General features: G+C 72.0%; 47 protein-coding genes and 1 pseudogene (1 of these 48 cut by a window edge). 16 read left to right on the top strand and 32 right to left on the bottom strand.

Going from position 1 to position 57,671, the window contains the following annotated elements:
- Positions 1–53 precede the first annotated feature (53 nt).
- The gene (locus tag ACU6P3_RS30500) at positions 54–257 is read left to right on the top strand and encodes a hypothetical protein (protein WP_344283382.1); all 204 of its coding nucleotides are present in this window, start codon (positions 54–56) and stop codon (positions 255–257) included.
- Between the two features lie 27 nt (positions 258–284).
- On the top strand, positions 285–548 hold the full coding sequence (locus ACU6P3_RS30505) for a hypothetical protein (RefSeq protein WP_051764291.1): 264 nt from the start codon (positions 285–287) through the stop codon (positions 546–548).
- A 22-nt stretch (positions 549–570) separates the two neighbouring features.
- Here ACU6P3_RS30505 and ACU6P3_RS30510 read toward each other — a convergent pair whose 3' ends face one another.
- The 3 genes from ACU6P3_RS30510 to ACU6P3_RS30520 all read right to left on the bottom strand — a co-directional run bounded on the left by ACU6P3_RS30510 (position 571) and on the right by ACU6P3_RS30520 (position 3,971).
- Positions 571–2,025 carry an FGGY family carbohydrate kinase gene (locus ACU6P3_RS30510; protein ID WP_447195038.1) on the bottom strand — a complete coding sequence of 485 codons (1,455 nt, stop codon included), beginning with the start codon at positions 2,023–2,025 and terminating at the stop codon, positions 571–573.
- 117 nt (positions 2,026–2,142) lie between these two features.
- Positions 2,143–3,162, bottom strand: coding sequence for a 2-hydroxyacid dehydrogenase (locus ACU6P3_RS30515; protein ID WP_447195039.1), 1,020 nt, complete (start codon positions 3,160–3,162; stop codon positions 2,143–2,145).
- A complete protein-coding gene (locus ACU6P3_RS30520) occupies positions 3,159–3,971 on the bottom strand; it encodes a DeoR/GlpR family DNA-binding transcription regulator (RefSeq protein ID WP_447195040.1) in 813 nt (270 codons plus the stop codon). The genes ACU6P3_RS30515 and ACU6P3_RS30520 overlap by 4 nt, the downstream gene beginning before the upstream one ends.
- A 349-nt stretch (positions 3,972–4,320) precedes the next feature.
- On the opposite strand from ACU6P3_RS30520, the gene ACU6P3_RS30525 reads away from it, so the two are divergent.
- Together ACU6P3_RS30525 and ACU6P3_RS30530 are read left to right on the top strand one after the other, a co-directional pair.
- The gene (locus tag ACU6P3_RS30525; RefSeq protein WP_447198131.1) at positions 4,321–5,874 is read left to right on the top strand and encodes an FGGY-family carbohydrate kinase; all 1,554 of its coding nucleotides are present in this window, start codon (positions 4,321–4,323) and stop codon (positions 5,872–5,874) included.
- Complete coding sequence (locus ACU6P3_RS30530; RefSeq protein WP_447195041.1) at positions 5,871–6,491, top strand: histidine phosphatase family protein; 621 nt, start codon at positions 5,871–5,873, stop codon at positions 6,489–6,491. The genes ACU6P3_RS30525 and ACU6P3_RS30530 overlap by 4 nt, the downstream gene beginning before the upstream one ends.
- A 32-nt stretch (positions 6,492–6,523) precedes the next feature.
- Here the strand turns inward: ACU6P3_RS30530 and ACU6P3_RS30535 are convergent, their stop codons facing one another.
- From ACU6P3_RS30535 to ACU6P3_RS30560, 6 genes are all read right to left on the bottom strand, one after another.
- A complete protein-coding gene (locus ACU6P3_RS30535; protein ID WP_447195042.1) occupies positions 6,524–7,021 on the bottom strand; it encodes a hypothetical protein in 498 nt (165 codons plus the stop codon).
- Positions 7,022–7,379: 358 nt separating this feature from the next.
- On the bottom strand, positions 7,380–9,440 hold the full coding sequence (locus ACU6P3_RS30540; RefSeq protein ID WP_447195043.1) for an RICIN domain-containing protein: 2,061 nt from the start codon (positions 9,438–9,440) through the stop codon (positions 7,380–7,382).
- Positions 9,441–9,586: 146 nt separating this feature from the next.
- Complete coding sequence (locus ACU6P3_RS30545) at positions 9,587–11,689, bottom strand: beta-galactosidase (RefSeq protein WP_447195044.1); 2,103 nt, start codon at positions 11,687–11,689, stop codon at positions 9,587–9,589.
- A 264-nt stretch (positions 11,690–11,953) separates the two neighbouring features.
- Complete coding sequence (locus ACU6P3_RS30550) at positions 11,954–13,291, bottom strand: ABC transporter substrate-binding protein (protein WP_447195045.1); 1,338 nt, start codon at positions 13,289–13,291, stop codon at positions 11,954–11,956.
- Between the two features lie 79 nt (positions 13,292–13,370).
- A complete protein-coding gene (locus ACU6P3_RS30555; RefSeq protein WP_447195046.1) occupies positions 13,371–14,312 on the bottom strand; it encodes a carbohydrate ABC transporter permease in 942 nt (313 codons plus the stop codon).
- A 2-nt stretch (positions 14,313–14,314) separates the two neighbouring features.
- Positions 14,315–15,241, bottom strand: a complete 927-nt coding sequence (locus ACU6P3_RS30560; protein ID WP_447195047.1) for a carbohydrate ABC transporter permease — start codon at positions 15,239–15,241, stop codon at positions 14,315–14,317.
- A gap of 397 nt (positions 15,242–15,638) precedes the next feature.
- Here ACU6P3_RS30560 and ACU6P3_RS30565 point away from each other — a divergent pair, with 397 nt between their 5' ends.
- Positions 15,639–16,700, top strand: a complete 1,062-nt coding sequence (locus tag ACU6P3_RS30565; RefSeq protein ID WP_447198132.1) for a LacI family DNA-binding transcriptional regulator — start codon at positions 15,639–15,641, stop codon at positions 16,698–16,700.
- Positions 16,701–16,773: 73 nt separating this feature from the next.
- Here the strand turns inward: ACU6P3_RS30565 and ACU6P3_RS30570 are convergent, their stop codons facing one another.
- A complete protein-coding gene (locus ACU6P3_RS30570; RefSeq protein ID WP_447195048.1) occupies positions 16,774–17,652 on the bottom strand; it encodes a hypothetical protein in 879 nt (292 codons plus the stop codon).
- Positions 17,653–17,812: 160 nt separating this feature from the next.
- Between ACU6P3_RS30570 and ACU6P3_RS30575 the strand changes: the two genes are divergently transcribed.
- Positions 17,813–18,634 (top strand): helix-turn-helix transcriptional regulator, encoded by an 822-nt coding sequence (locus ACU6P3_RS30575; protein WP_447195049.1) that lies wholly within the window; start codon positions 17,813–17,815, stop codon positions 18,632–18,634.
- Positions 18,635–18,837: 203 nt separating this feature from the next.
- Here ACU6P3_RS30575 and ACU6P3_RS30580 read toward each other — a convergent pair whose 3' ends face one another.
- The 7 genes and pseudogenes from ACU6P3_RS30580 to htpX form a co-directional block, all read right to left on the bottom strand.
- Positions 18,838–19,080 carry a DUF4158 domain-containing protein gene (locus tag ACU6P3_RS30580; protein ID WP_447195050.1) on the bottom strand — a complete coding sequence of 81 codons (243 nt, stop codon included), beginning with the start codon at positions 19,078–19,080 and terminating at the stop codon, positions 18,838–18,840.
- Between the two features lie 28 nt (positions 19,081–19,108).
- Positions 19,109–19,999: a helix-turn-helix transcriptional regulator gene (locus ACU6P3_RS30585; protein WP_447195051.1), complete on the bottom strand. Its 891-nt coding sequence runs from the start codon at positions 19,997–19,999 to the stop codon at positions 19,109–19,111.
- A 408-nt stretch (positions 20,000–20,407) separates the two neighbouring features.
- Complete coding sequence (locus ACU6P3_RS30590) at positions 20,408–21,211, bottom strand: SDR family oxidoreductase (RefSeq protein ID WP_447195052.1); 804 nt, start codon at positions 21,209–21,211, stop codon at positions 20,408–20,410.
- A 525-nt stretch (positions 21,212–21,736) separates the two neighbouring features.
- On the bottom strand, positions 21,737–22,165 hold the full coding sequence (locus tag ACU6P3_RS30595; RefSeq protein ID WP_447195053.1) for an ATP-binding protein: 429 nt from the start codon (positions 22,163–22,165) through the stop codon (positions 21,737–21,739).
- A 199-nt stretch (positions 22,166–22,364) separates the two neighbouring features.
- Positions 22,365–22,628: pseudogene (locus ACU6P3_RS30600) on the bottom strand (sensor histidine kinase); the annotation flags it as partial.
- A gap of 296 nt (positions 22,629–22,924) precedes the next feature.
- The gene (gene pspAB / locus ACU6P3_RS30605) at positions 22,925–23,509 is read right to left on the bottom strand and encodes a PspA-associated protein PspAB (protein ID WP_447195054.1); all 585 of its coding nucleotides are present in this window, start codon (positions 23,507–23,509) and stop codon (positions 22,925–22,927) included.
- A gap of 73 nt (positions 23,510–23,582) precedes the next feature.
- A complete protein-coding gene (htpX, locus tag ACU6P3_RS30610; protein ID WP_344284668.1) occupies positions 23,583–24,488 on the bottom strand; it encodes a zinc metalloprotease HtpX in 906 nt (301 codons plus the stop codon).
- Between the two features lie 322 nt (positions 24,489–24,810).
- On the opposite strand from htpX, the gene ACU6P3_RS30615 reads away from it, so the two are divergent.
- Positions 24,811–25,416 carry a LuxR C-terminal-related transcriptional regulator gene (locus ACU6P3_RS30615; protein WP_447195055.1) on the top strand — a complete coding sequence of 202 codons (606 nt, stop codon included), beginning with the start codon at positions 24,811–24,813 and terminating at the stop codon, positions 25,414–25,416.
- Positions 25,417–25,478: 62 nt separating this feature from the next.
- Here the strand turns inward: ACU6P3_RS30615 and ACU6P3_RS30620 are convergent, their stop codons facing one another.
- From ACU6P3_RS30620 to ACU6P3_RS30645, 6 genes are all read right to left on the bottom strand, one after another.
- On the bottom strand, positions 25,479–27,317 hold the full coding sequence (locus tag ACU6P3_RS30620) for an ATP-binding cassette domain-containing protein (RefSeq protein WP_447195056.1): 1,839 nt from the start codon (positions 27,315–27,317) through the stop codon (positions 25,479–25,481).
- 146 nt (positions 27,318–27,463) lie between these two features.
- The gene (locus tag ACU6P3_RS30625) at positions 27,464–29,536 is read right to left on the bottom strand and encodes an ABC transporter transmembrane domain-containing protein (protein WP_447195057.1); all 2,073 of its coding nucleotides are present in this window, start codon (positions 29,534–29,536) and stop codon (positions 27,464–27,466) included.
- Between the two features lie 219 nt (positions 29,537–29,755).
- Positions 29,756–29,884: a mycelium formation morphogenetic lantipeptide SapB gene (ramS, locus tag ACU6P3_RS30630; RefSeq protein WP_030740614.1), complete on the bottom strand. Its 129-nt coding sequence runs from the start codon at positions 29,882–29,884 to the stop codon at positions 29,756–29,758.
- 60 nt (positions 29,885–29,944) lie between these two features.
- Complete coding sequence (gene lanKC, locus ACU6P3_RS30635) at positions 29,945–32,626, bottom strand: class III lanthionine synthetase LanKC (protein WP_447195058.1); 2,682 nt, start codon at positions 32,624–32,626, stop codon at positions 29,945–29,947.
- Between the two features lie 270 nt (positions 32,627–32,896).
- Positions 32,897–34,285, bottom strand: a complete 1,389-nt coding sequence (locus ACU6P3_RS30640) for a glycoside hydrolase family 6 protein (protein WP_447195059.1) — start codon at positions 34,283–34,285, stop codon at positions 32,897–32,899.
- Positions 34,282–35,760 (bottom strand): cellulose binding domain-containing protein, encoded by a 1,479-nt coding sequence (locus tag ACU6P3_RS30645; protein ID WP_447195060.1) that lies wholly within the window; start codon positions 35,758–35,760, stop codon positions 34,282–34,284. The genes ACU6P3_RS30640 and ACU6P3_RS30645 overlap by 4 nt, the downstream gene beginning before the upstream one ends.
- Positions 35,761–36,014: 254 nt before the next feature.
- On the opposite strand from ACU6P3_RS30645, the gene ACU6P3_RS30650 reads away from it, so the two are divergent.
- The 4 genes from ACU6P3_RS30650 (at position 36,015) to ACU6P3_RS30665 (ending at position 43,805) form a co-directional block, all read left to right on the top strand.
- Positions 36,015–38,972 carry a glycoside hydrolase family 48 protein gene (locus tag ACU6P3_RS30650; RefSeq protein WP_447195061.1) on the top strand — a complete coding sequence of 986 codons (2,958 nt, stop codon included), beginning with the start codon at positions 36,015–36,017 and terminating at the stop codon, positions 38,970–38,972.
- Between the two features lie 331 nt (positions 38,973–39,303).
- Complete coding sequence (locus tag ACU6P3_RS30655) at positions 39,304–40,941, top strand: M4 family metallopeptidase (RefSeq protein WP_447195062.1); 1,638 nt, start codon at positions 39,304–39,306, stop codon at positions 40,939–40,941.
- Between the two features lie 159 nt (positions 40,942–41,100).
- Complete coding sequence (locus ACU6P3_RS30660; RefSeq protein WP_447195063.1) at positions 41,101–42,606, top strand: MFS transporter; 1,506 nt, start codon at positions 41,101–41,103, stop codon at positions 42,604–42,606.
- A gap of 137 nt (positions 42,607–42,743) precedes the next feature.
- Positions 42,744–43,805 (top strand): glutathione S-transferase family protein, encoded by a 1,062-nt coding sequence (locus ACU6P3_RS30665; protein WP_447195064.1) that lies wholly within the window; start codon positions 42,744–42,746, stop codon positions 43,803–43,805.
- Positions 43,806–43,842: 37 nt separating this feature from the next.
- On the opposite strand, the gene ACU6P3_RS30670 is transcribed toward ACU6P3_RS30665, so the two are convergent.
- The 3 genes from ACU6P3_RS30670 to ACU6P3_RS30680 form a co-directional block, all read right to left on the bottom strand.
- A complete protein-coding gene (locus ACU6P3_RS30670; RefSeq protein WP_447198133.1) occupies positions 43,843–44,967 on the bottom strand; it encodes an MFS transporter in 1,125 nt (374 codons plus the stop codon).
- A 434-nt stretch (positions 44,968–45,401) separates the two neighbouring features.
- Positions 45,402–46,109, bottom strand: coding sequence for a hypothetical protein (locus ACU6P3_RS30675; protein WP_447195065.1), 708 nt, complete (start codon positions 46,107–46,109; stop codon positions 45,402–45,404).
- Between the two features lie 3 nt (positions 46,110–46,112).
- Entirely contained in the window at positions 46,113–46,628 is a 516-nt protein-coding gene (locus ACU6P3_RS30680; protein WP_447195066.1) for an RNA polymerase sigma factor, read from the bottom strand.
- A 465-nt stretch (positions 46,629–47,093) separates the two neighbouring features.
- Between ACU6P3_RS30680 and ACU6P3_RS30685 the strand changes: the two genes are divergently transcribed.
- Positions 47,094–47,903, top strand: coding sequence for an SAM-dependent methyltransferase (locus tag ACU6P3_RS30685; protein ID WP_352086799.1), 810 nt, complete (start codon positions 47,094–47,096; stop codon positions 47,901–47,903).
- Positions 47,904–47,957: 54 nt separating this feature from the next.
- On the opposite strand, the gene ACU6P3_RS30690 is transcribed toward ACU6P3_RS30685, so the two are convergent.
- From ACU6P3_RS30690 to ACU6P3_RS30705, 4 genes are all read right to left on the bottom strand, one after another.
- Positions 47,958–48,872, bottom strand: coding sequence for an ion transporter (locus ACU6P3_RS30690; protein ID WP_447195067.1), 915 nt, complete (start codon positions 48,870–48,872; stop codon positions 47,958–47,960).
- A gap of 128 nt (positions 48,873–49,000) precedes the next feature.
- Positions 49,001–50,032 carry a hemolysin family protein gene (locus ACU6P3_RS30695; RefSeq protein WP_344278622.1) on the bottom strand — a complete coding sequence of 344 codons (1,032 nt, stop codon included), beginning with the start codon at positions 50,030–50,032 and terminating at the stop codon, positions 49,001–49,003.
- Positions 50,029–51,363 (bottom strand): hemolysin family protein, encoded by a 1,335-nt coding sequence (locus tag ACU6P3_RS30700; RefSeq protein ID WP_447195068.1) that lies wholly within the window; start codon positions 51,361–51,363, stop codon positions 50,029–50,031. The genes ACU6P3_RS30695 and ACU6P3_RS30700 overlap by 4 nt, the downstream gene beginning before the upstream one ends.
- Before the next feature lie 226 nt (positions 51,364–51,589).
- Positions 51,590–53,110 carry an LCP family protein gene (locus ACU6P3_RS30705; protein WP_447195069.1) on the bottom strand — a complete coding sequence of 507 codons (1,521 nt, stop codon included), beginning with the start codon at positions 53,108–53,110 and terminating at the stop codon, positions 51,590–51,592.
- Between the two features lie 209 nt (positions 53,111–53,319).
- Between ACU6P3_RS30705 and ACU6P3_RS30710 the strand changes: the two genes are divergently transcribed.
- From ACU6P3_RS30710 to ACU6P3_RS30720, 3 genes are all read left to right on the top strand, one after another.
- A complete protein-coding gene (locus ACU6P3_RS30710) occupies positions 53,320–53,895 on the top strand; it encodes a TerD family protein (protein ID WP_447195070.1) in 576 nt (191 codons plus the stop codon).
- Between the two features lie 147 nt (positions 53,896–54,042).
- Positions 54,043–54,624, top strand: coding sequence for a TerD family protein (locus ACU6P3_RS30715; RefSeq protein ID WP_030740570.1), 582 nt, complete (start codon positions 54,043–54,045; stop codon positions 54,622–54,624).
- 109 nt (positions 54,625–54,733) lie between these two features.
- Positions 54,734–55,189: a tellurite resistance TerB family protein gene (locus tag ACU6P3_RS30720; protein ID WP_030740567.1), complete on the top strand. Its 456-nt coding sequence runs from the start codon at positions 54,734–54,736 to the stop codon at positions 55,187–55,189.
- 95 nt (positions 55,190–55,284) lie between these two features.
- On the opposite strand, the gene ACU6P3_RS30725 is transcribed toward ACU6P3_RS30720, so the two are convergent.
- Together ACU6P3_RS30725 and ACU6P3_RS30730 are read right to left on the bottom strand one after the other, a co-directional pair.
- A complete protein-coding gene (locus tag ACU6P3_RS30725; RefSeq protein WP_447195071.1) occupies positions 55,285–56,133 on the bottom strand; it encodes a YhjD/YihY/BrkB family envelope integrity protein in 849 nt (282 codons plus the stop codon).
- Positions 56,134–56,206: 73 nt separating this feature from the next.
- Entirely contained in the window at positions 56,207–57,316 is a 1,110-nt protein-coding gene (locus tag ACU6P3_RS30730) for a CapA family protein (RefSeq protein WP_447195072.1), read from the bottom strand.
- A gap of 216 nt (positions 57,317–57,532) precedes the next feature.
- On the opposite strand from ACU6P3_RS30730, the gene ACU6P3_RS30735 reads away from it, so the two are divergent.
- Positions 57,533–57,671 carry the 5' portion of a universal stress protein gene (locus ACU6P3_RS30735; protein WP_447195073.1) on the top strand. 737 nt of this gene lie beyond the right edge of the window, so the window shows 139 of its 876 coding nt (coding positions 1–139); the start codon lies at positions 57,533–57,535; the stop codon falls past the right edge of the window.

A 57,671-nucleotide genomic window follows, 5' to 3' on the forward strand; every position in this document is an offset into this window, starting at 1 on the left:
CGGAGAACGACCTGGCACCGGGCGGCGGGCTCCCTTCAGAGAAAGGGACACGCATGGCGAGTTCCGACGCGCAGGGCGCCGCACCCCGCGTTCTTGCCGCCGTCGACGACCAGGCGCCGCCGACCGGCGGGCCTGCCACCGCCCTCGTGGCGGTCGCGGCCGTCGACGACATGGCGGCGGACGAGGCCGGTCCCCGTTCCACCGCGGCCACCGAGGCCCCGAGGGTCCTCGCGGCCATCGACGACCAAGCGGTCTGAGACCGTCGGCACCAGGAGGAAAACCGCATGAGTACCGTCATCCGGCGTGTTGTCGTGGGCTCCGGCCACGGCACGTTCAAACTCCCCGTCAATTCATCGGTCACCAACCGGAACAGCAGCGTCGTCGTGTCGATCAGTGAGATCGACGCGAACGGAAACGCCTTCATCGGCGCCGCACGGCTCGCGGTGTACAACGTCGCCCCCAGGGACGGCGGCTACGACCTCTGGGTCGAGATCAGCTGGAACAGTGACCTGAGATACCGGATCACCGTCCTGGTCAGCAACGACTGACCGAAACGACACAGCGCGGGGATCAGTACGCGTCGGCCGGTCCCCGCCACCGTGCCCGGGCACTCCCGACCCGGAACAGATAGTCGGCGTAGGCATGTTCGTAGAACGCGACGCCCGCGGGATCGGGATCCACCACGGCGTCCGGCGCGGTCCACTCCGCCGCGTCCACCGCGTGCCCCAGCTCCGCGCCCCGGGCCGCCACCGCCGCCAGGACGGCGCCCCGCGCGCCCGGCTCCGGCCCCCGGGCCACCCGCAGCGGGCGGCCCAGCACATCGGCGAACATCCGCAGCCACGGCAGGCTGCGCGCACCGCCACCGCACACGGCGAGCTCACCGGTGAGACCCGCGGCCTCGAGGCAGTGCCGCGCCGCGAACGCGATCGCCTCGCACATGGCCCGTACGAGATCGGCGCGCGAGGCCCGCAGGTCCAGCCCCGTGAACTCCGCGCGGGCGGTGGGATCGACGAACGGAACCCGTTCCCCGGAAGGCGACAGATAGGGCAGCGCCGTCACCCCCCGGGCACCGCGCGGGGTGTCCTCCAGCATCCCGGACACCTGCTCGTAGGAGGTGCCGGTCATCCGCAGCACCCAGTCCAGCGCCACGGTGCCGGTCATCGCCGGCAGCGCCCGCAGATGACGGTCGGACCGGGCCGTGGCCAGGTGGAAGCCGACCGGATCGGCCTCGAACGCCACGCTCTCCACGACGACTTCGCACGCCAGCGTGGTGCCCACGATCAGCAGCCCGTCGCCCGGTTCCGTCACCCCGGCCCCGAGCGCGCACGCGGGCAGGTCGTACGGCCCCGAGCAGACCGGGGTTCCGGCCGGCGGTCCCGGCACCCGGCCGTGGGCCTCGCCGCAGGGGAGGTCCGGCACGATCGGCGGCAGCAGGTCCGCCCGGTGGGCCACCGAGAGGTCCTTCATCGCCTCGGGGGAGTACGCGCGGGTCCGCGGGTCGAGGAAGGGGACGGACGCGTCGGACAACTCGGTGCCACGCTCGCCCGTCAGCCGCAGTTGGAGGATGTCCTTGCACGCGGCGGCGGTCGTGGCCGCGTCCAGGGACTCCGGTTCCTCGCGGTCGAGCCAGGCCAGCAGGGGCCCGGGGGAGCCGGGGAAGAGCACGTTCCCCGTCCGCCGGTACATCCGCTCGGCCGTGCCGTCCGCCATCCAGTCCGCCACGAGGCCGCCGGCCCGGCCGTCCATCCAGGACAGCGCCGGCCGTACGGCCCTCCCGTCGGGCCCGGCCAGCCACAGCCCGTCCCCCTGTCCGGTGAGGGCGACCAGCGCGGGATCGTGGCCGCGGGTCACCGCCGACAGGACCGTGGAGGCGGCGCGGACCACCTCGTCGACGTCCTGCTCGACGCGTTCGCCCGCGCCGCCGAGCGCGATCGGGGTCGACTCCACCCGCAGCGCCGTGCCGTCCGGCGCGAAGGCCACGGCCTTGGCGATCGAGGTCCCCATGTCCAGTCCGACGAACACCATGTCTCCTCTTTCCCGGGATGACGGTGACGTGCTCCGCGATCTGCTCGGACGTGCTGTTCCCGCTGGTTCTGCCCGCTCCCGCCGTACGTCCCGGCGCGCGTGCCGGCCGGCGCCCCGTCAGGCGACGCGGTGCGCCGGCGGCTCCCCCCGCAGGAAACGGCCCACCTCGGCGGCGGCGATCCGAGCCGCGTTGTGCGCCACCGCCGTGTTCGCGCCGGCCAGGTGCGGCGTCATCACCAGCCGGGGCGCCGACCGCAGCCGTGAGTCCGGCGGCGGGGGCTCCACGGCGAACACGTCCAGTCCGGCCGCCGCGAGCCGGCCCGACTCCAACGCGTCGCACAGCGCGTCCTCGTCCAGCAGCGCACCGCGCGCGCAGTTGACGACCACCGCGCCCTCCGGCAGCAGCGCCAGCTCCCGGGCGCCCAGCAGGCCCCGCGTCTCGGGTGTCAGGCGCGCGTGCAGCGACACGACGTCGGAGCGGCGCAGCAGGTCCGCCAGCTCCCCGACCGGCGTGCCCGCCTCCCGCAGCACCGCCGGATCGGCGTACGGGTCGTACACCAGCACCCGCGCGCCGAGCGCGGTCAGCGCCCGCGCCACCCGGCTGCCGACCGCGCCGCAGCCGATCAGCCCGACCGTCGAGCCGTCCACGCCCGGCCCGCAGTTGTCGTACGTGTAGAACTCGCCCGCCCAGCGGCCCTCGGCGAGCGCCGCCGAGGTCTCCGGGATCCGGCGCATCGCCGCGAGCATCAGGCCGAGCGTGTACTCGGCGGTGGCGGCGGCGTTGCGCCCCGGGGTGTTGCACACCTGGACGCCGCGTTCCCTCGCGGCCTCCAGGTTGACGTTCACCGGGCCGCCCCGTCCGACGACCACCAGCCGCAGCTCCGGCGAGCCCTCGAGCACCTTGCGGGTCAGCGGAGCCATCTGCGTGACACACACCTGGACACCGTCGAGCGCGTCGAGGAGCGTCCGCTCGTCGCCGGACGCCTCGGTCACCTCGCCGACCGGTCCGAATGGTGTCAGCGGCCAGGGCAGGCGCAGGCGGGTGATCGTATGGCCGGAGCCGATCTCGGCGTCGAGCTCCCGGGCGAACAACTCGGGGGCGACGAAGTGGTCACCGGCGGCGAGGATGGTCGTCAACGCGGTCTCCTTGACGGGGGATCGGGGATCGGTGCGACGTCGTAACGCACTCCGCGCTCGTCCAGGGACCGCAGGTCGTCCGGCGGGGTGCGGCCGTCGACCAGAACCAGGTCGAAGGTGGACAGCGGGGTCAGCCGGTGCAGCGCGGTACGGCCGAGCTTGGAGTGGTCGATCAGGAGGACGGAGCGGCCGGCGGCGGCGAGCATCGCGCGCTTGACCGCCACTATGCGCTGTTCCTGGTGGAACGCGTGATCACCGTACACGGACGACACGGACACGAAGCACAGGTCGACCCGGAGCGCCTCGACGGCCTCCACACAGGGGACCCCGAGGAAGGAGTCGTGCAGGGGGTCGTAGTCGCCGCCGAGGGCCATCAGCTGGATCCCGCGCTCCTCGGCGAGCAGGTTGATCGCCTCACGGAAGTTGGTGACGACGGTCAGCGGTTCGAACCGGGGGAGCAGCCGGGCCAGTTCCAGCACCGTGGTCGAATCGTCGATCAGCACGGACATGCCCGGTTCTATGAGCGTCGCGGCCCTGGCCGCGAGCGCTTCCTTCTCCGCACGCATGGTCTTCTTGCGGAAGGCGACGTTGCTCTCGAAGACCCCGGAGGGCTGGGCGGTCACGCCGCCGCGGAACTTGCGCAGGATGCCTTCGCGTTCGAGCTCGTCGATGTCCCGGTAGATCGTCATGGGGCTCACGCCGAACCGCTCCGCCAGGTCCGCCGCCGAGGCCGACCCCTCGCTCAGCACATGGTCGGAGATCTCCCGGCGCCGCTGTACGGGGCCTCGGTGGCTTCGGTCCTGTGACATTCCCGGTCCTCATCCCGCTGACGTCGGCCGCGGGCGGGTGAGGACGTCTGCGCTCCTCCGCCCGGGACACCTCATCAATAACATGAAAGTGTGAGGATATAACAGAGATGTTGTTGTACCGTTCGGGCAGTGTTTCCCACAGCGGTGACCGGGTCAACCCGGGAGCGGCCTCGGCCTGGCGGACGACGCCCAGGTGGGGCATGGGGCAGCGGTCGTACGGGAAGCATGTTCCCGGGCCCGGCGAGGGCCGTGACCAGCATGTGAAAAGCGTGGTGGGATCACCGGAGAACACCCGGCGGCCACGACGACCGGAAAGCGGGAGCCTGTGACGGACACACGCCACCAGGACATGTGGATGGGCGTCGATCTGGGGACCCAGGGCGTGCGGGTCCTGGTGGTCACCGACGACGGGGAAGTGGTCGGCCGGGGCTCCGCCCCGCTGACCGGCCACCGCGACGACGGGCGGCACGAACAACTGCCCGCACACTGGTGGGACGGTGTCGGAGCCGCCGCCCGGCAGGCGCTGCGCACGCTCCCCGCCGAGCGCGTCCGGGGCCTCGCGGTGTGCGGCACGTCGGGCACGGTCCTGCTGACCGACTCACGCGGCGAACCGGTCACTCCGGCGCTGATGTACGACGACGCCAGGGCCGGCGCCGAGGCGCGGGACGCGCAGGAGGCCGGCGCGGACGTCTGGCGCGCGCTCGGCCACCGTATCCAGCCCACCTGGGCGCTGGCGAAACTGCTGTGGCTCCACCGCGCGGGGCGCGGCGAGGGGAGCGAAGGGCCGGACGCCCGGGGCGGCGGGGGCCGCCGGGCCGGCGGCGGCGGGGGCGGCGGGGGCGCACGCGTCTGCCACCAGGCCGACTTCATCACCCGCCGGCTCGTCGGCCACCCGGTACCCGCCGACTCCAGTCACGCCCTGAAGACCGGATACGACGTGCTCCACCGCGCCTGGCCCACCGAAGTCCTCGACCGGCTCGGCCTGTCCGGGCTCGACTTCCCCGCCGTGACCGCGCCCGGCACCCGGCTCGGTACGGTCTGCCGCGCGGCGGCGGAGGCCACGGGCCTGGCCGAGGGAACCCCGGTCATCGCGGGCATGACCGACGGCTGCGCGGCCCAACTCGGCTCCGGCGCCTGGGGAGTCGGCCGGTGGAACTCCGTCCTCGGCACCACCCTCGTGCTCAAGGGCGTCACGGCCGACCCGCTGCACGACCCCGCCGGCGTGCTCTACAACCACCTCTCCCCGGACGGGAACTGGCTGCCCGGCGGGGCCTCCAGCGTCGGCGCGGGCGTGCTGAGCGGTGCCTTCCCCGGAGCCGACCTGCAACGCCTGGACCGGCTGGCCGCGGGAAGGGAACCGGCGAGCGTCCTCGCGTACCCTCTGGTCTCACGCGGCGAGCGGTTCCCGTTCCTGGCCGCCGAGGCGGAAGCCTTCCTCACCGGCCCGCCCGCCGACGACGCCGACCACCACGCCGCCCTGCTCCAGGGCGTCGCCCTCGCCGAACGGCTGTGCCTCGCCTACGTACGGCTTCTCGGCGCGCCCGTCGAGGAGCCGGTCACCTTCACCGGCGGTGCCACCCGCAGCCCGTACTGGAACCAACTGCGCGCGGACGTGCTCGGGCTGCCGGCCCGGATTCCGGAACACACCGACTCGGCCCTCGGGATGGCGGTGCTCGCCGCGTACGGCGTACGGCGGGTGTCGGGCGGCGGCGGGACCCGGGCCGGTGCCCCGGCCGCGGCGCTCGCGGACCTCGCCGGTATGGTGCGCGTCCGTACGGTCCTCGACCCCCGTCCGGAGGTACGCCGCCGATTCGACCAGCCGTTCGCCGAGCTGGTCGGCGAACTGGAACGACGTGGCTGGCTGCCCTCGGAAACCGCCGCCTACGCACGGGAGCACGGATGACCACCCCCGAACCCACCACCCTGTTCCTCACGCGACACGGGGAGACCGTCTGGCACGCGGAGAACCGCTACGCGGGTGTCAGCGACATCGAGCTGACCCCGCGCGGCATCGAACAGGCCGAGGCGCTCGGCGCCTGGGCCGCGGGCGCCGCGCTGGACGCGGTCGTGACCTCGCCCCTCTCCCGCGCCCGGCGCACGGCGGCACCCGCGGTGCGGACCACGGGCCTCGACCCCGTCGTGGAACCGGAGCTGACGGAGCTGGACTTCGGGATCGTCGAGGGCCGTACCCTCGCCGAGCTGGAGCGGTCCCATCCGCGCGAGGTCGAGGCGTTCCGCGCCGATCCGGCCGCCCACCCGCTGCCGGGCGGGGAGGACCCCCTGGCAGCGGCGGGCCGCGGCGCCGGCGCGCTGCTGCGGCTGGCCGAGGCGTACCCGGCCCGCCGTGTCCTCGTCGTCGCGCACAACTCCCTGCTGCGGCTGGTGCTGTGCCGCCTGCTCGCCATCCCGGAGAGCGAGTACCGGCGGGTGTTCCCCGGCCTGCGCAACTGCGCGATCACCGAACTGCGGGTGGCGGACGGACAGGTCTCCCTGATGTCGTACAACGTGCCCACGTCGTAGACGCCGCGCGGCCTCGCGTCAACACGCGGGGCTCACTCCTCGTCCTGGCGGCCCGGGCGCGCCGAAACCGTGAGGTCGTGAGCCTGGAAGAGACGGTGCGGGTAGCTGACGGAGATGTGGTGGGCGGCGGCGATGTCGCTCGGCGAGAGCCGGGGCTCGTGCAGGTGCTGCCGGATGAACGCCGTGACGCGCAGCACCAGGGTGCGGCGGTCGGATTCCCCGGGCACCCGGTCGTCGGTGTCGAGGTGGTGGGCGAGCGTCGCGGTCAGCAGGTCGAGGCCCACCGTGCCGAGCCTGGGTGCGTCCCTCGGGCGGTATCCCGCCGAGTCGACGGTGAGAGAAGTGAAGAACTGGGTGAGCGATCCGCCCACGCCGTGCCGCCCGGACAGCGGCAACGGCGGCAGGCGGGCGACCCGGTCGCGCGACGGCGGCAGCGAGGTCCGGGGCACCTGGGCGCGCACGACCGTGGCCGTGCCCCGGCCGTCGGCCTCGGCCTCCGCGTCCGCCGCGATGCGGATGTCGGCCGTCAACGGCCCCGGGTGAACGGTTTGTCAAATAACCGGCTGCGGACGGTCAAGGAACGGTCCGGCCGCGGGCCTCTGGGAAACGGCACTCTTGTGTCAGGCGTTGCGCCACAGGCGCTCGCCGACACTCGAACCGGTGGAGGCGCCGAGGCCGGGGCCGTGGGCAGCGCGACCGCCGGTTCCGCTCGGTCCGCGCGCCACCGTGCCGTCCCGTGCGGCGCCGACGGGTGCAGGAGCCCGACCCGCGCCTCCCGGCCCGCCAGGTGCGGCAGGGGCGGCGTCCGGTCGCTCGGCCCGCCCCTGCGCCACACCGACACATAGGTCGTCCCGCCCGCCCGCAGGCCCAGGGCGACCCACGGATCCGCTACCGCCGGTTCCCCACGGCGGACACGGTCCAGCGCTGGTTGCTCCCGGAGTTCGGCGTCCAGAGCCCGACCCGCGCGCCGTCCTGCGTCGCCTGGCCCGCGACTTCCAGCAGGTCACCGGTGGCCTCGCTGACGAACGTGTACGAGCCGTCGCCCGTGCTGGACAGGATCCAGCGGGCCGCCGCCCCGGGCCGGCCCCGGTCTCTCTCCAGGACGGCGGCGCCGTCCCGCACAGCCAGCCTGCGCCCGTCCACGGCGCTGGTCAGCGCGTACCGCGCACGGTTGGTGTCGCCTCCCGTCATCTTCCGCACCCGCCACACCTGCCCGCGGTCGGCCGCGTCCGTGGTCCGGATGACTGTGCCCATACCGTCGTCCGAGACGTCCAGCGCCTTGCCGCTGCCCGCGCCGGTCAGCCGGTACTCCTGCCCGTCCCGGATCGGCGCGCCGTCCCGCGCGACGCCCGACACACCGGAGACCAGCAGGCTGGTCACGGACCGGGCGGGCACGGTGACGGTGGCCCTGCCCTCGGACACGGCGACCGGCGCCCGCCGGACGAGCGCGCCGGACGCGTCCGTCACCACCGGGGTCACCTTCGCGCCCCGCGCGACCTCGGCGAAACCGGAGAGGTCCACGGTGACCCGCCGGGCGTCGAGCGTGTCGTTGACGTGCACGACGGTCGCGCCCCGGCCGGAGGCCGGGACCGCCGCCGCGCTGGTGGTGTCGTCCACCTTCACCAGCCGGTCGCCGGGCCGGATGAAGTGGGTGAAGTTCCGGGCCGTGTCGAACTTGGTGTTGGTCCTGACCGGGCAGCTCTCCAGGGTGTCCTCGGACGTGCAGCTGAACGGCACCTGGACACTGCCCCAGTTGCCGCCCTTGCCGGACTCGCCGCCTGGCTTCATGTTGTCGTAGTCCTCCACGGGCTGCCAGAACAGCCAGGCGGACGGCTCCAGTTCGCGCAGGTCGTCCACGATGTGCCGGGCCAGCCCCAGGCCGGGGCGCATGTCCTCGAAGTCCTGCCCGTCGCCCCAGTCGCCCTCGACCTCGCTCATCCACAGCGGCTTGTCCGCGGCCTTGGCGATGTCACGGACCGTCGTGCGCCCGCCCGTCCCGTACGTGTGGACGTTCAGCTGGTCGACCTGATCCCGTACCGCCGCCGGATACGCGGACCAGTTGCGGGCGAACGTCGTCGGATTGGTCTCGTCCATCGCGGAGATCGACGCGTCGGTCCTGGACCCGTCGAGCTCCTTCCGCAGCGCGCTGATGACCTTCCGCTGGAGCTCGGGGCCGATGTGCGCCCCTTCCTGCCTGCCGCCGACCGGCTCCCCGTCCGGACCCAGCGTCGTCCCCCAGTAGGAGGTGTTCGGCTCGTTGAACGGATCGAGGGTGTCCACGTCGATCTTGTGGGCCTTCTCCAGCCGCTCCACCGCGCCCGTCAGATAGGCGGCGAAGTCGTCCACCCGGTCGGCGCGCAGCTGGTCGGACCCGGCGTCGAAGTTCCCGGAGACATAGCCGCTCTCCGTCATGAACCAGGGCGGGGAGTTGCTGAACGCCTCCCAGTGCGTGATGTCCTTCTTGATCCGGTCCACCCACCAGCGCTGCGCCGGGTCCGCGTCCGGGTTCCAGTCGGCCCGGTCGTCGGCCGACCACCAGGTGGTGTCCTCCCGGGTGGTGCCCTCCGGCGCCCGCCACCAGCCGGGCACGGCACCGCCCGCGCGCAGGTAGTCCTCGACGTCGGGGGCGTTGCCGCCGCCGATGTTGTAGCGGGCGATGTTCAGGGCCAGGCCGTCGTCTCCGAAGACCAGCTCCGCGAGCCGTTCGCGGATCTCCTCCGGGTAGTCGCCGGTGGCGTTCGCGAACCAGACGAGGCTGGTGCCCCAGCCCTCGAATCTCTGGCCCTGGTAGGAGGGGTCGGGCCGTACGGTGGCGGCGGAGGCCGGTGCGTCCGCCGCGGCCTTCTGGCCCGCGGCGGCGGGCGGCGGGCCCGCGGCGAGCACCCCGCCCGCCGCGAGGACGACGGCGAGTGCCGCCGGGAGAAACCGGGTGGTACGTGGTCGCTTCATCGTGACCTTCCCTTGTCCGTGCGTCCGTGCGTCCGTGCGTCCGTGCGTCCGTTGTCCGTACGTCCGTTGTCCGTGCCGAATGTGCGGGAAACGAGCGGCAATGAGGGGGAATCGGTGGGAATGCTCCTGAACGGTCGCGGACGGCGTCACGTCCCGGACGGGCTCTCCCGGCGCACCACCGCCACACCGCGGGGAGCGAGTACGGCCGGGCCGACGGGGGCGGCGGCCGGGGCGTGGCCGGTGCTCGCGGCTCCCGCGCCGGCGCGGCCGGTGAGCGACCGGCCCGTGACACCGGCCAGGCCGACCTCCTCGTCCGTGCGGTTGACCAGGAACCAGTACGTGGTGCCGCCCTGGTGGCGCACCGCCAGCTCGACCCGGCCGCGCAGCTCCTCCGGCAGCTCCGAGCGCACCCCCGCGCCCGCCAGCAGCCGGGCCAGCACACCGGGCAGCCCCTCGGGGCCCAGGCGGGTCGACACGTAGGAGGCGGAGCCCGGGCCCACCGGCCGGCGGGTGATCGCCGGCCGCCCCGCCTGGGGTCCCGTACGGTAACCGGCCAGCACCTCCACCGACGGGTCGGTGACGGTGATCCGGTCGGTCCACAGCGTGCCGGCGGTGCCGACCGCGTCGTCCAGGGTGACGCTCTCGCCCGCGAGCAGCGGCCCGAACTCCTCGATCCTGATCCCGAGCAGGTCCCGCAGCGCGCCCGGGTAACCGCCCAGCCAGGCATGGTCGTTCTCGTCCACCACCCCGGAGAAATAGGTGGTCACCAGATGCCCGCCGCCCTCGGCGTAGTCGGTGAGCTCCTTGGCGAGCGCGCGCGGTACCACGTGCAGCACCGGCGCCACCACCAGGTCGTAGGCGTCGAGCGACGCGCCCTGGTGGACGACGTCGGCCCGCACCCCGAGGGCCAGGAAGGCCGAGTACCAGTCGAGCGCCTCCCGTCGGTAGCGCAGCAGGGAGGAGGGGTGGGAGTCCTGCTCGCTCGCCCACCACGACTCCCAGTCGAAGAGGATCGCGGCCTTCGCGGGGGTACGGACCGATCCCGCCACCTCCGCCAGGTCGTCGCGCAGGGCGGCCCCGAGGCACGCCACCGAGCGGAACAGCTCGCTGTCCGCCCCCGCGTGCGGGACCATCGCCGAGTGGTACTTCTCGGCGCCCGCCGCCGACTGGCGCCACTGGAAGAAGCAGACGGCGTCGGCGCCGTGCGCCACGTGCAGCAGCGAGTCACGCGCCAGCTCCCCCTCGCGCTTGGCGACATTGACCGGCTGCCAGTTGACCGCGCTGGTGGAGTGTTCCATGAGGAACCACGGGCGGCCGCCCGCGAGCGAGCCGGTGAGGTTCGCGGAGAACGACAGCTCGTCCAGCGCCTGCGGGCCCGGCCGCACGTAGTGGTCGTTGGAGACGAAGTCCACCTCGCTCGCCCAGTCGGCGTAGTGCATGCCCTTCGTCTCGTCCATGACCATGAAGTTGGTGGTCACGGGCACGTCGGGGGTGAGGCGGCGGAGCACGTCGCGCTCGGCCCGCAGGTGCTCCTTCAGCGCGTCGGAGGAGAAGCGCTTGAAGTCGAGCTGCTGGCTGGGATTGGGGTGGGAGGCGGCGAGCCGGGGCGGCAGGATCTGCTCCCACGCCGTGTAGCGCTGGGACCAGAAGTCCGTGCCCCAGGCGGTGTTGAGGGCGTCGAGTGTGCCGTAGCGGGTGGTCAGCCACTCCCGGAAGGCGCGGGCCGCGTCGTCGGAGTGGTCGTAGACGTTGTGGCAGCCCAGCTCGTTGGAGACGTGCCAGGCCGCGAGCGCCGGATGGCCGCCGTACCGTTCGGCCATCGACGTCGTCAGCCGGAGCGCGTACTCACGGAAGACGGGCGAGGTGGGCCGCCAGTGCTGGCGCGCGCCGGGCCAGACGGTGGCGCCGGACGCGTCGACCGGCAGGATCTCCGGGTGCAGCGTGGTCAGCCAGGGCGGCGGCGACGCGGTGGCGGTGGCCAGGTCGACGGCGATCCCGCCCGCGTGGAGCAGGTTCATGATCTCGTCGAGCCAGCCGAAGTCCCAGGTGTCGGGCGCGGTCTGGATCCGGGCCCAGGAGAAGACGGCGAGCGAGACGATGTTGACGCCCGCCTCGCGCATCAGCCGGACGTCCTCGTGCCACACCTCGCGCGGCCACTGCTCCGGGTTGTAGTCGGCGCCGTACCAGAACCGCGGCGCGGTGTCGTCGGACGGCCGGCGCAGCCAGCGGGGCGACGGGACGCGGGGCATTGTGCTCCTCGGGGGTCGTACGGGGGTGCGGTGGGGTTAGGTCCTGTCCGGTCGATCTTCGCGGGCCCGCGACGCCTGGCACGCACACTCGCCGCGTTGTCGGAGTCGTCCAAGTACGTCCAGTACGAGGACGATCCTCCGCCTTGCGATCGCACGCGCCAGACGCCGCGGGCTGATCCACGAAGATCGACCGGACAGGACCTACCGGGCCGGGGTACGCGGGCGGCGTGCGCCGCCGCCCGCGTACCCCGGGCGCCCGGCCGGTCAGTCGCCGATGGTGAAGCCCTGTTCCTTGCCGTAGGCGATGGACGCCTTCTGCCACTGGGCGAGGCCCTGGGACAGCCTCGTGTTCGAGGCGTACGCCTTGCCCACGTTGTCGTTGAAGATCGAGTTCGCGTAGACCTGGAAGGGCAGGTACGACCAGCCGGCGGGGACCTGGGACGCCGACTCGGAGAAGATCTTGTTGGCCTCCTGGCCGCCGAAGTAGTCGAACTTCTTGGCGAGGAACTCCTTCGACGTCAGCTCGGCCGTGGTCGCCGGGAACGCCCCGTCGTCCACCCGGGACTTCACACCGGCTCCGGCGTTGGCGTACTCCAGGAACGCGTAGGCGAGTTCCTTGTTCTTGCTCGCCGCGGGGATGGCGAGCGAGCTGCCGCCGTTCTCGGCGCTGACGGCGGCCCCGGCCTTCCACTGCGGCAGGGGCGCCACGCGCCAGTCACCTGCGGCCGAGGCCGCGCCCGTCTCCAGGTTCGTGGGCATCCAGGCGCCGGTGGCGAGCGTGGCGATGGAGCCGTCGGCCAGTCCCTTGAACCACTCGTCGCTCCAGGAGACGACCGGCGCCACCAGCTTGTCGTCGAGCAGCTTCTGCCAGGTGCCGGCGTAGGTCCTGCTGCCCGCGTCGGAGAAGTCGACGGAGACCTTGGTGCCGTCCACCTTGTAGGGACGGCCCCCCGCCTGCCAGATCAGGCTGGTGGCGAACCCGGGCTCACCGGTGTCGTTGGTGATGAAGACCTTCGGGTCGGCCTTGTGCAGTTTCCTGGCCGCGTCTACGTACTCGTCCCAGGTCTTCGGCACCGCGATGCCGTGCTTGTCGAAGACCTTCTTGTTGTAGTAGAGGGCCATCGGACCGGAATCCAGCGGCAGCGCGTAGACCTGGTCGCCGGACGCCACCGCGTTCCAGGGGCCCGGCGAGTAGGAGTCGGCCAGCTCGTCCGCACCGTAGGCGGACAGGTCGGCCAGGGACTTGCTCAGCGAGAACTGACCCAGCGCGTAGTACTCGATCTGCGCCACGTCGGGCACGCCCTTGCCGGCCGAGATCGCGTTCTCGAGCGCGGTGTACTGGTCCTTGTTGGTGCCGGCGTTGACCACGTTGATCTTCACCTTGGGATGCGCGGCCTCGAAGTCCTTCGCCACCTGCTTCATGGTGAGGTCCCAGGTCCAGACGGTGAGGCTGCCGCCCTCGGCGAGCGCCGCGTCGACGTCGGCGGGGCTCGACTCCGAACCGTCGTCGGAGGAACCGCAGGCCGTCAGGGAGAGCGCCAGCGTGAGGGCGGAGGCCAGCACGGTGCCGCCGCGCAGGACGCGCCGCGATGCGTTGTTCATCAGAGTCATCTCACTTCGTTGTCAGAGAACTGCCGAAAGCCCGGGAAAGGGGGGTGTGGACCGGAGGTCCGCGGAGGTCTCACTCCTTGACGCTGCCGGCGGCGAGCCCCGACTGCCAGTACCGCTGGAGCAGCAGGAACGCGGCGATCAGCGGCACGATGGTGAGCAGTGAGCCGGTGATCACCAGGTTGAAGATGGCCTCGCCGCCGTTGGTGGCGGCCTGGTCGTTCCATGCGTCGAGTCCCAGCGTGAGCGGGTACCAGTCCGGGTCCTTGAGCATGATCAGCGGGAGGAAGTAGTTGTTCCAGGTCGCGACCATGGTGAACAGCAGGACGGTGACGATGCCCGGGGCGAGCAGCGGCAGGCTCACCGTGAAGAAGGTGCGCATCTCGCCCGCGCCGTCGATGCGCGCGGCCTCCAGCAGCTCGACGGGGATCGCCTCCGAGGCGAAGACCCACATCAGATAGAGGCCGAAGGGCGAGATCAGCGAGGGGATGATCACCGCCCAGGGGGTGTTGGTCAGCCCCATCTCGCTGAACATCAGGAAGGTGGGGACGGCCAGCGCGGTGGTGGGCACCGCGACCGCCCCGATGACGACGGCGAAGACACCGCGCTTGCCGGGGAAGTCGTACTTGGCCAGCGCGTAGCCGCCGAGCACCGCGAGGAACGTCGCGCCGCCCGCGCCCGCCGCCACGTACAGCAGGGTGTTCAGCAGCCAGCGGACGAAGACGCCGTCGTCGTAGGTGAGGGTGTCGGCGATGTTGCTCCACAGCGCGAAGTCGTCGTCGAACCAGAGGCCGAAGGAGTCGAGCAGGCCCTCCTGGCTCTTGGTGGCGCCCATGGCCAGCCAGATCAGCGGCACCAGCGCGTAGACGAGGACGAGTCCGGTGAGCACGGTGAGCAGCGCGCTGCGGCGCGGGCGGTCGACGCTGTGCCGGCTGCGCGGAGCGCGCAGCCGGGCGGCGGGGCGTGGACGGCGGTCCGCCGGCGGGGCCACGGTGGTGGGGGCGGTGGCTCCCATCGTCACGCTTCCTTTCGCATGCCGCGGAGCTGCACGACATAGGCGATGACCATGGTGAGGACACCCATGACGATCGCCACCGTGGCCGCGTAGTTGTGCTGCTGACCGGCGAAGGCCAGCGAGTACGTGTAGGAGTTGGGGGTGAAGTACGTGGTGATCGCGTTGGGCGCCAGGGGCTTGAGGATGCTCGGCTCGTTGAAGAGCTGGAAGCTCCCGATGATCGAGAAGATGGTGGCGACGGCCAGCGCGCCCCGGATGGCGGGGAGTTTGATCGCGGTGATGATCCGCAGCTGTCCCGCGCCGTCGATCTCCGCGGCCTCGTACAGGGCGTGCGGGATCACTCGCAGCGCGGAGTAGAAGATCAGCATGTTGTAGCCGACGAACTCCCAGGTGACGATGTTGCCGATGGAGGCGAGCACCAGATCCGGGGAGAGCGGGTTGGGCAGTTCGATGCCGAACGCGTCATTGATGTTGCCGACCAGACCGAAGCGCGTGCCGTACATGAAGCCCCACATCAGGGAGGCGACCACGGCGGGCACGGCGTAGGGCAGGAAGATCGCGATGCGGAAGAAGCCCTTGCCGTAGAGCCGGCCGCTGTCGATGGCCAGGGCCACGAGGAGCGCGATCCCCAGCATCACCGGCACCTGGACGACCAGGAAGAGGCTCACGCGGCCGAGCGCGGACCAGAACTGGGGGTCCTCCATCGCCCGCCGGTAGTTGTCCAGGCCGACGAACGAGGTGCCGCCGACGAGCTGGTTCCGGAAGAGGCTCAGGTAGAGGGAGTAGCCGATCGGCGCGAGGAACACCAGGGCGAAGACCGCCATGAAGGGGCCGACGAAACCCCATCCGACCCAGGCTCGCCTGCGCTGAAGTCCGCCGCGGCGGACCGGGCGGCGGCCCTCCGCGGCGGGGGGTGACAGTGCCGTCATGGGCAGTTCCTCGCTGGTTCTCGGGCACCCCGCCGCGAGCGGCAGGGGTGGAAACGCGCGTCGGCGTGGCGCGGTACGTGCCTGGCCGCCGGTGCGGATGTTTACGTAAACATCGATGGGTGGGATGCTTACATTCGCTCCGGGAGGCGTCAAGATTCCTGACGGGGCCAATTCGGTCGCCGGGAGGTCGACGAGCGAGGAAGACGAGGTCAGGGTGGAGGAGACCGTGGATGCCACCGGGGCGGACGCCGCGGAGGCGGACGCTCCGTCGGCGCGCTCCGGCGCGGGGAGCGTGGGGAGTACGGGGGACGCGGCGGGCGCGGCGGATGAGGTGAGCGCGGGCGGCACGTGGCGCGCGTCGGGCGACGGGCCGCCGCGCCGGCGGCGCCGGGTCTCCATGGCCGACGTCGCCCGGCGCGCCGGGGTCTCCTCGCAGACCGTCTCCCGGGTGTCCAACGGTCATCCCGGCGTCGTGGAAGCGACCCGGCAGCAGGTGCTGGACGCGATGAAGGAACTGGGCTACCGGCCCAACAGCGCCGCCCGCGCCCTGAAACGGGGCGAGTTCCGCACCCTCGGCATCATCCTGTTCACCCTCTCCACCACCGGCAACGTCCGCACCCTGGAGGCCATCGCGACCTCGGCGGCGCAACAGGGGTACGCCACCACCCTGCTCCCGGTCGCGATCCCGACCCAGGACGAGGTGCGGGGCGCCTTCACCCGGCTGGGTGAACTGGCCGTGGACGCCATCATCGTCATCATGGAAGTGCATCTCCTGGACGCGGCCACGGTCTCGCTGCCGCCCAACGTCGGCGTGGTGGTGGCCGACTCCGACGCGGGCGACCGGTACAGCGTGGTCGACACCGACCAGGCGGGCGGCGCCAGGGAGGCCGTACGGCACCTGCTGGACCTGGGCCACTCGACAGTCTGGCACCTCGCGGGCCCCGAGGACTCCTTCGCCGCGCAGCGCCGGGCCGACGCCTGGCGGGCCACACTGCGGGAGGCGGGCCGCGAGGTGCCGGAGCCGCTGCGCGGCGACTGGTCGGCCGAGTCCGGCTACCGGGCCGGGCTCCGGCTCGCCCGCGAGCCCGGCTGCAGCGCCGTCTTCGCGGCCAACGACCAGATGGCACTGGGGCTGCTGCGCGCCCTGAGCGAAAGCGGGCGCGGGGTGCCGGACCAGGTCAGCGTGGTCGGTTTCGACGACATCCCGGACGCCGGCTCGTACATGCCCCCGCTGACGACCGTGCACCAGGACTTCGCGGAGGTCGGGCGCCGCTGCGTGGAGGGCGCCCTGCGCCAGATCGGCACGGGCACGGACGAACGCGGTACGACGCTGGTGCCCACACGCATGGTGATCCGCCGGAGCACGGCCCCGCCGCCGGGCCGGTCCACGCCGCCGGCTCCGCCCCCGCCTCCGGCCTCGCCCACGCCGCGGACACCCCCGAATTCGCCCGCGCCGTAGGCCGTGGGTGCCGTCGCGGTGCCGGTGCCGTCGGCCGACACCGGTGGTCGCCGGCGCCGTGCCCGGCGGATCGTCAGGGAGCCGGCCGCCGTACGGCCGTCGTCTCCGGGAGCGCGATCTGACCGGTCACGAACCAGCTCCACAGCCCGATCCGCTGCCGCCGCTCGCCCGGCCGCGCGGACGACTCGGCGAAGCTGACCGTCCCACCGCCCGCCTCCCGCCTCGCCCCCCACTCCAACCGGAAGCGGGCGGTCCCGGCTCGCTCCTGCGGCGGGACGGCGCTCGGAGGCAGGATCTCGTCGAGGGCCCAGCGGTAGCCGCGCCGTTCGTAATACGGAGTGACCCGCTCCCAGGTCAGTTCCAGGAGCGTGCCCGCGGCCGGGATGACCACCAGCGCGCCCCGCGCCCCGCTGTCGCAACGGGTGTTGAAGGCCAATACCTCCGCCGTGCCCTCCGGGTACGCGTGGGCCGTGCCGCGTCCGACCTGTGAGCCGTCGGGGCACGCGGTCACGCCCTTCTCCTCGATCAGCGAGCGCGCGCACACCGGGAACGCCTCCGGGCGGAAGGCGAGCGAGCGGTCGAAGAGGAACACGAAGCGCCGCGCGCCCGCCGGGGCGCCGCCCGTCTCCGCCCGGCTCGTACGGTCGAAGGCTACCCGTACGCCTCGGGCCGTACCGCCGTCCGGGACGATCGTGGCGCCGAGCGCGTCGACATTGCGCGGCCCCGGGACGTCGGGCTCGTACGGCCGCACGGGCCCGCCGGGCGCCGGGTCGGGCGGCGGCCCGTGCGCGGCGGCGCCCGTGCCCGGCGCGCCGGCGGTGAGCGCGAGCAGCAGCGCCGCCGTCGCACCGGCCGTCGTTCCCGCCCGGCCGCGACCGCGCCGCCCGCCGTTCCCGCCCGGGTGGTTCCCGGCTCCGCCACCGCTGCCCCCGAGTCCGTTCTCGCGTCTCATACGACGTCCCGTCCTTCCCTTGCCCTCGAGCTCTTCCCCCGCCGCGTCGGCCGGCCCTCCCCATGCTGGCGCCCCGACCGGCTCGGTCACGGTGCTCCGTGCTGCCAGGGGTCCGCCGTACCCAGGGACCGCCGGTACCAGGTGCGGTGAGAATGAACTCATGAGGACAAGAGGAGAGTTGGGGGACTTCCTCCGGTCGCGCCGGGCCAGGATCCGTCCCGAGGACGCCGGATTCGCCTCCGGGGCCGGGGTGCGGCGGGTGCCGGGTCTGCGCCGGGAGGAGCTGGCACATCTGGCGGGCGTGAGCGTCGACTACTACGTACGGCTGGAGCAGGGCCGCAACCGCGGCGTCTCCGACGCCGTGCTGGGTGCCGTCGCGGACGCGCTCCGGCTCGACCAGGACGAGCGTGACCACCTGTTCCGCCTGGCACGCCCCGAGACGTCGCACGGCGCGGCGGCGGGCGAGGACGCCGTGCGCCCGGAGGTGTGGCGGCTGCTGGACTGGATCAGCGCGCCGGCCCTGGTCATGGGGCGGCGCATGGACGTACTCGCCTGGAACGGCCCGGTGTGCGCGCTGATCACCGACTTCGGCCGCCTCCCGGCGCGCGAGCGCAACCTGGTCCGGCTCCACCTGCTCGACCCGGAGATCGGCCGCCGCTACCCGGACGTCGACACGATCGCCCGCGAGGCGGTAGGGCACCTGCGGATCGCGGCCGGCACCCACCCCGACGACCCCGAACTGTGGGAACTGGTCGAGGAGGTGAGCGCGCGGAGCGAGGAGTTCCGGCGGCACTGGGCACGGCACACGGTCAGGACCAAGGCGTACGGTGTCAAACGTGTCGAACACCCGGAGGCCGGACCGCTCACCCTGACCTACGAGGTCACCCGTTTCCCGCAGGACGCGGAGCTGAGCCTGCTCGTCTACACGGCGGAGCGGGGGAGCGCGGAGGAGGTGGCGCTCAGGGACTTCGCGAAGGGATGACCGGCGGGCGCCGCGGGGACGGGCGCGCGGGTGACCGAGCCCGGCGGCCTGCCCCGGGGCCCGGTTCGGGATCCCCCCCGTAGCGGCGGAGGGCTTCGAGCCGGCTCGCCGGCCCCTTTCGAGAGTATCCCGGCGGGCCCCCAGACACTCGGTCCGCGTCTTCGCTCGCCGGTCATGACTTCGCAACTCGCCAGGGTTGAGGTTCAACTGGTCGGCCAACCGGGCCACCGCCACCGGCGGCACCCGGACACGTGATCCGGCACGAACCCCGGCCACGGCAACGTGCGCAGCGCGACCGACAGGCCGAGCCGATCCCCGGGCCCACGCCCCCGGGCAGGATCGACACACACGACATCCGCCGGAGTCAGGGTGAAAAATCGGAACAGCTCGTTCCGACCGATCTCCGGGAACCTCCGCAGGCGCTCCAACTCCTTGTCCGAGAACACCTGCGTCGCCCACAACGACGTTGGAATATCAGCTGAGCCCTGGAATCTCGGTCGCCGGCCTCTCCTGGCCGGCCGCCCACGACACCAACAGGGCCAGACCGTCCGCGGTCGCCGTGCCGGCGGGCGCGGTGTAGACGTTCAGGAGCAGGCCGGGTTCGGCGGGCAGCTCCATCGACTCGACGTCCAGGTCGAGCCGGCCCACTACCGGATGGTGCACACGCTTGCGTCCGGACCGGTGGAGCCGAACGTCCTGAGATGCCCACCGCTGCCGAAATAGTTCACTGCGTGTTGATAATTCACCGACCAGGGCGATCAGCTCCTCGTCGTGCGGATTGCGGCCGGCTTCCATGCGTAGCTTCGCGGCCACATCGCGAGCGATTCGGTCATAGTCGACGAAGAACGTTTTTGCCGCTTCGGGATCCAGATACACGAACCGCGCGGTGTTCGCCGGCCGTCGCGTGTCGGCCAGCACCGGTGAATACAGCGCGCGGGCAGGTTGATTCATGGCCAGCACGTCATAACGGCCGTTGCAAATCCAAGCCGGCGCATCGGTGATGGCGTCGAGCACCTGCTGAAGCGCCGGACGCACCGTCACGGTGGGGCGCCGGCGCCGTGGACCGCCGGACGCCCTGGACTGCCGCGCAAGGTGGAACAGGTGATCGTGCTCGGCCTCGTCAAGTTGCAGGGCAGAGGCCAACGCGTCGAGCACCCCGTCGGAGGCGCCGGTGAGGCTGCCGCGCTCCATACGCACGTAGTAGTCGACCGATACCCCTGCCAGGAGAGCTACCTCTTCGCGACGCAGACCTTTGACCCGGCGGTTGCCGCCGTAGGCGGGCAGTCCGGCCCGCTCGGGCGCGATCCGCGCGCGACGCGAGCTCAGGAACTCCTTGATCTCAGTGCGCAGATCGATCGTGGCCACCCCTTCACCATAGGCCCTGTCCGCGGGTGAAGGGAGGTACTGCTGGTACCCCGACGGCTACGCACCCCCTCACACGCGGCATGCGCCCAGCGTCGTAGCAGGAAAAGGCCCGCGTCGACACGCGTGATGTTCGCCGAGGCCGTCCGCGGGGCGACCGCGGCGCGGGTGCCGCCCAGCCACGCGGCGGCCGGCCTGGACAGGGCGGTGTGGGGGCACCAGGCCCTGGCACGCGCGCTCGCGGCGTTGGCCACAAGCCCAGGCAGCTCCTTCTCCGAGCTCTCAACTCCGTTCGAGCAGGGGAGACCCCATCCAAGGGCTTCCGGCCGCCTTGCGATCACACGCACCGCAGTGACGTCAGCCGCTGCGCGGCGGGCGCTTCTTGACGGGCAAACCTTGCCGGTCGCGGCACTAGGTACCTGATGCGGTCGTGGCGATGCCGCCGTCGATCGGGATGATCGTGCCCGTGAGGTAAGCTCCGGCCCGGCTGGCGAGGAACACGGCGATCCCTGCCATGTCGTCGTCGCGGCCGAGCCGGCGCAGAGGGGCCTTCGCCGTGATCGTGTCGCCGATGGCATCGAGCGTGGCCGCCATCATCTGCGACGGGAACGGTCCTGGGGCTACCGCGTTCACCGTGACGTGCTGTGGGCCCAGTTCTCTGGCAAGGACTCTGGTGAGTTGATGGAGTGCCGCTTTGCTGCTGGCGTACGAGTAGTTGGGCGACTCGGCGACGTGGATGGCGGCGATACTGCCGATATTGATGATCCGCGCGGGATCATCTGCGGTGCCCGCCCTGCGAAGTGCCGGGAGCAGCGCCTGCACCAGCCAGAACGGCGACTTGAGGTTGACGTCGATCACTGCGTCCCAGGCCTCGTCCGGGAACGTCTCCAGCGGCTCGCGCCACATCGCTCCCGCGTTGTTGACGAGGATGTCCAGGCGTTCCGAGTCGACCTTGACAAGATCAGCGAGGCGCTGACACTCGTCGTACCTGGACAGGTCGGCCGGGATTGCTTGAACGTCGCCGAATTCGGACAGTAGATGCTGTGCCTCCGCGCACGTGTCTGCCTTGCGTGAGCTGATAATGACGCGGGCGCCCGCCTGCAGAAGGCCGCGCGCTATCATCATCCCAATTCCCCTGGTGCCGCCAGTGACAAGTGCGTACTTCCCACTCAGGTCGAAAAGGTCTGCGTGAGTGGTGAACTGGTTGTCCGCCATTGGTCTTCGTCCCTCCTGCCGTGGAAGCATGTGCTGACACGGTCGCGCGTCCGGTGCGGCTGACTTGAACTGATGGGGGGTAAAGCTGCGGTGCGTGTCCATGGAGTGTTGTCGGCGCTTTCGTTCCGAGCGCCTGGGACGGGTTCTCGGGCGGCCGCCGTGCGCGCCTCCCGTGGATCCATTACTTCTCCTCTCTGTAGCTGGGAGCCGACCCAAACAGGTTGACGGGCGTCCTGGACGTCTGGGAGACCCTGGTGATACAGGTACTGTGAGAGCCCCCCTGCACGCCTCGGCGACCAGCAGTGCCACCAGCGGGCCCGGCAGGCCGGCCATCCTGGAGGCGCCCTCGGAGACGTGCGCTCAACCGCGTCCGCCCGCCCTCGTGTGGGACGACGACCTCGACCTTCGCGTCCGGCCCGGCCTCGGCCGTCCTGTCGGCCATCTGCCGCCACGCCGCGTCCGGACTCCCGGTCGGCTCACCCCCACCGGCCCCGACGGGCCCCGGCATTGCGGGTCCGGGCGAACTCAGGTCTGCTCCGTCACCAGTTCGTTTCGCGTGGCGGTGTGCTTCCTCTCTCGCAGGAGGGCGTAGCTCATGGGGCAGAAGACGACCGCGAGGAGTACGGCCGAAGAACCCGCCGTGCCGAGGTCGAGGCCGCCCTTGGCGATGGGCTTGGTGAGGAAGTCGCCGGCGGCGCGGGCGAGCCGGATGGCCAGCGGGAGCCCCAGCCCGGCGCCGTCGTGGCCGTCGTCGGGACGGGCTCGGTGGCCCGGCTCGAAGATCGCGTCCCGGACGGTGTCCGGTACGCCCGGCCCGTCGTCGCCGATGACGGCCCGGACACCGCCCCGCGGCCCCGGTGCGCACTCCACGGTGATGCTCTCCGCGGCGTAGCGGCGGGCATTGTCCAGCAGCGGGGCGAGGATCCGCTCGGCGATCTGCGGGGAGACGCCCACGACCAGAGCGGATTCCTCGCCGGTCAGGTGAACGGTGAATCGGTGGGACGTCCGGTTGGTCCGGGGCGTCGCGGGCGACGGGGTCCCGGACGAGCGCCGGGAGCTCGCACCGGCCGGGGGCCTGCCCGGTGCCCCGCGTGCGGGCTTCGGCCAGTAGCGTCTCGCAGATGGCGCGCATGCGGTCCGCTCCCTCGGCTATCGCCTCGATGGACTCGTTGCGTTCCTCGGCGCCGCGCTCACGGGCCAGCAGCCAGTCCGTCTCGGCGGTGATCCGCGCCAGGGGTGTGCGCAACTCGTGGGAGAGCTCCGAGGCCGGTTGCTGTTCGTGGCGGAGGACGGCAGCGAGCCGGTCGAGCAGTTCGTCGAGGTTGCCGGCGAGCGCGTCGAGCTCCCCCGCGCGCGGTACGGTGCCGAAGCGGCGGCCCGTGTCGTGGTCGCTCCACTCGGCCGCCTGGCGGGTCATCTCGGTCACCGGCCGCAGGGCGCGCCCGACCGTGGCGCGGCTCACCAGGTACACGCCACCGAGCAGCAGCGAGCAGCAGCAAGGCCAGCCCGGTCGAGCCCACGAGAGCCGATTGCGCGGTGTGCCGGTACGGAGCGAGGTCCACGGCGGTCACCACGGTCCCCACCTGATGCCCATCGGCACGGATCGGCCGTGCGTACAAGCGCGTGGTGGGCGGATCGCCGGTCTCCTCGAAGACGTCATGGCGGCCGGCCAGTCGAGTGCCTTTCGGGTTTCCTCCGGGGGCGGTCCGGCCGTCACAGGCCCGGCGCGCCCCAGACCGGGAACCAGCGGGCCAGATCCGGTTCGATCCGCAGGTCGTTCCCGAGCAGTGCCCTGACCTGGAGTTCCCGCTGGCTGTCGCGCTTCTCGGCGCCGCCGGGGACGGGGGCGAAGGGGTAGAAGGAGCCCCGCTTGTAGAGGTAGACGAGGGCGAGCCGCCGTCCCTCGTCGTCCCGGAAGCCCAGCAGTGAACACAGCAGCTGTGGCCCGAATCCCCCGTCCTGGAGCAAGGTGTTGACCGCGTGCAGGTCATTGACCAGGGACGCCGTGTCCTCGGGGGACCTGCGGACCAGCAGCCAGGTGTAGCCGTAGCCGTCCTGGCTGAATTCGACCGGGTGCCCGCCCTGCCCGGCGCTCGCGTCGAGCAGGTCCCGCACGTCCTGGCGGACGCGTGCGAATCCGCCGCCCTCCACGCCCGCGAAACAGACCGAGCCGAGCCCGGTGGGCGTCAGCCCGGCGCCGGCCTGGAGCGTGAGCGCGGCGGACGGCAGGGCGAAGAGCTGGTCGAGATCGGGGCGGACCGGTTTGCTGCGGCCGAGGATGGCGTCGAGCAGACCCATGGGGCCTTCCTCTCGTGTTGTACGGGGGGACGGGCTCGTACGGGGAGCGGGCCGTGTCAGCGGGTGGCGGGCGTCACGGCCGGGCCAGCTCCTCGGAGATACGGGCGAGCTGGTCCAGCCGCTGCTCCAGCGGCGGGTGGGAGGAGAGCAGCCGGCTCAGGCTCTCCTTCGAGGAGAACGCCGGTACGAAGAAGAAGGCGTTGTACGGCTCCGCCTTGCGCAGGTCCTCCGTCGGGATCCGCGCCATCTGGCCGCTCACCTTGGTCAGCGCCGAGGCGAGCGCCGAGGGGCGGCCCGTGAGCAGGGCGGCGGTCCGGTCCGCGGAGAGCTCGCGGTAGCGGGAGAGCAGCCGGGTCAGCAGGAAGCCGATCACGTAGACGACCGCGCTGACCAGCGGTATCAGCATGATCACGATACCGGCGGGGCTCGCGTTCTGATTGCTTCTGGACAGTCCGCTGTACAGCGCGATCCGGGTCATCAGCCCCGCGAGTACACCCAGGAACGAGGCGATGGTCATCACGGCGACATCCCGGTGCGCCACGTGTGACATCTCGTGCGCGAGGACGCCTTCCAGCTCCTCCGGCTCCAGCCGGCGCAGCAGGCCGGTGGTCGCGCAGACCAGGGCCGTGCGCTCGCTGCGGCCGGTGGCGAAGGCGTTGGGTATGTCGCTCCGCGCGATCGCCACCCGCGGCTTCTCCATGTCGGCCAGCGCGCAGATCCGGTCGACGGCGCCGTGCAGCTCGGGGGCCTGCTCGGGCGTCACCTCGTGCGCCCCCATGCCGAAGGCCGCGATGCGGTCGCTGAACCAGAACTGGGCGATGAACAGACCGCCCGCGACGATCAGGATGATCGGCCAGGCGTGGTTCAGGACCGCGAGGAGGACACCGACCAGGACCACGTAGAGCAGACCGATCAGGAACATGGTGGTGACCATGCGCGTGGTCAGCCCACGGTCCGGGGTGTAGCGGGTTCGTGTCATCGTCGGCCTCCCGTGCCGCTGCTCCTGAGTTAATTTTCCTCCGTTTCCGTCGAAACGGTACAAGTGGCGAGAAGTGGGGGCGAAGGGCGCGGTCGGGCCTCCGGGTGGCTGGATCCCCCGGTTGTGTGGCCGGAACTTTGGGGCGCATGGAGGCGCACTGCTGTACGCCCGGCTCACAACCTTCTGGAAAGTGACGCGTGTGCTGCCCTGAGCCGGGGTTCTTCGTGTATTACAGAACGGTGACGCGTGTGCGAAGGAGGTAGAACAGGGTAAACGAGTTCAATGCTCTGCAGGAAGTCGGCGGTATGAGGGGGGTAGGGCCATGATCCGGGTCCTGGTGGTGCACAATGGGGGATTGATTCGCTCGGCTCTGGTGGCGCTGTTGCGCTCCGAATCTGCGTTCGAGGTGTCATCGGGAAGTGGGCGTACGGGATTCCGTGCGGTGCACGGCAGGACGCCGGATGTCTATGTGGCCGACATCGATTGTCTTGATTCCCTCGGAAGAGTGTGCGGAAAGTCTGTCGGCCGGGGTGACCTGGCCCGTGACCCGGCGCTCCTCGTCCTGGCCGGCGCCCGGAAGCCCGGCGCTCTCCGCAAGGCCTTTGACGCGGGAGCCCTCGGATACATCAACAAGGACGGGGAACCGCAGAGATTAGTGGAGGGTATCCACAGAGTGGCGAGAGGCGAGAGATTCATTGATGAATCACTCGCTTTCGATTTTCTCCAGGCGGCGGAGATGCCGTTGACGCCTCGGGAACTCAGCGTTCTCGCGCAGGCCGCCGAGGGGGCTTCGATCGAGGAAATCGCGAGGTCGCTGCATCTGTCCAAGGGAACGATACGCAACTATCTGGCGGCCGCGATACGAAAGGTCGGCGGACGGAACCGGTTGGACGCTGTTCGGATATCCCAAGGCGCCGGCTGGCTGTGACACGACACGACACGACACGACACGACACGACACGGACCGCCGCGGCACCGGGCCGGTCCGTGTCAGCCGTCCTGCCAGTGACCCGCCAGATCACGGTAGAGCGGGGACACGGCCAACAGCTCGTCGTGCGTACCGTACGTGGGCCTCGTCCCGTCCAGGACGAGGATCCGGTCCGCCCGGCGCGCGGACGACAGACGGTGCGCGACGACGATCAGCGTCCCCGGACGCGCGGCCAGCGCGAGTTCGACGCGCTCCTCCGCGGCCGGGTCCAGATGGCAGGTGGCCTCGTCGAGGACCAGGAGCGGCGCGGACGCCACATGGGCCCGGCACAGCGACAGCAACTGGCGTTCGCCCTGGGACAGCCTGGCGGGCTCGACCGGGGCGGTGAGCCCGCCGAGCCGGCCCACCAGTTCCTCGGCGCCCAGCGCGGTGACGGCGCGACGCAGCTCGTCGTCCGGCACCTCGGGGCGCAGGTACGCCAGGTTGTCCCGGACCGTACCGCTGAAGACGTACGCCTGCTGCGGAATCAGGACGCGCAGGGCCGCCAGTTCACGGGCGTCCCGGCCCGCCACCGGTCGGCCCGCCAGCAGGACGGATCCGCCGTCCGGAGCGAGCAGCCCCGCGAGGACCCCGGTGAGGGTCGACTTGCCGATGCCGCTCGGCCCCACCACCGCCACGTGCTCGCCCTGGTCGACCAACAGATCGAGACGGTCGAGGACCGGCGGCGCGCCGGGGCCGTACGCCAGGGTCACATCGCGCACCTCGGCGGCGGGCACCGGCCGTGAGTCCGAGCCCGAGCCCGAGCCCGAGAGGATCGGCAGGGACGCCGGTCCGGTTCCCTGCCCGGCGACCGCGACCCGCTCGGTGACCGCGGGCTGCCCGCCGGCCCCGGCCGACGGGGTGGCCGGGAGCGGGGTTGTCCCCCCGTCCGTGCCGAGGCCGGCGGCCTCTTCGCCCCGTACGGGATCGCCCGGAGACCGGTGTGCTGTGCGGGCGCCGTCCTCTCCGGCCGCCGGGTCCGTGAACCGGTCCAGTACGACCAGCAGCCGCGTCCCGGCCGCCCCGAGCGCCGTCATCAGGGTGTGCAGGGCGGGCAGCAGCGACTGGACCAGGTAGGTCAGCGCCCCCACCAGCGCCCCCGCGGTGACCCCTTGCCGCACCAGCCACGGAGCGGTCACCAGCAGCAGGAGCACCGGGGACTGTCCGGCCACCCCCAGCGCCAGCGTGCGCACGGCCGCCCAGCGAGCCAGCGCCCGCGCCGCGTCGGCCCCCGCGTCGATCAGCTCTCCCGTACGCTCCGCCGCCCGTGCCGAGGTCCCGCACGCGGCGATGTCGCGCAGCCCCGCGCCGATCGCGCCGACCCGGTCCGCGAGGGCCTCGTCGGCCGTCAGGTACGTGCGCTGGGCGGCGGCCATCGGCGCCAGCGTGGCCAGGAACAGCAGCAGGCCCAGCGTCAGTGGCGGCAGCACCACCAGCAGGAACCGTGGCGCGAGGGTGAACAGCCCGGCCAGCGCCCCCACCGCCGTGAAGACGAAGGACCGGGCGGTGAGGACCAGCCCGGCGAAACTGTCCCGCACGATCTCCGTCTGATGCGTCAGCCGGGAGACGGCGCCGGCGTCCGCGCGGGCCGGATCGGTGATCGCGCCGTGCAGCGCCCGTTCCACGGCCCGGCGCACCAGAGCGTCCCGCAACGGCTCCACCAGCGCGGCCAGTTGGCCGAACACCCCGCGCAGCAGCGGACCACCGGCCAGGATCGCGGCCGCCGCCACGGCCAGCCAGGCCAGACCGAGCCCCGTACGTCCGGCCAGGAACCCGCCGTCGAGCGCCCGCGCCACGCAGTAGCCGCCGAGGAAGGTCTGGGCGGACTCCAGCAGGGACCAGCCGGCCAGCCGGTACAGCACCCTTTTTCTTCGGCCGAGGAAGCGACGGCCCGGAGGCAGAACGCGGCGCAGCGCCCCCTGCCCGGCACTCCGCCCGGCGCTCGGGTCCGCGGACCGGCCGGTGTCCGGCCGGGCGGGCCGGCTGCCGGGTCGCGGTCCGGCGGCGGTCACGGCTCCGTCCCATCCGTCGCGGGGGCGGGGCGGCCCGCGGCGCCGGGCACGGGCGCCGACGCCGGAGCCGGTCGCGGTCCGGCCGCTGACGCCGGAGCCCGGCCCCGGCCCCGGCCCCGGCCCCGATCTCGATCCCGGGACCCGCCCTCGCGCTCCCCCTGTGCCCTGCCCTCGGCCCGGGCACCGCCTTCGGCCCGGGGTGCGCCCGCTGCCTGGTCCCGGTCCGCCGGCGGCCCTGGTGTGGTGAAGATCCCGCGGTATTCCGGATCCCGCCACAGTTCCGTATGCGGCCCCACCGCGCGCACCCGCCCGTCCTCCAGCCAGATGACCAGGTCCGCCCGCGCCGCCGAGGACAGCCGGTGAGCGACGACCAGCCGGGTGCCCGGGCGGACCTGCCGGGCCAGGGCCCGTTCCACCTGGCGCTCGGTCACCGTGTCCAGGCTGGAGGTCGCGTCGTCGAGGATCAGCAGCCGGCCGGCCCGCGCGAACGCCCGGGCCAGGCCCAGCCGTTGCAGCTCGCCCCCGGACAGCGGGGCGTGCGCCGGGGGAGTGGCGTACCCCTTCGGCAGCAGCCGGACGAACGCGTCCGCGCTCGCGGCCCGCGCGGCCGAGCGCACCACGCTCTCCGGGATCCGCCCGGGGCCGTCGGCCAGGGCCTCGGCGATCGTGTCACCGAACAGCACCGGGCGTTCGAAGGCGTACCCGACCTCCCGGCGCAACGGAGACCGGGCCACGGTCTCCAGGCGCACGCCGTCCAGCAGGACCTGTCCCTCGTCCGGATCGGTGAGCCGCCCGGCGACGGCGGCCAGCATCGACTTGCCCGCGCCCGACCGTCCCACCACCGCCGCCGACGCGCCGCCGGGAATCCGCAGCTCCACGTCGGACAGCAGCGCCCGGCCCTCGCGTACGACCGTGACGCCCCGCAGTTCGAGCGTGCCGGGGCCATCGGGCGGCAGGGACCCGGTCCCGTACGCCAGGGCGGGCAGCGCGGCCGGTCCGGCGGTCCTGCGCGCCGCGGACCGGCTCCGTACGAGGGTGCCCAGCAGCCCCGCCACCGCTCCGACCCCGGCCGCCAGTGCCGCGTACCGGGAGACCGCGAGCAGTTCCCCGACGCTGATCCGGCCCGCCGCCACCCGCAGACCGCCGACCGCCAGAACGGCTGTCGTCAGCAGCGGCATCAGCACACCGCCGCGGGCGACCGCCCGGCCGTGCACGAGCCACATCCGCCGGCCCTGCGCGGAGAGTTCGGCGAGCGGCGCCAGGATCCGGGCGCGCTCCCGCCCCTCGGCTCCGGCGGCGGCGATGGTACGCGCGCCGTCCAGCGCCTCCAGCAGCCGGGCGGCCAGGTCCGACTGCACCCGCTGGTACCGCGCGACGCTCTCGGAGGAGTCCCGGGTGAAAGCGCGCAGTACCAGCACCAGCAGGGGCAGGCCGACGAGGAAGGCGACCGCCGTCCACACGTCGATCAGGAAGAGGGCGACGAGCGCGCCGGCCGGCGCGAGCAGCGAAGCGGCCAGAGCGGCCACGGTCACGGGCGCGTTGCCGGCCTCCGTCGCGTTCGCGGACAGCCGGGTCGTCAGGTCGCCGGGGGAGAAACGGGCGCCGTCCTCGGGGCACGCGTCGAGGACGGCCCGCAGGCCGCGGACGCGCAGCCAGGCGGTCGAACGCGCGGCCACCGTACCGCTCAGCCAGGCCACCACCGCGTCCAGGAGCACTTCCGCGGTGATCACGACGGCGCAGACGGTGAGCCAGAATTTGGCGGAGTCGTCCCGGCCGAGCAGCAGGTCCAGGGTCCGGCCGAGGAGCGCGGGTGCGGCGAGCGCCGCGGCGGCCGACGCGGCGGAGCAGAGGAACACCGCCGAGGTACGGCCCGCGCTGTGCCGGGCGGCGCCGAGCAGCAGGCTCGTACCCGTCGGTGGGCCCGTGGACCCGGAAGCGGACCCGGAGGCGGAAGCGGAGGCGGGAGCGGGGGGCGGCTCGGGGCAGGCACCGGGCGCGAACTCGGGCGCGGGCCGGGTTTCGGGCGCGGACGCCCGCGAGGCCCGGTTGCCGCGACGGGGGAGCACCATCGGAAAGCGGTCCTCCTCGGGGCCGGGGGAGACGAGGGCCGGGACGGGTGGCGCGGACGCGCGGGAAGGTCCCGGGCGGCGAACCGCCCGGGACCTCCTTGTCAGGCGTCGATGTCACGGCGTCGCCGTCACGTCGTCGGCGTCATGCCGTCGACGCGACGACGCCGTGCCAGGACACCGGCGACGTGCCAGCGGGGACACGTCGCCGACGTCACGACGTCAGTTACAGGTGGTGACGCTCAGGCTGCTGTCACCGCAGAGCAGCAGGCTCGCGCGGCTGCCGGTGGCGACGTCACCCGTGGCCTCTTCCTTCGGGGTCTCCATCGACTGAAGCTCGAGCAGGTTCATGGTGTTTCCTCTCTTGTGGGGACGATGTGTTTCGGTTACGGCTCCCGGTGGGAGCCGGCTCTAGGGCCGCCTGAGCGGCGGCAGGAACGGCAGGTGCGCCGTTCGGTCGTGCGCGGCGGCGAGCGCCAGGAGACAGCCGGCGGTGCCGGTCGACAGGTCCATGGACAGCCGCATCATCTGTTCGCCGGGAAAGGCGAGATGGCCCTGGTACGTCATGGCGTGCCAGGAGAGGGCGTCCATCTGCCGCCGTACGTCCGCCTCTTGGGTGCCCGGGCCGCCGGCCGTGGTGCGGCTGAGGTAGAGCACCATGCCCGCGGCGCCGCGGAAGAGGCCCGGCTGTGCGTAGAAGGTGGCCTGCGCCGCCCGGACGATCTCACCGCGCGCCCGCTCGAACTCCTCGTCCGGGCGGTGCGCGAGGTAGTCGTCCAGCACCATGCCGATGCCGACGCTGCCCGCGCCCAGGTACGGCATGGTGCGCCAGCCCTCGTCGACCTGGAGGGTGCCGCCGGCGCCGTGCCTGCACCGGGCCAGGTCGCGGCGGAGCGCGACGGCGGCGAGGTCGAGCAGCGCGGTGTCCTGGGTGCGCTCGTACAGACGCAGGAACAGCAGGGCGGTGCCCGAGGCGCCGTACAGCAGCCCGGCGCGTGGCAGACCGTCGGCTCCGCGCGGCATTCCGCCGACCTGCCCCGCCACGTCACCGTCGGCCGGGGTACCGGAGACGGCGGAAGCCGCCCGGTCCGCGCAGCGCAGTGCCGCCTCGTGCAGCCTCCGCTCGCCGGAGGCCGCGGCGAGATCGCTCAGCGCGAGACCGAGTCCGGCGGCACCTCCGTGCAGGTCGGGCGGCAGTTCCCGCCATGCCTGACGTAACGTCAAGTCGACTAGGTCCAACGCCTGTTCGCGATGACCGAGACGGTCCAGGGTCCAGGCCACACCCGCCAGGCCGTCGTAGAAGCCGAGCGGGGTCCCGGGGGCCGGGTCCTTGGCTCTCAGCAGCAGCCACTCCTCCGCCGGACCGTGCCGGCCGGCTCCGCTCCGCTCCAGCGCGTACAGCACGCCGGCCGCGCCGTAGCCGAACGACAGGCCACCGCCCGCCGTGCCGAACTGGGCGATGTCGCCGGGGAAGAAGCGGTCCTCGCGGTCGGGTGAGGCGGAGGCGAGGACGGCCCGCGCCATGGAGTCCCGGCTGCGCGGCCACGCGCCGGGCTCGACGGGCAGATACGGAACGCCCGTGGGGGCGGCCACCGTCCTCGTCCCGGCCGCCCCGGTTCGCGTACCGGCCGATGCCGATGCCCCCGCTCCGGCTCCGGCCACCGCCGGCTCCCGGCATATCTCGGCGACGGCCTCGTCCAGGAACGCCCGCTCCACCGGGAACTGGCGCGCGATCACCTCCGCGAGGTGTTCCGCCTTGCCGCGGTCGATGGCGAACAGGCTGGTCAGCGGGATGAACAGGGCGAGCCGCAGGCACGCCAGCGCGTACCGGTCGACGTCGAGGCCGCGCCGGTCCGCCGGGGCCACGAACGCCGGGTTGGCCACGGTCTGCCGGCCGCCCCGCTCGGCGGGGGCCGCCGCCTCGAAGTCGAGCAGCACCACCGACGACTCGTCCTCGGACACCATGATGTTGAACAGGTGCAGATCGTTGAAGACGACACCACGCTCGTGCACCGCCGCCACGGCCCGCTCCACCAGACCGTGGATCCTGAGCGCCCACGCCGTGTACTCGGCGAGTCGCGCCGGGTCCGGATCGGCGTCGATCAGCGGGTGCCGGCGGGCGAAGAAGGTGTTGAGCGGCTTGCCCTCGATGTGTTCGAGCACCAGGAAGCGATGGCCGCCCAGTTCGAAGCTGTCCCGCACCTCCGGGGTGCAGGCAAGGCCCGACAGCCGTTCCAGCGCGTCCTGTTCCCGCTCCAGCCGGGTCACCGCGTCGGCTCCGTCCGCGGCCAGCCCGGCGTGCGGTCTGGCCTCCTTGAGGACGACCCGCTCGCCGGTTCCGGTGTGGTGTCCCACATAGACGCCACCGCCGTTGGAGAAGTGCAGGGCACGCTCGATGGTGTACGGCATGCCGGTGACCGTCGTGGCGTTCCGCGCGTCGAGGTGCGGCCGGAGGAAGTCCGGCGGGGTCACCCACTCGGGTATCCGGAACACCGGGCCCCGGAAGTCCGGTACGAGCCTGCCCTCGGCGTTCTCCACGGCCGGGCGCAGTTCGCCGTCGGCGTCGTAGCAGTTCCGCCGGGTGAAGCTGCCGTAGCGCAGGTGCACGGGTCCCTCGCCCCAGCGCAGGTCGCTCAGGATGTACGGTCCCGGCTCCCCCGTCAGCAGCGCGTCCAGCTCCGCCGCCACGGTGCCGCACCGCTCGGTGTCGGCCGGGTAGACGGTGATGAACTTGCCGCTGGCCGCCCGGTCCGCGTACTTCGCGTTGCGGGTGTGCAGCAGGTATCCGCTCGGCACGAACTTGAACGCGAGCGAGCGGGGGACGCAGTAGTCGATCACACGGTCCAGTACGGACTCGGCGTTCCTCAGAGTCGCCGACACATGGATCTTCCAGCCCTGGGAGGGCAGTCGCGCGTCGAGCGGACGCCAGGCCAGCCAGTCTCCCGTGCGGTGCGCCTGCCAGCCGGCGGGCGCCGGCCGCCGGGCGGCCTCGTACTGCTTCTCGCGGCCCGTGCCGCCGGTGGAGGACAGGCGGTGCGGCGCGTCGTAGAAATGCCGGTCGGCGTCGCAGAACACTGCGTACCCCTTGTTCACTACGCGCTCCCTCGGCCGGTGACTGCGCCAACCGTGTCATGGCGGCCGAAAGGCGAGACAGTCGCCGATGTCACCTCCCTGTGATGGACTACGCACGAGTAACTCGCTCGAAAACACGCAGAAACGCGCACACATGGAAGGGCCGGTGGACAGGAGTGTCCACCGGCCCCCGCGGGTGCCTGCCGCGGCCCTGCCGGGAGGGCCGTTCATGAGGGGCGTACTCCTCCCGGCGAGGTCCGCCCGGTCGCGCGGACCTCGCCGGTCGCGGAACTACAGCGCCGGGTAGGCGTTCTTCATCAGCTCCTGGAACTGGGCGGAGAACCAGTCACCGGAGAGCGGCGCGTTGGGCAGCGCGCCGGACATGTTGTTGTTGTTGCGCGGGTTCCCCGTGTAGGTCGGGTCGCACATCCGGTCGAATCCCTTGCCCTGGTCGTTCGGGATCTCCCGGCTCGCGCCGTCGGACTCGCCCGGCGGCTTCATCCAGACGTACGCGTCGATGCCCGCCGCGGGCGCGGCCTTGGGCCGTTCGCCGAGCCCGGCTCCGGACTGGTTGCACCAGTTGCCGAGGTGGATCCGACGGTCGTACCGCCCGCCGTCCACATACGTGTCCACACTGGTCTGGGCGCCGGGTCCGGAGGGCCGGGCGGACCCGCCCCACCCGTTGCGGGAAGTGTCGATCAGCATGCCGACGCCCGAGGGGAAGCCGACCTTCACCGCTTCCTGCCGGAAGGCCTGCGCGAACGACTGCTCGTCGACGTAGCGGTTCCAGTCGACCCACTTCGACTCACGCACGGACTTGCCCGCGATGTTGTCGTTGATGGTGAAGTTGTTCTCCTTCGTCGCGCCGTAGTTGGCGGTGTTGACGATGAAGCCGTGCACGTTGTCGACCGTGCTGCCCTCGGCGGTCGCGGCCTGCTTGAATATCTGGGCGGAGGCGTTGAAGTTGTCGTCCCAGCCGATCCAGCCGTGGTGTCCGGCGTCCACGTAGTTGTAGACGTTGCCGATGGCGCCCAGCTTGTTCAGCGCGTAGCCGACGCCCTTGATGTAGTTGCCGTTCGCCTTCATCACGTCGCACTGCGGGGTGACGGTGGGCCGCGGGGTGACGTTGGTGACGAGGTTGGGCAGCGAGTCGATCTCGACCGTCGTCACGATCCGCAGGTTCGCGTACTTGCTGTCGGCGAGGATGGCGGCGATCGGGTCGATGTACTGGGTCTTGTAGCGGTCGATCTCCGTCGGGCCCAGCTCGCCGTTGGACGCCAGCGCCGAGCAGTCGCGTCCCGGCAGGTTGTAGATGACGAGCTGGACGACGAACGCCCTGCCCGCCGCCTGTTGCAGCGCCCTGTCCAGGTGGGCGCGCAGGCCCATCTTGCCGCCCGCGCCCTGGATGGCGGCGATCCGGTCCAGCCAGACGCCGGTCGGCTGGTTGGAGACGCGGCTGCCGCCCGGCTCGGCGGCGGCCTTCGCGGACCACTCGGGGTTCACGTACACCCCGGCGCCGACGTAGGGGTTGTCGACCTTGGCGGCCGGCGCGGCCACGGCGGCGGCGGCGCCGCCCGGCGAGGTCACCATGCCCGCCGCGGCGGCGATCAGCGCGCAGGCGCCGAGGAACGCCGTTCGGGTGTGCCGTGTTCGCCGTGCGGGGGTGTGGATGCGGCTCATGACAGTCCCTTCAGATGGTCACGTAGTCCTACGCCGAAGGAGGTCGGCGTACCGTTGTAGTCGCTGATCAAGGACGGGCCCGAAGAACAGTCCCAGGTGTTCCAGGTCCAGCCGAGGTACGAGGCGCCACGGGCGTCCAGCCACGCCATGACGCGGTCGATATAGCCGTGCGAGCAGGTGTTCTCGCCGATCTCACCCGCCACGAACGGCACCTGGGCCGCCACCGGCGCGAGCTGTTCGTTCCAGCAGCTCTCGCTCGCGCAGACGTTGAAGTTGTACGTGTGCCAGGCGGCGGCGAGGTTGCCCGCCGGGTCGGTGGGCCGGTACTCCGGCCACTGGCGCATGTCGTTGGAGTACGCGATGCCCGGGACGAGCACCAGGTTGCCGGCGCCGGTGGCCCGCACCGCGTTCACCAGCGACTGCATCCCCGCCACCGGGTAGTCGATCCCCGGGCAGGTGCCGCCGTCGCGCCAGCAGGTCCAGGCCGCGGTCAGGTTCGAGGTGGCCCGGTCCGGGAACGGCTCGTTGAACAGGTCGAAGACGACCGCCGGATCGTTCTTGAACGTCTGGGCCACCGACGTCCAGAAGGACGGCGTGTACCGCGCGTTCGGCATCGGTTTCTGACACGTCGCGTACTCGGTGTCCGGACAGTGGCTGTCACCGCCCGTGTACTTCCCGTTGGACCAGTGCAGTTCGAGGATCGGTGTGATGCCGTGCGCCTCCAGCCGCGCCACGAACTGCTTGACCGCCGTGATGTAGTTGGCGCCGGCGTAGGCCGGGTTCACATGCGACAGGCCCAGCCAGCACTCCTCGTTGAGCGGCACCCGGACGGCGTTCACCTTCCAGTCCGCGATGGCCTTGACGGACGCGTCGTCCACCGGGCCGTCGAAGACGCCGTAGCCCTGGACGCACATGAACTCGCCGCCGGAGCGGTTGACCCCGAGCAGCCGCCGGGTCGCCCCCTTCTCGTCCACCAGCTTGTTGCCGGACACACGCAGCTTCGGGGGCGCGCCGCCCGGCGACGGGTCCGGGGGCGGCTCGTTCGGGTCGGTCGGCCCCGAGTCCCCGGTGCACGCGCTGCCGTTGAGCGTGAACGCCGTCGGTGCCGGGTTGGACCCCGACGTGGCGGCGGTGAAGCCGGCGCTGACCGAGCCACCGGTGGCGATCTCTCCGTTCCAGCTCTCGTTGACCGCGGTCACGGTCTTCCCGGACTGGGACCACTTCGCGCTCCAGCCCTGGGTCACCTTCTGGCTCCCGGGGAAGTCGAAGGCGAGGGACCAGTTCTCGAGCGGTGTCCCGTGGTTGGTCAGCGTGACGCTGCCCTGGAAGCCGTTGCTCCACTGGCTGGTCACGCTGTACTCGACGGTGCAGGAAGCCGCGGTTCCCGACGCGGAGCCCTGCGGTACGAAGGCGGTGGCCGCCATGGCCAGGGCCACGGCGGCCACCAGCGCTCGCAGGCGCGGTGGTGGTCGCATGGAGCGACTCCTCGGTGGCCAATACGCCGCCTGGTGCGGCGTATGACTGATGGAAGCGCTCCCACTGGTTCTGTTCGACGGTAGCGCCGAAGTGGCGTGAGTCAACACCTCGGTTGACTTCTTTTATCGGTGATGTCGTCCGGACGTGGGTCGTGTTCAAACTCTTGACACCTTCGCGGGCCACCCCGACGCTTGGGAGCGCTCCCACTGGTTCGCCCCCACACCCGCACCGAACCGCGAGGAGGACCACCCCCATGCCCGCCTTACGTGGATCCCCGCCCGGGGCACTGCCTCCGCCGAGACGGCCGGGCCGGCCGCGCGGAGTCAGACGGCTGCTGACCGCCCTGGTGGCCGCCCTCTCCCTGCCGCTGGCGCTTAACGCCGGCGGCGGCGCCCCCGCCCACGCCGCCGCCGTCCAGTGCGGTGTCGACTACAAGACGAACGACTGGGGCTCCGGCTTCACGGCCGAGCTGACGATCACCAACCGAGGCACGGAGGCCGTCGACGGCTGGAGCCTCACCTACGGTTACGCCGGCAATCAGACCCTCACCAACGGCTGGAACGGCAGCTGGTCGCAGTCCGGGAAGACCGTCACCGTCAAGAACGCCTCCCACAACGGGAGGATCGCGCCGGGAGCCGCCGCCACCACCGGCGCGAACTTCACCTACAGCGGCGCGAACACCGCCCCCACCGTCTTCTCCGTCAACGGTGTGACCTGCGCCGGAGCGCACCAGCCACCACTGACCGTGCTGACCAGCCCGGCCCCCGGCGCCGTCTTCGCCGCGGGCGGCACGATCCCGCTGGCCGCCACCGCCGCGGCCGCGGACGGAGCGGGCATAGCCAAGGTCGAGTTCTACAGCGACACCACGCTGCTGGGCACCGACACCTCCTCGCCGTACAGCTTCGACTACACGAACGTCCCGGCCGGCGATCTCTCGCTGTACGCCAAGGCGTACGACGGCCAGGGCGCCGCCGCCGAGTCCACCCCCGTCGGCGTACGGGTCACGGCGGGCCCGTCCCTGGTCGCGAGCCCGGTCCAACTGGGCGTCCAACAGGGGAAGACGGGCACGTTCGGCCTGAAGCTGTCGACGCGGCCGACCGCCAATGTGACGGTCACCGTCGCCAGGACCGCGGGCACCACCGGGCTGACCGTCGCCTCCGGCGCCGGCCTCACCTTCACCCCCGCCAACTGGGACACCGCGCAGAACGTGACGATCGCCGCCGCGGCCTCCGGCACCGGCACCGCGACCTTCACGGCGACCGCGCCCGGACAGACCAAGGCGGAGGTGACGGTCACCCAGCTGGCCGCCACCGCCGGGTACGACGCCAAGTTCCTGGAGCTCTACGGCAAGATCACGAACCCGGCCGCGGGCTACTTCTCGCCCGAGGGCATCCCGTACCACTCCGTGGAGACCCTGATCGTCGAGGCCCCCGACCACGGTCACGAGACCACGTCGGAGGCGTACAGCTACCTGATCTGGCTCCAGGCGATGTACGGAAAGGTCTCCGGGGACTGGTCCAAGTTCAACGGCGCGTGGGACATCATGGAGAAGTACATGATCCCCACCCACGCGGACCAGCCCACCAACAGCTTCTACAACGCGTCGAAACCGGCCACGTACGCCCCCGAGTGGGACCAGCCCTCGCAGTACCCCTCCCAGCTCAACCCGGGCGTCTCCGTCGGCAGGGACCCCATCGCGGGCGAGCTGAAGAGCGCGTACGGCACCGACGACATCTACGGCATGCACTGGATCCAGGACGTCGACAACGTCTACGGGTACGGCAACGAGCCGGGCACGTGCGAATCCGGACCGGCCGCCCAGGGGCCCTCGTACATCAACACCTTCCAGCGCGGCCCGCAGGAGTCCGTCTGGGAGACGGTGACGCAGCCGACCTGCGACGGGTTCAAGTACGGCGGCAAGAACGGGTACCTGGACCTGTTCACCGGCGACGCCTCGTACGCCAAGCAGTGGAAGTTCACCAACGCCCCCGACGCCGACGCGCGCGTCGTGCAGGCCGCCTACTGGGCCTCGGAGTGGGCCAAGGAGCAGGGCAAGGGCAGCCAGATCTCGGCCAACGTCGCCAAGGCGGCCAAGATGGGCGACTACCTCCGCTACGCCATGTACGACAAGTACTTCAAGAAGATCGGCAACTGTGTGGGTGAGACCGCCTGCGCCGCCGGCACCGGCAAGGACAGCTCCCACTACCTGCTCTCCTGGTACTACGCCTGGGGCGGCGCCACCGACACCTCCGCCGGCTGGTCCTGGCGCATCGGCTCCAGCTTCGCGCACAGCGGGTACCAGAACCCGATGGCCGCGTGGGCGCTGAGTTCCTACCCCGACCTCAAGCCCAAGTCCGCCACCGGGCAACAGGACTGGACCACCAGCCTCAAGCGCCAGCTGGAGTTCTACCGCTGGCTCCAGTCCGCCGAGGGGGGCATCGCGGGCGGCGCCACCAACAGCTGGGCGGGACGCTACGCCACGCCCCCGGCCGGCTCGTCCACCTTCTACGGCATGTTCTACGACGAGGCCCCCGTCTACCACGACCCGCCGTCCAACCAGTGGTTCGGCTTCCAGGCGTGGTCGATGGAGCGCGTCGCGGAGTACTACAACAGGACGGGGGACGCCGCCGCCAAGACCGTCCTGGACAAGTGGGTGAAGTGGGCCCTGTCCAAGACCACGGTCAACCCCGACGGCAGCTACCTGATCCCGTCCACACTCCAGTGGTCCGGCAAGCCCGACACCTGGAACGCCGCCAGCCCCGGCGCCAACGCCGGACTGCACGTGACGGTCGCGGACTACACCGACGACGTCGGCGTGGCCGCCGCGTACGCCAAGACCCTCTCGTACTACGCGGCGAAGTCCGGTGACGCGCAGGCGAAGAGCACCGCCAAGGCACTGCTCGACGGCATGTGGGACCACCACTCGGACGCCCTGGGCATCGCGGTGCCCGAGACCCGTGCCGACTACAACCGGTTCGACGACCCCGTGTACGTACCGAGCGGCTGGACCGGGACCATGCCGAACGGCGATCCGATCGACTCCAGTTCCACCTTCAGCTCGATCCGGTCCTTCTACGAGAGCGACCCGGCCTGGTCCAAGGTCGAGGCGTACCTGAAGGGCGGCGCCGCGCCCACCTTCACCTACCACCGCTTCTGGGCCCAGGCGGACATCGCGCTGGCCCTGGGGGCCTACTCCGACCTCTTCGAATAGCAGGCCGGCTCCGGCGACACGCCGACGCCCCTCCGGCACCCGCCGGAGGGGCGCTCGGCGTTTCGCCCCGTCCGGGTAAAGCCAGTTGATGCCGTTTTTGCTTAGTCGAACGGACAACACACGGTCAAATTCTGGTATTCGAACTATTCGAACCTGACCCATCGGTGTCAGTCTCTGGTCGGCTCACCGCGCGTAGAAGGCGCGCAGGGCCCCCTTCATGACACACGCACAGCTCAGCACGGCTCCGCACTCCCGGGCGGCGGCCCCGATCGGCGCCGCCGCTTCCCCACACGGAGCCGCTCACCGGCGGCCCGACACCCTTGGAGACTGAGTGAGACTCGTAGCGTCCTCCCCCCGGAAGAACTCCTCCCGCACGCACGCCGCCCGGCTCGCGGCACTGGTCGCCTCCGCCGCCATGGTGGTCGTGGGCGTGCAGGCGCCCCTGGCCGGCGCGCAGTCCGGCACCGACCGCGCGAGCGGCGCCACCGCGCTCCTGCTCACCCCGGGCCAGCGCGCGGCGGCCATCGCGTCCGCCCAGGCGGACAGCGCCGCCGAGGCCGGGGCCCTCGGACTCGGAGCCCGGGAGAAGCTCGTCGTCCGGGACGTCGTCAAGGACGCCGACGGCACGGTGCACACCCGCTACGAACGCACCTACGCGGGTCTGCCCGTCCTCGGCGGCGACCTGGTCGTCCACCGGGCCCCCTCCGGGACGCGCGGCGTGACCAGGGCCACCGACGCCCGGATCACCGTGGCCGGGACCGACGCCGAGGCCGGCCCGGCGAGCGCGAAGCACACCGCCCTGAAGGCCGCCGCCGCGGCACGGACCACCGACGCCACCGCCGACAGCGCGCGCAAGGTGGTCTGGGCGGCCTCCGGCACACCCGTGCTGGCCTGGGAGACCGTCGTCAAGGGCGTCCAGGCCGACGGCACCCCCAGCGAACTGCACGTCGTCACCGACGCGACCACCGGCAAGGAACTGTTCCGCGACGAGGCCATCCACACGGGCACCGGCACCGGCGACTACAACGGCAGCGTCACCCTCGGCACCACCAAGAGCGGCAGCACCTACAACCTCACCGACAGCGGTCGCGGCAACCACAAGACGTACGACCTGAACCAGCGCACCTCCGGCACCGGCACGCTCTTCACCGACGCCGACGACGTCTGGGGCGGCGGACGTCAGAGCGCCGGCGTCGACGCCCACTACGGTGCCGCCGAGACCTGGGACTTCTTCAAGAACGTGCTCGGCCGCAACGGCATCAAGAACAACGGCGTCGCGTCCTACTCCCGTACCCACTACGGCAACAGCTACGTCAACGCCTTCTGGGACGACAGCTGCTTCTGCATGACCTACGGCGACGGCTCCGGCAACGCCAACCCGCTCACGTCCATCGACGTGGCCGCCCACGAGATGAGCCACGGCGTCACCTCGAACACCGCGAACCTGAACTACAGCGGCGAGTCCGGCGGCCTCAACGAGGCGACCAGCGACATCTTCGCCACCGCCGTCGAGTTCTACTCCGGTACGCCCAGCGACCCGGGCGACTACCTCATCGGCGAGAAGATCGACATCAACGGCGACGGCACCCCGCTGCGCTACCAGGACAAGCCGAGCAAGGACGGCGCGTCCAAGGACTACTGGTCCTCCGGTCTCGGCGGCATCGACGTGCACTACTCGTCAGGACCGGCCAACCACTTCTTCTACCTGTTGTCCGAGGGCAGCGGCGCCAAGACCATCAACGGCGTGAGCTACAACAGCCCCACCTCCGACGGTTCCAAGGTCACCGGCATCGGCCGGGACAAGGCCATAAAGATCTGGTACAAGGCGCTCACCACGTACATGACATCGACCACCAACTACGCCAGGGCCCGCACCGCGACGCTCAGCGCGGCGGGCGACCTCTACGGCACGTCGAGCGCCGAGTACAAGGCGGTCGGCGCCGCCTGGACCGCGATCAACGTGAAGTGACGGGCTGACGGCCCCGTGGGCCGACCGGCACAGTTCCGGCACGAAGGGGGACGGGCCCGCCGCGTGGTGCGCGGCGGGCCCGTCCTGCGGCGGGGGAGCGGCACGCGTGTCGGCGCGGAGCCGATACCTTCCCCGAACCGGGGCACTAGGGTACGAACCATGCCACGGAAACCGGAGCGGGACAGGGGCGTCCCGGCGGACGGTGCCCCAGGGCCGGGCGGCGCGGGCGGCGAGCCCGATCCCCGGCGCTGGAAGGCGCTGGCGGTGTGTCTGGTGGCCGGGTTCATGACCCTCCTGGACGTTTCCATCGTCAACGTCGCCCTGCCCTCCATCAGGCAAGGACTCGCGGCCCCGGAGTCCGATCTCCAGTGGGTCGTCTCCGGCTACGCCCTCGCCTTCGGACTCTTCCTCGTCCCGGCCGGGCGGCTGGGGGACGCCCGGGGCCGGCGGGCGGTCTTCATGGCGGGGCTCACGCTGTTCACTCTCGCCTCCGCGGCCTGTGGCCTGGCCCAGTCCAGCCTCTGGCTGGTGGTCGCCCGGCTGGTGCAGGGCCTCGCGGGAGGCATGGTCTCCCCGCAGATCTCCGCGCTGATCCAGCAGATGTTCGCCGGACACGAGCGGGGGCGCGCGTTCGGCATGTTCGGCACGGTGGTCGGGTTCTCCACGGCCGTGGGTCCGCTGCTCGGCGGTCTGCTGATCCAGGCGGCCGGGGCCGAGGAGGGCTGGCGGTGGGTCTTCTACGTCAACCTCCCGCTGGGCGTGGTCTGCCTGCTGCTCGCCCGCCGGCTGCTGCCGGACACCCCGTCGGCCACCCGGGTCCGGCTGCGCGACCTGGACCCGTACGGAGTCCTGCTGCTGGGAACCGGGGTACTGGCCCTGCTGCTCCCCTTCGTCCAGGCCCAGCAGTGGCACGGCAACGCCAAGTGGCTGCTGCTGGTGCTCGCGGCAGGGCTGCTGGCCGGCTTCGTCAAGTGGGAGTCCCGGTGCCGGCCGGGCGGGACGCAGCCGCTGCTGAACCTGGGACTCTTCCGGTTCCGTTCGTTCTCGCTGGGCTGTCTGCTGATCCTGCTCTACTTCGCGGGATTCACCTCGATCTTCTTCATCACCACACTCTTCCTCCAGAACGGACGGCACTACACGGCACTGGAGGCCGGACTGGCCATCACCCCCTTCGCCCTCGGCTCCGGCGCGGCGGCCGCCCTCGGCGGCCGGCTGGTCACCCGGCTGGGCAGGCCACTGGTTGTCGTCGGGCTGGTGATGGTGGCGGTCGGTCTGGGGGCCACCGTGCTGGCGGTGCACCTGGTGCCGGGGCGCGGCGTCGGATGGGCGATCGCGGCGCCGCTGCTGCTGGCCGGACTGGGCAGCGGCCTGGTCATCACGCCCAACCAGACGCTGACGCTCGCGGAGGTCCCCGTGCCCCTGGCGGGCAGCGCGGGCGGCACCCTCCAGACCGGTCAGCGCGTCGGGTCCGCCGTCGGGATCGCGGCGGTCGGCTCCGTCTTCTTCGCCCGGGTCACCAGGGAGGGCTGGGCGGGGGCGTACGACGACGGGCTGATCGTGGCCGTCGCGTTCGTGGTGGCCGCGCTGCTCGTCGCCCTGGCCGACGTCGCCGTGGGGCACCGACGGGCAGCGGGCGCCTCCCGCGGGCCGGCCTCTCCGGGGTGAGTCTCCGGGGTGAGGGCCCTTACCCGACCGGACGGGACCACGGGCGACCTGACACGGAGCGGGCCCCGGCCTGGGACATCCGTCCGGTTCGGGGAAGGCTGAGACCGTCGAGCGCAGCACCGTAAGGAGTACCGACGATGAACGACCCGAAGGAAAACCGCTCCGTGGACAGCCGCCCCGAGGACGGTGCCCCCGACGGCAACGAGAGTTACGGCCGCAAGCCCTTCAAACGATCGAAGAGCCACTTCGCCGACCGCGTCACCGCCGACGGCGGGGACGGCTGGCCGGTCGAGCCCGGCCGCTACCGGCTCGTCGTCAGCCGTGCCTGCCCCTGGGCCAGCCGCGCTGTGATCTCCCGGCGGCTCCTCGGCCTGGAGGACGCCCTCTCCCTCGCCGTCGCCGACCCCGTCCAGGACGACCGCAGCTGGCGCTTCACCCTCGACCCGGACGGTCGGGACCCCGTCCTCGGCATCCACTTCCTCGCGGAGGCCTACGACGCGCGGGAGACGGGCTACCCGGGCGGGGTCAGCGTGCCCGCGATCGTCGACGTACCCAGCGGGAAGCTCGTCACCAACGACTTCCAGCAGATCACCCTGGACCTCGCGACCGAGTGGACCGCGCTGCACCGCCCCGGTGCGCCCGACCTGTACCCCGAGCCGTTGCGCGAGGAGATCGACGAGGTCATGGAGGGCGTGTACCGCGATGTCAACAACGGTGTCTACCGCGCCGGGTTCGCCTCGGGACAGCGGGAGTACGAGGAGGCCTTCCGCGATGTCTTCCGGCGCCTGGACCTGGTCTCCGAACGGCTCGTGGACCGGCGCTACCTGGTGGGCGACACCATCACGGAGGCGGACATCCGGCTGTTCACCACGCTCGTGCGCTTCGACGCCGTCTACCACGGCCACTTCAAGTGCAACCGGTCGAAGCTGACCGAGGACCCGGTGCTGTGGGCGTACGTGAGGGACCTGTACCAGACGCCCGGCTTCGGTGACACCGTCGACTTCGACCACATCAAGCGTCACTACTACCAGGTGCACACCGGCATCAACCCGACGGGCGTCGTGCCGCTCGGCCCCGATCTGTCCGGCTGGCTGACCCCGCACCACCGCGAGGAGCTGGGCGGCCGGCCGTTCGGGGACGGCACCCCGCCGGGCCCGGTGCCCCGGGGCGAGGAGGTCCCTGCGGCCGGACGGCCCTGAGGCCCTAATGGTCGGCGGCGGGGGCGGCGGCCCCGGTTCAGCCCCCGGCCGGCGGCCTGCGCAGGACGTACAGCCCGACGCAGGCCGCGAGCACCGTCACACAGAGCGCGAAGGTCATGCCGGCACCCCGCAGCCCCAGCCCGAGCGTCAGCGCGCCGACCCCGACGACCGGCAGCGAGATCCCCAGGTAGGCGACGACGAAGAAGGCGGAGATCGTGCCGCCCCGCTGCTCCGGCGGCGCCGCCCCGCTCACGGCGGTCAGCCCCGCGCGGAAGGCGAGCCCCTGGCCGAACCCCCCGCACAGCGCGCCCGCCACGAGCAGTGGCAGCGACTCCACCAGCAGCGAGGAGCCCACCAGCACCAGTCCGGCCACCAGGATCAGACAGCCGCCGGGCAGCGCGGCCCGCGCGCCCACCCGCGCCGTCAGCGACTGACCCGCAGTCGACGCCAGGAAGGCCGAGAAGACGATCGCCCCGGTCACGGCCAGGTCGTGCACGTCCAGGGTCCGGGCCACGAAGGACGGCGCCACCGCCGTGAACAGCCCCAGCAGCGAGAACCCGGCGAACGCCGCGAGCGCCGACGGTCCGAAGACCCCCCGTACCCGGGGCGGTACCACCATCCCCTGCGGCCTCAGCCGGAGCCGGCGGCGTGGACGGCGGACCGTCTCCGGCAGGAACCAGGTCACCACGGACGCCGCCAGGACCAGCGCCAGATGCGTCAGGAACGGCAGTTTCAGCGGCCAGGGCGCGTACTGGGCCAGTAGACCCGACAGCAGGGGGCCGCAGCCGAGGCCGCCCATGTTGGCGGCCGTCGCCGCGAAGGCTGCCCGCGCCTCGCGCCCCGGCCGCCCCAGTTCCAGTACCGCCGCGGTCGCCGCTCCGCTGAAGAGCCCGGCGGCGAAGCCGGACAGCAGGCGGCCCGCGAACAGCGCGGGGAGCCCGCCCTCGAACAGGAAGCAGAGCGCACTGGCCGCGGACAGCGCCAGCGCGCACAGGAGCACAGGGCGTCGGCCCACCTCGTCGGAGAAGGTGCCCGCGAGCAGCAGGACGGCGATGACGCCGAGGGCGTAGACCGCGAACACGACGGTCACCATCAGCTCGGAAAAGCCCAGTTGCTGCCGGTAGAGGCCGTAGAGCGGGGTGGGCAGGGTCGTCCCCGCCATGCCGACGGCGAAGACGCCCGCCGCAGCGAGGTAGCCGGGGTGACGGCGCCCGCCCCCGCCTCCGTCCTCGTTCGTGGTCTCGTCCCGGCCTCCACCGCCCCCGCCGAGCCGGGCGCCCCCGCCCGCACCGCCGTCGGCGTCCGCGGCGCCTTCTCCGCGGCGGTCCGCGCCGCCCGTGCCCGCGCCGTCCTCGCCTCGTCCGTGACCGGTCATCCGTGACATCCTCGTGCGCGTACCCGCCGAATCGTCCCAGGCACGGGCACGGGGCCGCGCCCAGCGGTGCCCGGCGCACGCCTGCGCCCATCAAAGGACCATCGCAGCACTTCGCGCCAGCCGGAACCGGCATCCGGGGGCACGAAGCCGGGCCGAGCACCGGGGGAGTGCCGAGCATCGGGGCAGCGCCGAGTGGGCGCGGCCGCGGGGGTCGGGCGGCGTCAGGGTTCGCAACGGTTCAGGTCGCCGGGCAGACCGGCGTCCGGTTGCGGCACCTCCCCGAAGTCCTCGTCGTCGCTGTCCACGCGGAGCCGGTTGATCACGGACTCCAGCGCGGCCGGCAGCGTCGGATGGTTCCCGTCCCGGCACTGGCTGAGCAGATCGTGCCGTACGGATTCCGGCAGCAGGGAACGCAGGGAGGACAGCGCCGACGGAGCCGCGGTCCTGGGCGGGCCGGACAGCTCCCGGGACTGCGCCCGCCAGTAGGCGGCGTCCTTGAACTCCGCGCGCTGCTGGTGGGCGAGGAAGAGACAGAAGGCGGCGGTCCGGTTGCCGCCCCCCGCGGCGAACTGCCACCAGAACTGGGCCGCGTCCTGATGTCCGGTCAGGTGCAGCAGCGCGGCGAAGACGACCGCGCCCTCGGGGTCGATCCGGTCCTGGTCGACCAGACGGGCCAGACCGGTCGCCGCCTCCGGGGTGTTGAGCACGAGCGCGACGGCCAGGTCGAGGTCGTGAGCGGCCTGTTCGTGCGCGGAGAGATGACGCCGGGGCGCCCCGCCCGCGTCCGTGGCGGGTATCTCCTCCGCCGCGGCCCGGGCCGCGATCCGCCGGCGCGCGGCTTCGACGTCGTAGTCGTCGTAGGTGTCGGTGAGGACTTCCGCGTCCTCCAGCAGGACTTCCATCGGGGCGGTTTCTTCGGTACGGCGCACGGTTCACTCTCCCCTCTCGGTTTCCCTGACGTCCAGGTCCTTGGCGAGTCGTCGCCGGGCATGGCGTACGTGGGAGCGGACGGTGGCGACCTCGATACCGAGGTACTCGGCGACTTCCTCGTCCGGGACGTGCAGGACGTAGCGGAGCACGATCACGTCGTACTGCCGCTCGGGAAGCCGGGCGATGGCCCCGTAGAGCCCGATCTCCCCTTGCAGGACGGCGAACTGGTCCCGCATCTCGTACAACAGGAGCTTGCGGATCGCGGCGTGGAAGGCGGCGGTGTCCACCAGGACGGGCTGCAGACCGTGCTGGTACAGCCACCTGGCCACCTCCTCCTTCAGGACCGCCCACGCGTACCGCGCGACCGACTCCTGCTCCAGGACATGGGGCCAGTGTCGCAGCAGCCGGGCGCAGGTGGCGTCCACCACCCCCTCGGCGGCCGATCTGCTGCCGACCTGGGTGTGCGCGTAACGCAGCCACAGCTTGTGGTGGTGCGCCTGAAAAGCGTCAAATGTCAACTCGAGCCGCCGCACGGGTCGGTGGTCATATAAGTGATATGAGCCACGGTTGTCCACGCCCCGGGCACCGTCGGTGGCGGAGGCCATCAGAAGCCGCTCCTCTCGACGGCGCTCCGGGCCACCACCGCGGTTTCCGGATCGACGAGCACGGATGCCCCGTTCCCTGGGCACCACGCCGCTCCACTGCGGGCGGCGTCGGTGCGGGAGGTGCTCCCTCCCACTTGTCAGCCAACCGGATGTCCGCCCTCACTGTGCAGGGGACCCCCAGGCTTTTTCGCTGACAGTCATCATATGATTACGCATGCGTCGGGTGGTGCCGCGGGTGACTGTCGGGTTCCCGCCGGTCCCACCAGGTCTTCCCCGCAACGACGTTGGGACTTCCCGTACGGTTGTCCGTGCCCATGGACGGGCAGGTGGCAGGTGTCAGGTTCCGATGGCCTGCCGAACGGGAAGCGGGGGCGCGCGGTGGGGGACAGCGGTGCGGTGGATCTCGAGCTGGACCGGGCGCACTCCGCCCGGATGTACGACTACTACCTGGGCGGGACGACCAACTTTCCGGCCGACCGGGAGGCGGCGGCGCGTGCCATCGCCGCGTTCCCGTCCATCCTGACCACCGCCCGGATCAACCGGCGCTTCATGCACCGGTCCGTCCGCTTCCTCGCCCGGCAGGGCATGACCCAGTTCCTCGACATCGGCACCGGCATCCCCACCTCGCCCAATCTGCACGAGGTGGCCCAGCGGGAGGTGCCGCGGGCGCGCGTCGTCTACACCGACAACGACCCGATCGTCCTGGCGCACGCCCGCGCGCTGCTCCGCAGCAGCCCCGAGGGGCGCACCGCGTACGCCCATGCCGATGTCACCGACCCCGAGGCCCTGCTCGCCGCGCCGGAGATCCGGCGGACGCTCGACTTCGGCCGGCCCGTCGCGCTCAGTCTGAACGCGCTGCTGCACTTCGTGACCGACGACCACGGCGCCCACGCCATCATGGAGCGGCTCAAGGACGAGCTGCCCTCCGGCAGCATGCTCGCGATCGCCCATGTCACCACGGAGTTCGATCCCGAGGGCATCGCCCGGCTCACCGCCGCCTACCGGGCCGCGGGCACCCCGGGACAGGCGCGCACGCGCGAGGAGATCGCCCGGTTCTTCGCGGGCTGGGAGCTGCTGGACCCCGGGATCACCCCCTCGCACCGGTGGCGCCCCGACCCCGAGGACATCGCGGCGGGCGACAGCGACCAGGCGGCGGCGTGCTACGCGGGCGTGGCACGCAAGCCGTAGCCGGGCCGCCTGGCCCCGGGGGCGAAGACTCCCGGGAAGACTCCTCGGCGGAACCTACGTCCGGCCCTCCGGCGCACCGCACCCGCAGGGCGCCCGGGGTGTCGCGGGCCCCGTGGCGAGGCCGGCCTCGACCTCGTCGAGGGCGCGCCGGGCCGCGGCGATCCGGGCGAGCAGCGCCGTCCGCGACTCCTCGCCTCCGGGGTCGGCCACGGGGACCTCGTGCCCGGGTGCCTCCTCCAGTTCCCGTGCCTCCTCAAGGGAGTTGATCACAACGCCGATCAACAGGTTCACCAGCAGGAACGAGCCCAGCAGCACGAACGAGGCGAAGTAGACGATGGTCCAGCGGGAGATCTCCAGCCCGCCCCGGACGGCGTCGCCGAGACCGTCCAGCGTGATCAGCAGGAACAGGGTGAGGGCCGCGCGGCCGAGCGAGCCGTAGTGCTCCGGATCCTCGGCGGCGAAGAACATCCAGCCCACCATGGCGTACAGGTACAGCAGCAGTGCGCCGACGAGTACGAAACTCAGCGTGCCCGGCAGGCTCTTGCCGACCGCGACGATGACGACGCGCAACTGCGGCAGGAAGCGGGCCGCGCGCAGCACCCGTGCCAGCCGCAGCAGCCGCAGTACGGTCGCGTTCTCGCGGGCCAACGGAGTGAACGCCAGCGTGATGACCGCCAGGTCGAAGACGTTCCACGGGTCGCGGAAGAAGTCCTTCGGGCGGTCCGCGAACGTGGCCGCGCGCAGCAGGATCTCCGCGGTGAAAGCGGCGAGGAAGAGGTGCTCGGCGAGCCTCAGCTCCTCACGCCACTCGTGCACCGCTCCGGTGTACGTCTCGATGCCCAGCAGGCCGGCGTTGCCGACGATGAGGCAGAACACCGCGGCGGTGAAGGGGCCGGACTCCACGATGTTCCGGCTGCGTCCGGCGAGCGCCGGCCCTAACCGGCGCGGACCGCTCGTGGCGTCGGACATCTCATGAACCATTCTCGAACAAGGGAGTGCGTGTCAAAGGGATACAAGGGATGCAAGGGATGCAAGGGGCATGGGAGCAGGTGAGCGGCCGGTGCCCGGGGCGGGGCACCGGCCGCTCGGCCGCCTCGTCAGGCGGCGGTCGGCGAGCCGGCCGAAGGGCCGACCAGTTCCTCCAGGACGTCCTCCATCGTCACGAAGCCGATGACGGTCCCCTTGTCCCCGGTGACGGCCGCCAGATGCGTCCCGGCGGCACGCATCGCCGTCATGGTGTCGTCCAGCGGGGTGTCGATCTCGACCCGGACCATCGTGTGCAGCGCGCTCCGGGGGAAGGGGCGGGAGCGTTCGGCGGCACCGAGTGCGTCCTTGATGTGCAGGTAGCCGAGGATGGTCCGGTCCGGTCCGGTGACCGGCAGCCGGGAGAAGCCGGTGGACACGGCCGTCCGCTCCAGCTGCTGCGGGGTGATCCGGTGGTCCACGGTCGCCGTACGGGCCAGCGGGACCATCACCTCGCCCACCGGGCGGGTGCCCAGCTCCAGGGCGTCCCGCAGCCGCTCCCCGTCCGCCGGGTCCAGCAGTCCGGCCTCGCTGGAGTCGTCGACCATGCGGGCCAGCTCGTCGTCGGTGAAGACGGCGGCGACCTCGTCCTTGGGCTCGACCTTCAGCAGCCGCAGGATGGCGTTGGCGAACGCGTTGATCCCGAAGATCACCGGACGCAGCGCCCGGGTCAGCCAGACCAGCGCGGGACCGAGCGCGAGCGCGGTGGGCGCGGGGGCGGCCAGCGCGATGTTCTTCGGGACCATCTCGCCGACCAGCATGTGCAGATACGTGGCCAGGGTCAGGGCGATCACGAACGCGATCGGATGGATCAGCGCCTCGGGCACCCCGACCGCCTCGAAGGGCGGCTCCAGCAGATGGGCGATCGCGGGCTCCGCGACGGCGCCCAGGACCAGCGAGGAGATGGTGATGCCGAGCTGCGCGGTGGCCATGGCCGCCGACAGGTGTTCCAGGCCCCACAGGGTGCTTTTCGCGCGGCGGCTGCCCTTGAGCGCCTGCGGCTCGATCTGGCTGCGCCGCACGGAGATCAGGGCGAACTCGGCGCCGACGAAGAACGCGTTGGTGAGCAGGGTGAGCGCGCCGATGGCGAGCTGGAGGCCGGTCATCGGGCGTCTCCCGCGTACTCGGTGGCCGGGAGGGGCGCGGTGACGCGCACCCGGTCGGCCTGGTGGTGCTCGATCCGCAGGACGGCGAACAGCCATCCGTCGACCTCGACCGTGTCGGTCAGGACGGGGAGCCGTTCCAGACGCGTCGCCAGCAGCCCGGCGAGCGTCTCGTAGGGACCATCGGGTGCCTGGAAGCCGATCTCCTCCAGTTGGTCGAGCCTGATGCCGCCGTCCGCCTCCCAGACCCGCCGGCCGTCCTCGGCCGCCGGGCAGGGGGCGAGGTCGGGCGTCTGGTCCGGGTCGTGCTCGTCGCGTACCTCGCCGATGACCTCCTCGACGATGTCCTCGACCGTGGCGACCCCGGCCGTACCGCCGTACTCGTCGATGACCACGGCCATCGTCCGCGCCTCGCGCAGCCGCCGCAGCAGCCGGTCGACGGGCAGCGAGTCCGGTACGAGGAGCGGTGTGCTGGCCAGGTCGGTGACGGGGGTACCGGCCCGCTTCTCCTCGTCCAGCGCCAGCACGTCACGGATGTGGATCGTGCCGATCACCTCGTCCAGGCTGTCGCGGTAGACGGGGAACCGGGAGAGTCCGGTGGCCAGGGTCAGGTTGGCGGCGTCCGCGGCCGTGGCGTGGGCCTCCAGGGCCTGGACGTCCACGCGCGGCGTCATCACGTTCTCCGCGGTCAGCTCGGCCAGGTGCAGGGTTCGTACGAACAGCTCGGCCGAGTCCGCCTCGATGGCTCCCTCGCGCGCCGAGTGCCGGGCCAGCGCGACCAGCTCCTCGGGAGTGCGGGCCGAGGCCAGCTCCTCCGCGGGCTCCAGGCCGAGGCGCCGTACCAGCCGGTTCGCGGTCTCGTTCAGGTGGTGGATCAGTGGCCCGAACGCGGCGGTGAACACGCGCTGCGGGCCCGCCACGACCTTGGCGACGGTGAGCGGGCTGGAGATCGCCCAGTTCTTGGGGACCAGTTCACCGATCACCATCAGCACCACGGTGGACAGCGCGACGCCGAGCAGGGTGGCGACCGTGGGCACCATGCCCCCGGGCAGGCCGACGGACGTCAGGGGCCCGCGCAGCAGCGTGGCCAGGGAGGGCTCGGCGAGCATGCCGATGACCAGGGAGGTCACCGTGATGCCGAGCTGGGCGCCGGAGAGCTGGAAGGTCAGCCGCTTGGCCGCCGCCAGCGCGCCGGAGGCGCCCCGCTCACCGGCCGCGGCGGCGCGTTCGAGCTCGCTCCGCTCCACGGTGGTCAGCGAGAACTCGGCCGCGACGAACACCGCGCAGGCGAGCGTCAGGGCGAGGGCGAGAAGCAGCAGGAGTACTTCGGTCACCGTGCCACCTCCGCTCCATGGCTCGGCGGGGCGGATATGGCACGGCTCGTACTGGGAGGCTCACCCATTGCGGGACCGCAGCTCCTAACTCTGGTCAGGTGGTGAAGGCGGGGTGGGTACCCCGGCCACCAATGGTAAAGGAAACGCAAAACAATGCAATGGCCCGGGAAAACGCCGCCACCGTTCCGGCGGGGATCCCGTACGGCGGGCCCGGTCCGGGTGCCGTTCAGCGCACGGTGTCGAAGTCCGTTCCCACGGTCAGCGTCACCTCGCCCGGCGCGGCCGCCGTGTCCTGCCGGGCCGAACTGCCCGGCACCCGTGAGGACAGGACCTCGGCGGAGTCCTCCAGGCCCTCGGGGTAGTCGACCTCGGTCCGTTCGGCGGGCTCCGGCGCGTTGCCGACCCCCGAGACCGTGAACCCGGCGGTACGCAGGGTGTCCGCGACCTTGGCGGCCCGCCCCGGGATCCCCGTCCCGTTGAGGACCCGGACCCGTACCGTACGGGCGTGGACCGGCCGGGCCGCGTCGGCCTCGAGCTTTTCCTTGTCGACCTCCCGGTCCTTGGCCAGAGCGTCGAACAGGTCGGCGGCCTGCGGGTACTGCCACACCACGTTGGCCTTGTCGCTCGGCACGTCGGCCTCCCGCGCGTAGTTCGGCACGGTCACGAAGGTCAGCCGGTCGCGGGGTATGCCGTTGACCTCGGAGGCCAGACCGGCGAGCGGTTTGATGCCGGCCAGTTCCCTGTCGGTGGTCAGTGACTTGGTGGCCGAGTCCAGGAAGCCGTACATCGCGTCCGGGCTGCTCAGCCGCTGCTGTGCCTTGGCTGCCAGCGCCTCCATGAACTCCTGCTGCCTGCCGATGCGCCCCAGGTCGGAGCCGTCTCCGGTGCTGTAGCGCGTCCGCACGTAGCCCAGGGCCTCCTCGTCGCGGACCGTCTGGCAGCCGGCGGCCAGATCGAGGCTCGCCTTCTTGTCGTTGATCGGCTCCTCGGGGCAGACCTCGATGCCGTCCAGTGCGTTGACCATGCCCTTGAAGCCCTGGAAGTCGACCGACATGAAGTGGTCGATGCGCAGACCGGTGTTGTGCTCCACCGTCTTGATGGTGCAGGCGGCGGCCCCGGCGACCTCGCCGCTCGTTCCGCCGATGGCGAACGATTCGTTGATCTTGAAGTGGTGCGGGTCGGACGTCGTGCCGTCACCCCGGTCGCAGGAGGGGATGTCCACCCAGGAGTCCCGGGGGAGCGAGACCACCGTGGCCCACTTCCGGTCGGCCGACAGGTGCAGCACCATCAGCGTGTCCGACTGCATGGTCGACAGACCCTTGCCGTACGCGGAGTTGGCACCGTCCCGGGAGTCGGAGCCGACGACGACGATGTTCTTGGAGCCGGGGCTCAGGTTGACCGGCCGCCCGCCACCGATCTTGTTGTCCAGGTCGGCGGCGTGGATGTTGCCGTTCAGGCTCTGGTAGACCCAGGCCGCGGCCCCGCCGGCGCCGACGAGCAGCACCGCCAGCGCGACACCGGACCAGACGACTATTCGCCCACGCCGGGTCAGCCGGGTCCGGCCGCCGCCCGGTGCTCCGGCCGGCGTGCCGGCGGCCGCCCGGCCGGCGCGCTTCGCGCGGCGGTCGGCGGCGCGGCCGGAGCGGTGGCCCGTCGGCTCGCCCGCGGCGCGGCCTTCGCCCTTCCGGCCCGTCGCGTGCCCGCGGGCCCCGGCGGAGTTCGGCCGCCCCCTGGAATTACCGCCCATGCTGCTCCTTCGTGCCCCGTCGTCGGCATGGCCACGCCTAGACTCTACTGGCTCTACAGGCGTGTAGAAGCAGCCCCCTTCCCGGTTCCCCGCACGGTGGCGCGGACAATTTCTACAGTGTTGTAGATTTACGGAAGTGCCTCACCGGCACCACGCCGCGCCGGGCGGTCCGGCGCGCCCGGATCGAAGGACGGACGAAGGGAAACGACATGGGTGTGAGCCTCGCCAAGGGCGGAAACGTCTCGCTGAGCAAGGAGGCTCCCGGTCTGACCGCCGTGCTGGTCGGGCTCGGCTGGGACGTGCGGACCACGACCGGGGCGGACCACGATCTGGACGCCAGCGCCCTGCTGTGCGACGGCTCCGGCAAGGTCCTGTCCGATCAGCACTTCGTCTTCTACAACAACCTGACCAGCCCGGACGGTTCGGTGCAGCACACCGGCGACAACCTGACCGGTGAGGGCGAGGGCGACGACGAGTCCATCAAGGTCGACCTGGCGACCGTCCCGGCCCAGGTGTCGAAGATCGTCTTCCCGGTCTCCATCCATGACGCCGAGTCCCGGGGCCAGAGCTTCGGCCAGGTCCGCAACGCGTACATCCGGGTCGTCAACCAGGCGGGCGGCGCCGAACTGGCGCGCTACGACCTGAGCGAGGACGCCTCGACCGAGACCGCGATGGTCTTCGGCGAGCTGTACCGGCACGGCGCGGAGTGGAAGTTCCGCGCCATCGGCCAGGGGTACGCCTCCGGGCTCGCCGGGATCGCCTCCGACTACGGTGTCAACGTCTGACCGTCCCGCGTCACCGCCGCACGGCGGCGCCGGCCGTCGACGCGTGCGCGCCGGGCACGTTCCGGTACGACGCGCGCGGCGGTCCGCACCCGCGACAGCTCCTCCCCCCACCCGTACTCGCCTCCGAGACCGTTCCAGGAGTCACCGTTGAGCATCAACCTCTCCAAGGGCCAGCAGATCAGCCTGACCAAATCGGGCGGGGGCGAACTCACCCTCGTCCGCATGGGGCTCGGCTGGCAGGCAGCGCAGAAGAAGGGCTTCTTCGCGCGGATGACCGCGAAGGAGATCGACCTGGACGCGTCGGCGCTGCTCTTCGCCGACAAGCAGGCCGTGGACGTCGTCTTCTTCCAGCACCTGACGAGCGACGACGGCTCCGTGCGGCACACCGGCGACAACCGCGTCGGGGGCGCCGGGCAGGGCGGTGACGACGAGTCGATCCTCGTGGACCTGAAGCGGGTGCCCGTCCACGTCGACCAGATCGTGTTCACCGTGAACTCCTTCACCGGTCAGACCTTCGAGGAGGTCGAGAACGCCTTCTGCCGCCTCGTGGACGAGACCACCGGCCAGGAACTGGCCCGGTACACCCTCACCGGTGGTGGTGCGCACACCGCGCAGATCATGGCCAAGGTGTTCCGCTCCGGCGACGGCTGGCAGATGGGCGCCATCGGCTCCCCGGCCGAGGGCCGTACGTTCCAGGACCTGATGCCGGCCGTCGCGCCGCACCTGTGAGACCCGGGGCCCCTCCCCGCGGCCGTCGGGCCGCGGTACGGGCGGACCGTCCGACCGGAGCCCTCCCGCCGAACCAGAACCGAACCAGACCCTGAAACAGGAGATACCCGTGGCCCTGTGGGACCGCATCAAGGATTCCGCCGCGTCGATGCAGACGCAGCTCAACGCCAAGAAGAACGACCTCAAGAGCGGTGCCTTCCGGGACGCCAGCATGGCCATGTGCGCGCTGGTAGCCGCCGCCGACGGCTCCATCGACGCCTCCGAGCGCCAGCGCGTCGCCGGGCTCATCATGAGCAACGACGTTCTGCAGAACTTCCCCGCGGAAGACCTCCAGGCACGGTTCAACGACTACTGCCAGAAGCTGACGGCCGACTTCGACTTCGGCAAGGTCGGCGTCCTGCAGACCATCGGCAAGGTCGCCAAGAAGCCGACCGAGGCCCGCGCGGTCATCCAGATCGGCATTGTCATCGGCGGCGCCGACGGCGACTTCGACGAGCAGGAGCGCGCGGTCGTCCGGGAGGCGTGCTTCGCCGTCGGCATCTCCCCGAGCGAGTTCGACCTCTGATCCCACCACTCGTCAGACCCCCCACCGGGGTCTGACGAGCTCCGCCGCGGCACCGCGCGGGCCCGGCCGGCACCGGGCCCGACGCACCCGCGCGTTCACCACCGGTCCGGCCGCGCGAGCTCCCGGGCCAGACGCCGGTGCGTACGGTGTTCGTGGTAGAGGCGGCCCACCAGCGCCCCGCCGTAGACCACGAAACCCACGCCGACCAGCCACGACTGAAGGACGAGGACCGTCCCGAAGGGCCCGTAGGTCACCGCGTTCGAGGCGATCAGCGGCGAGAACACCAGCCGGGAGAACACGCGCAGCCCGAGCAGCCCCAGCGCGGTCGCGGCGGCGCCCGGCGCCAGCGCACGCCACCGTACCCGGCCGGCGAGCAGCAGCCGCTGGGACCACCAGAAGAACAGGAAGGTCCCCGCGACGTCGCCCACCGTGATCAGGATCCCCTCCGTGGTGGACGCGGAGGTGACGGGAGTGTTGACGAAGCCGACGAGGAAACCGACGAGGACCGCCAGCCACACGACGTGCCGCCACATCGTGTGCCAGCGGGCCGTCGGCAGCTCCCAGACCCGCTCGTAACCGGTCTGCACGGCGCCTCCGAACGTCAGCCCGAACGCGGCGAGCGCGGCCAGCCCGAACGCGGTCGTCCGCTGGAGCGCCTGCCCCGGCCGGCCGAACAACTGCTGGAGCTCGTCCTGTGACGCCGACGAGACGCCCAGCCCCTGCCCCAGCCACCGCGCGAACCCCTGACCACTCGCGGGGTCGGCCGCCGCGACCAGGATCAGCAGGGGCACCAGGGTCAGGAACCCGAGCGCCGCGAAGCTCATGGCCCGGTGCATCAGCTCCATCTCCCGGCCGCGGTTCCACGCGAGCAGCACGACGGAGTCGGCGACCCCGCGGTACAGCCGCAGGAACCGGTGTCGGTCCACGATGAGCGCGCGCCTCATGCCCATGGGTGTATCCGAGCACGCCGACGTCCCTGATCGCGACCTGGAACGCCGCCCGTGACGTCGGGCGTTCTCACCGCGGCCGGAGGAGGAGCGCGCCGTCCGGTGCGCGGTCGACACGTGATCCGACCTCCCGGCCGACATCGCTCAGCACGTCCGCCAGCCACTCGACGGCCTCGTACGCGGCGTACCGCAGCCGCATGCGCCGCGCCTGGAAGGGCACCATCCGTACCTCGGCGGCCAGGCCCGTGTCCGGCTCCACCGACACCAGGTACAGCAGGCGCAGGTCGTCGCGGTACCGCTCGTAGCCGCTGATCCCCTCGTAGTCGTTGACGGCGTCGCCGCAGCCGTACAGAACGAGCTTTCCCCGGTACAGCTCGGCGGGGCGCGGATGGTGCGAGGAATGACCGTGCACGATGTCCACGCCGCCGTCGATCAGCGCGTGTGCGAAGCGGGCCTCGTCGCGGGAGACGCGGTAGCCCCAGTTGGGGCCCCAGTGGACCGACGCCACCACGATGTCCCCCGGCCGCTTCAGCCCGCGCACCCGGTCGGTGAGCCGGGCGGCCGCGGCGGCCGAGGGCTCGGCGACCACCGCGACACCGCTCCGCCGCCGTGCCGCGGCCCACCCGGGCGGGACACCGCTGGTCGGCATGGCGAAGGAGAGGACCAGCACCCGGCCGGGGCCGGTGGGGACGATCGCGGGCCGCTCCGCCTCCGCCGCGTCCCGCCCGGCCCCCGCCGTACGCAGCCCGGCCTCCGCCAGGGCGTCGAGCGTCTCGACGAGCCCTCGGCGGCCGAAGTCCAGTACGTGGTTGTTGGCCAGGGCGCAGACGTCCGGGCGGGCGGCGGCCAGCGCGGGCAGATTGTCGGGGGTCATCCGGTAGTGGACGCCCTTGCCGGGCGCGAACTCCCCGCCACGCGTGACGCCGGTCTCCAGGTTGATCACGGTGGCGTCGGGGGCCGCCGCGCCCAGCACCTCCAGCGCGTCGCCCCACGGCCAGCCGAACCCGACCGGCCATGGGATCGGTCCGTGCGCGGCCTCCGCGAGCTCGACGTACGTCCGGGCGTCCGTCACGTATCTCTCCCGCAGCGCGGGGTCACCGGGGTGCGGAAGGATCTGGTCGACGCCCCGGCCGAGCATCACGTCACCGCAGAGGAACAGGGTGATCGGACCCGCGTCCACGAGCCCCAGGTTACGCGTCGGCGCCCGGCCCGCGCCGGGGTCCGCCCGCCGCGGCCGCCGGAGTCGTGGAGTCGGCCGCCCGGGCGGAGAATGGATGTCGCCGTCCACCGGGGGCCGGGGCCCGCGGACCGGGGCCCGGGGACGACGGGTCGCGCGGTCCGGTACGGACGAAGCGGACCGGCACCGCCGTACGCGACGGTGCCGCGAGGAGCGGGGATGACTGGCTCTGTGGTGGTGGGAATCGACGGCTCGGCGGAAAGCCTGGTCGCGGGCGCCTGGGCCGCGCGCCAGGCGGAACTCCGGGAACTCCCGCTGCGTCTGGTGCGCGCCGTGTCCGCCGCGGTGTCCCCGCCGG

This window comes from Streptomyces hebeiensis (assembly GCF_052983195.1).

Bases quoted from the DNA above. Each gene is read 5' to 3' on its own strand.
- ACU6P3_RS30625 (WP_447195057.1), bottom strand. From the start codon at position 29,536: ATGGTGCTCCCCCGTCGCGGCAACCGGGCCTCGCGGGCGTCCGCGCCC.
- ACU6P3_RS30640 (WP_447195059.1), bottom strand. From the start codon at position 34,285: ATGAGCCGCATCCACACCCCCGCACGGCGAACACGGCACACCCGAACG.
- ACU6P3_RS30690 (WP_447195067.1), bottom strand. From the start codon at position 48,872: ATGTCCGACGCCACGAGCGGTCCGCGCCGGTTAGGGCCGGCGCTCGCC.
- ACU6P3_RS30565 (WP_447198132.1), top strand. From the start codon at position 15,639: ATGGCCGACGTCGCCCGGCGCGCCGGGGTCTCCTCGCAGACCGTCTCC.
- htpX (WP_344284668.1), bottom strand. From the start codon at position 24,488: ATGACACGAACCCGCTACACCCCGGACCGTGGGCTGACCACGCGCATG.
- ACU6P3_RS30590 (WP_447195052.1), bottom strand. From the start codon at position 21,211: ATGGCGGACAACCAGTTCACCACTCACGCAGACCTTTTCGACCTGAGT.
- ACU6P3_RS30660 (WP_447195063.1), top strand. From the start codon at position 41,101: ATGCCACGGAAACCGGAGCGGGACAGGGGCGTCCCGGCGGACGGTGCC.
- ACU6P3_RS30545 (WP_447195044.1), bottom strand. From the start codon at position 11,689: ATGCCCCGCGTCCCGTCGCCCCGCTGGCTGCGCCGGCCGTCCGACGAC.
- ACU6P3_RS30705 (WP_447195069.1), bottom strand. From the start codon at position 53,110: ATGGGCGGTAATTCCAGGGGGCGGCCGAACTCCGCCGGGGCCCGCGGG.
- ACU6P3_RS30510 (WP_447195038.1), bottom strand. From the start codon at position 2,025: ATGGTGTTCGTCGGACTGGACATGGGGACCTCGATCGCCAAGGCCGTG.
- ACU6P3_RS30575 (WP_447195049.1), top strand. From the start codon at position 17,813: ATGAGGACAAGAGGAGAGTTGGGGGACTTCCTCCGGTCGCGCCGGGCC.
- ACU6P3_RS30530 (WP_447195041.1), top strand. From the start codon at position 5,871: ATGACCACCCCCGAACCCACCACCCTGTTCCTCACGCGACACGGGGAG.
- ACU6P3_RS30710 (WP_447195070.1), top strand. From the start codon at position 53,320: ATGGGTGTGAGCCTCGCCAAGGGCGGAAACGTCTCGCTGAGCAAGGAG.
- ACU6P3_RS30650 (WP_447195061.1), top strand. From the start codon at position 36,015: ATGCCCGCCTTACGTGGATCCCCGCCCGGGGCACTGCCTCCGCCGAGA.
- ACU6P3_RS30725 (WP_447195071.1), bottom strand. From the start codon at position 56,133: ATGAGGCGCGCGCTCATCGTGGACCGACACCGGTTCCTGCGGCTGTAC.
- ACU6P3_RS30615 (WP_447195055.1), top strand. From the start codon at position 24,811: ATGATCCGGGTCCTGGTGGTGCACAATGGGGGATTGATTCGCTCGGCT.
- ACU6P3_RS30555 (WP_447195046.1), bottom strand. From the start codon at position 14,312: ATGGGAGCCACCGCCCCCACCACCGTGGCCCCGCCGGCGGACCGCCGT.
- ACU6P3_RS30695 (WP_344278622.1), bottom strand. From the start codon at position 50,032: ATGACCGGCCTCCAGCTCGCCATCGGCGCGCTCACCCTGCTCACCAAC.
- ACU6P3_RS30645 (WP_447195060.1), bottom strand. From the start codon at position 35,760: ATGCGACCACCACCGCGCCTGCGAGCGCTGGTGGCCGCCGTGGCCCTG.
- ACU6P3_RS30520 (WP_447195040.1), bottom strand. From the start codon at position 3,971: ATGTCACAGGACCGAAGCCACCGAGGCCCCGTACAGCGGCGCCGGGAG.
- ACU6P3_RS30505 (WP_051764291.1), top strand. From the start codon at position 285: ATGAGTACCGTCATCCGGCGTGTTGTCGTGGGCTCCGGCCACGGCACG.
- ACU6P3_RS30560 (WP_447195047.1), bottom strand. From the start codon at position 15,241: ATGACGGCACTGTCACCCCCCGCCGCGGAGGGCCGCCGCCCGGTCCGC.
- ACU6P3_RS30570 (WP_447195048.1), bottom strand. From the start codon at position 17,652: ATGAGACGCGAGAACGGACTCGGGGGCAGCGGTGGCGGAGCCGGGAAC.
- ACU6P3_RS30500 (WP_344283382.1), top strand. From the start codon at position 54: ATGGCGAGTTCCGACGCGCAGGGCGCCGCACCCCGCGTTCTTGCCGCC.
- ACU6P3_RS30670 (WP_447198133.1), bottom strand. From the start codon at position 44,967: ATGGCGGGGACGACCCTGCCCACCCCGCTCTACGGCCTCTACCGGCAG.
- ACU6P3_RS30525 (WP_447198131.1), top strand. From the start codon at position 4,321: ATGTGGATGGGCGTCGATCTGGGGACCCAGGGCGTGCGGGTCCTGGTG.
- ramS (WP_030740614.1), bottom strand. From the start codon at position 29,884: ATGAACCTGCTCGAGCTTCAGTCGATGGAGACCCCGAAGGAAGAGGCC.
- pspAB (WP_447195054.1), bottom strand. From the start codon at position 23,509: ATGGGTCTGCTCGACGCCATCCTCGGCCGCAGCAAACCGGTCCGCCCC.
- ACU6P3_RS30540 (WP_447195043.1), bottom strand. From the start codon at position 9,440: ATGAAGCGACCACGTACCACCCGGTTTCTCCCGGCGGCACTCGCCGTC.
- ACU6P3_RS30665 (WP_447195064.1), top strand. From the start codon at position 42,744: ATGAACGACCCGAAGGAAAACCGCTCCGTGGACAGCCGCCCCGAGGAC.
- ACU6P3_RS30550 (WP_447195045.1), bottom strand. From the start codon at position 13,291: ATGAACAACGCATCGCGGCGCGTCCTGCGCGGCGGCACCGTGCTGGCC.